This is a genomic window from Sphingosinicella sp. CPCC 101087, from assembly GCF_004151485.1.
In the GTDB taxonomy this organism is placed as follows: Bacteria; Pseudomonadota; Alphaproteobacteria; order Sphingomonadales; family Sphingomonadaceae; genus Allosphingosinicella.
Genome location: NZ_SBFF01000001.1, coordinates 112,849 through 169,101 on the forward strand (window position 1 = coordinate 112,849; position 56,253 = coordinate 169,101).

Genomic DNA, 56,253 nt, shown 5'->3' on the forward strand with positions numbered 1-56,253 from the left:
GATCAGGGTCTTGCGGGCGGTGAGGCCGAGCCGGGTCTCACGGGCGGTAACCACCGCGACGAAGCGGCCGACGAAGGTCGTGAGTCGGCCCTGATCCCTTACCGAGAGCAAGGCGACGTCAGCGATTGCGGCCGCGTCGGGCACCGCCGCCGTCATAGGCACCTCGGCCGGAGGCTCTTCGCGCGGACGCAGAGCGAAGCCGATGAGGGCGCCGAGCAGCAAGGCAAGGAGCGGCGGAACGAGGAGCAGCAACCTCAGCCGGCGAGCGCCCATTCCTCACCCTCCGAGCGCACCAGGCCGCGCCGCTCCAGGTCGATGAGATGGGCGAGCACCGATCGCGCCGCTGCCGGATGCAGTCGCGGGTCGACCTCGCGATACATCGCCTCGACCATTGCGGAGATCCGGCCCTCCCCCGCCTCCAGCCGGGCGATGATCTGCTTCTCGCGCATCCGGCGATGGCCCACCAGCGCGCGGACATGGGCCTGCGGATTGTCGACGGCGGGTCCGTGGGCGGGAAGATAGAGCCGGTCGTCGCGGACGCGCAGCCGATCGAGGCTCTCCATATACAGGGTCATGTCTCCATCGGGCGGCGATACGACCGTCGTCGACCAGCCCATCACATGATCGCCGGTGAAGAGGATTCCCGTTCCGGCAAGTGCGAAGCAGAGATGGTTGGAAGTATGGCCCGGCGTCGCCACGGCATCGAGCGCCCATCCCTCCCCTTCCAGCCTTTCGCCCTCGCCGAGGACTCGATCGGGCCGATAATCGAAGTCGAAGGCCGCATCGGCGCGCGGCCCTTCATCGTCGATCGCCAGCGGCGCGCAACCGACGATCGGCGCGCCGGTCGCGGCGGCGAGCGGCCGGCTGGCCGGACTATGGTCGCGATGGGTGTGGGTGCACAGTATCGCCGCGATCCGTCGCCCGCGTGTGGCGGCTAGAATTGCCTCGACATGCGCCTCGAGATCCGGTCCCGGATCGATCACTGCTACCTCGCGGGTGCCGATCAGATAGGTCTGGGTACCGGTGAAGGTGAAAGGCGACGGATTGTCGGCGAGCAGCCGGGCTACGCCCGGCGCGACCTCTTCGGCGCGATCATGAGGGGCAGCGTCCATCGCGCGAGCGATGCGCCGCCGTCGCCGCCCCGGTCAAGGGCAGCGATCCGCCCGCCCCGATTCGGCGCCGCGCCTGAACGCGCGCCGGGTGTCGGCATCTCTTACACCACCGGCAAAGGTAAATTCACGTTCACCTTGAAAAGCAGCGGTTTTCTGCGACTTGCATTGACTGGCACGGAGCGTGTAAGATTGTCCGCGTCCACAGTTCCACTCATTGGGCGGGCTAGCGCACTTTCCGGTCGCGCGGCCCGCCCTTAATTTTTTCAGCTGAGATGCCCTTCCAGATAAAGCGTGGGCGCCGAAGCTCCGCCGCGGCCGGCCTTGGTCGGGAGGACGAACGGCGCAGGCTGCCGTGACACAGGCGGCCGGGCGGTCAGGCCTTGGCGATCTGCTTCTCGTCGATGAGCTGCTGCAGTTCGCCTGCCTCGAACATCTCCATCATGATGTCCGAACCGCCGACGAACTCGCCCTTCACGTAGAGCTGGGGAATGGTCGGCCAGTCCGAATAGGCCTTGATGCCTTGTCGGATCTCCGGATCCTGGAGCACGTCCACCGTTTCGAACGGCACGCCGAGATGGTCCAGGATCGCGATGGCGCGGCTCGAAAAGCCGCATTGCGGAAACAAGGCCGTTCCCTTCATGAACAGAACGACGTCGTTATTCTTTACAATCTCGTCAATGCGCTGGCTTGCGTCGGTCATTTCCGAATACTCCTTCATTCCGGCACGGCGGTGGTGAGCTTCAGCGCATGAAGCTCGGTGCCCATCCGGCCGCCCAGCGCCTCGTAGACACGCTGGTGCTGCCTGACGCGCGGCAGCCCCCTGAAGCTTTCGGCGACCACGCGCGCTTCATAATGGTCGCCGTCGCCGGCCAGGTCGACGATCTCGACCCTCGCATCGGGAATGCCCTGGCGGATCAGGGTCTCTATCTCGTCGGCCGGCATCGGCATGTTCGTCTCAGCTCTGCACTTCGATGAAGTGGCGCCGCGCCTCCACCGTCTTATGCTCGAGCGCCTGGCGGATCGCCGCTTCATCGACCTCCACTCCGGCCGAAGTCAGGTCGCCGAGCAGCTTGCGGATCACGTCCTCGTCGCCGGCCTCCTCAAAATCCGCGCGGATGACGTCGCGGGCATAAGCGTCGGCTTCCGCCTCGGTCAGCCCCATCTTCTTCGCGGCCCACTGGCCAAGCAGCCGGTTACGGCGCGCAATAACCTTGAACTGCATTTCCTGATCGCGGGCATATTTGCTCTCGAATGCCCTCTCGCGGTCGTCGAACGTGGTCATGGCGGTCCTTTGCTGATGTGTTGCTGAGATAGGCGGAGGGACCCGCGCGTGCAACGGGCCTCTGTCGCCTCCGAAGCGTTGGGAGCCGAGGGTCACACGGTGACGACGAGCTTTCCTACCGCCTTGCGGGAAGCCATGTGGGCGATCGCCTCGGCACCGCGCTCCAGCGGCCAGGTGCGACTGACACGGGGCGCGATCCGCCCTTCCGCCCAGAGCCGGAACAAAGTCCTGACATGTTCGGCATTCGCCTGCGGATCACGGGCAGCGAAAGCGCCCCAGAAGACGCCGCGCAGGTCGCAGCTCTTCAGCAGCACGAGATTGAGCGGCAACCTAGGAATTCCGGCGGGGAAGCCGATCACGAGCAGGCGCCCCTCCCAACCGAGCGCTCGAACCGCCGCCTCGCTATAGTCGCCGCCGACCGGATCGTAGACGAGGTCGGCGCCGTTCGGCCCGACCGCTTCCTTGAAGGCAGCAGCCAAGGCCTTGGCGCCTTCCTTGTCGAAGGGCCCGCGCGGATAGACGAGGGTTTGGTCCGCACCGGCTTCGCGCGCCGCCTGCGCCTTCTCCTCGGACGAGACGGCGGCGATCACCCGTGCGCCGAAAGCCTTGCCAAGCTCGACCGCAGCGAGCCCGACCCCGCCCGCAGCGCCGAGCACGAGCAGGGTCTCCCCTTCCTCGAGCCGCCCGCGGTCGAGCAAAGCGTGAATCGTCGTCGCGTAGGTCAGGATCAACGCGGATCCTTCCTCAAAGCCGCGGTCGGGCGGCAGCGCAAGGGCCGAGGCAGCGGGCACCAGCACCTTCTCGGCAAGCCCGCCATGGCCGATCATCGCGATCAGCCGGTCGCCCTCGGCCCAGCCCGTCACGCCTTCCCCGACCGTCTCGATCTCGCCGGCAACCTCCCCGCCCGGCGCGAACGGCCGCGGCGGCCTCGACTGATATTTGTCCTCGATGATCAGCACGTCGGGATAATTGATCGCGCAGGCGCGCGCCCGGACGAGGAGCTGCCCCGGACCGGGCACCGGATCCTCGACCTCGCTGAACTCGAGCGTGTCGGGACCGCCGGCACTGCGCGACAGCAGGGCTTTCATCGCGCCGCTTCCGGGAACGGCGGCAACTTGGCGACGTCTGCGGCTTCGTGCTGGATGATGACCCGCGCGCCGAGATTGCGAGCGATTCGATCGAACCGGTCCATGCTTGCGAGCGAATCCGCGCGATCGTGATTGAACGGCGGTACTCCGCGATTCTCGACCTGTTCGGTGAAATGATAGATGTCGCCGGTGAGCAGGACGGGTCCGGAGGCGAGCCGGACGAGAAGTGCATTGTGCCCGGGCGTGTGGCCCGGCGTCTTCAGCAACATGACGCGGCCATCCCCGAACACGTCGTGATCGGCGGTCAGCGCCTGGACCTTACCGTCGCCGGTCAGCCAATGGGCGAGCGCCTCCGCCGAATCCGCATCGGGCGGACTGGGCAGCCGTAGCAGCTCGAGATCGCCGGCCCCCATCAGCAACCGCGCCTGAGGGAAATGCCGCGCCTGGCCGGTATGGTCGAAGTGCCAGTGACTGATTCCTATAATCTCGATCTGCTCGGGCCGAACCCCGATCTCACGCAGCTGGTCCACGAGACTCCGGCGCAGGCTCAGTGTCTGTTGCGCGTTGCTGAACCCGCCGCCGATCAGCGCATCGGTGAGGCCGGTGTCCCACAGCATGTAACGATCGCCGTGGCGGATGAGATAGCAGCTGCCGACGACAGTCTTCGGGCCGGCCGGATATTGGTACGTATCGGAGAAGAAGGCGCCATATTGGTTGATGACGATCTCGCCGCAGTCGAGCCTCCACAGCGCAAGCTCAGGCGGCGTCGCCTGCTGCGCCGAAGCGGGTCCCGTGTTCGCCAGAGCCAGCAGCGCCAGCATCACCATCCTACCCAACAGGCGCATCTTCACCCCCTTTTGCTTCCGCGGAGCGGTTTGCCCGATCATGCCCTCTGCGCATCCTCGCATGCAAGGACTCGTTCCTTCGGCGAGACATAGCCGGGGTCGTGGACGAAAGGCAGATCGCGGCCGCCATCGAGCGCCTCCAGCACCGCAGCGAAATCGGTGCGGCAGCGGAAGCCGAGCTCCCTCTCCGCGCGTGCGGGGTCGTAGACCCGGTCGATATGGGCGGGCAGCGACCAGCCGGCGCGCGCATAGAGCTCCGCCGCCTGCGGGAAGTGACGGGCGATGACTGCGGGCGCGTCCTCGATCAGCGCCTCCACCTCGTCGGGCGAGAAGGGCGTCGGCGCGGAAACGACGAAGGTGCCGAACCCGATCCGCGGCGCCCCCGCAAGCGCCGCGAGATGCGCCTCGGCAGCATCCTCGACGGTGAGGCGGCGGTTCAGGAATTCGTTCGCCTTGATGTTGGAACCGTCAAGGTGACGATGGGTGTCGTCCTCCTCGGGGAAGAACCGAGCGGTGCGGAGCACGACCACGGCCAGTCCGTCCTGCCGGTGCGCGAGCCGGCACAGATGTTCAGCGGCCAGCTTGGTGATTCCATAGATGTTGCGCGGCTCGAGCGGACCGAAATTCTCGTCCATCCAGGCGGCGCGCCGGGCGCCGCCGCCCTTGCCGTCCCGCACCGCGCGCGAGACCATCAGGGACGTGGTCGACGTGAAGACGAACCGGTCATTGCCTGCGGCCGCGGCCGCCTCGAGCAGGTTGAGCGTGCCGGTGACGTTCACGTCGACGAAGGCGCGCGCCGGATAGCGGGCGATGTCCGGCTTGTGCAGCGCGCCGGCATGGATGACCGCATCGATGCCCCGCTCGGCGAAGATCCGGTCGATCAGCGGCCGGTCGGCGACCGACCCGAGGATATGGGTGTCAAGACCGGGAGCGACGTCGAGGCCGACCAGGTCATGCCCTTCCTCGCGCAGCCTCGGGGCCAGGAAACGGCCGAGCCAGCCGGACGAGCCGGTCAGGAGAATGCGCATCATCGCCTCCCGCGGAGGGCCGGGGAGAAGGCACCCCCGATCATCAGACCCGGACGGGGGTAGCCAGCCCTTCGTAGCGGGCTGTCGTCTTCGCCGCCACTTCCTCCTCGGTGACTTCGGGCGCCAGCTCCACGAGCCGGAACGGGCTGTCATGGTCGGGGCGCTGGAACACGCACAAATCGGTGACGATCATGTCGACCACGTTCTTGCCGGTGAGCGGCAGCGTGCATTGCGGGATGAACTTGGGATCGCCGTTCTTCGAGACATGCTCCATGACGACGATGATCTTCTTGACGCCGGCGACGAGATCCATCGCGCCGCCCATTCCCTTCACCATTTTTCCGGGAATCATCCAATTGGCGATATCGCCGCCTTCGGAAACCTCCATCGCGCCGAGCACGGTGAGGTCGATATGGCCGCCACGGATCATCGCGAAGCTGGCGGCGGAATCGAAATAGCTGGACGAGGGCAGCTCGCTGATCGTCTGCTTGCCGGCATTGATGAGGTCCGGATCGACCTCGTCGTCATAGGGGAAGGGCCCGATGCCGAGCATTCCGTTCTCCGACTGGAGCGTCACCTCCATGCCCGCCGGAATATTGTTGGCGACCAGCGTCGGAATGCCGATGCCGAGATTGACATAATAGCCGTCGCGAAGCTCCTTGGCCGCGCGGGCGGCCATCTGGTTGCGGTCCCAGGGCATGTTCAGTCTCCTTGTCTCCGGTTGAAGCGGTCGAACGCCCGCTTCGACGATTCGAAGGCTTCTGGCGACACGTCTTCCGAAATTGGCATGAGATCGCAGGCTGTCTCGATCGCCGAGCGGCGTTCGAGCTGCCAATCCGAAAAAGGTCCTGCTGCGAGATGCTGCGGGACGGTGGGCGCTGTCGCCAGACTGTTCGCTAGCGTGATGCGAGTTTCTCGGATGGAATCCTCGTAGACGGCCATCCCCGTTCTTTGGATTTCTCGGGTGATGCGAGTTCGATAGGGTCCGTCGAGGGTGATTGGAGTCGACCGCCCATGCAGGAGTTCCCTCGGCACGATGGCGCGCATCGCTGACACCAGATGCTGACGAAATGCCGGCCAATAGCGGTCAATGGCTCCTCGGCGGGCATCGCGGACCAGGAGACAGCCACGCTCCAGGCCGACTCGCATGAGCTCCTGACGCATGGCATCGTCACCGAAGATCGCGTCGGTGATCGCCCGCCTGAGGAGGAATTCGTCGCCACCCATTCTGGCGACCTCATCATCGGTGGGAGCTCGGATCTGCCACGCCATAGCGGCGAAAGGCGAGGTCAAGGTCAGTATGACTGCGGCAGCGACTATGATTCGCCGGAAGCGCATCTCACTCCCTCTCGCCAGGATCCGACCACCGCCGGTCCTGCGGGAAAATGTCGTCGAAGCCGCCACGCAGGCCGGGGCCGTAGACCGGATTGGACAGCATGAACCAGCCATTCCCCCACAGGCCGGCGAACGGCCCCTCGACGGCGGCGCGGCGCCGCTCGCCTACCGGCAGCGTGCGGGCGTTGAAGAGGTCGGAAAAATCGCCGAGTTGGTCGCCCGCCATGGCGATCACGCACCAGCGTCCCGCGACCGCAGCTCGGCGCGGGTCCTTGCCCGATCCCGGCGCGATGTCGCCCTGCAGGAACAAGGTCTCGCCGTGGCGGGCCGGGCCGAGGCCGGCGAAGTCAAGCGCCGCCTCGGTGTGCGCCGCGTTGGCGGCCTGGCGGTTGCTGTTGAAGATCACCTCGATACCGGCGGCGCGGATGGCCCGCAGCGCTTCGACCGCACCCGGCATCGGCGCGACCGACCGTTCGCCGGTCCGTTCCCACCGATTCCAGGCAGCGGAATCGAAGCTGCGGCCGCGCACCGCCTCGTCATATTCATAGCCCAGATTCTGGATCGCCGTCTCGTCGACGTCGAGCATCACAGCGAGCGGCTTTCGGGCGCACGGCACGAAGCGCGGGCTCGCCAAGGTCGAGCCCTCGGCAAGAACCACGCTGTCCGCCGGGCGCGCCCGGGCCGAACGGAGGACATGGTCGCGCAGGGCACGATAGGCCTGGAGGCTCGCCGTCCCGCCTTCGCCCGATCCAAAGAGCCACTGCATGGCCGGCGGAACCGTCGTCGCGGCGGCGGTGGCCGGCGCAGCGCGAGGCGTGGAAGCCGGAACCGTCGCGCAGCCGGAAAGCGTAAGCAGCGCCAATATTCCGGCGAAGGCGGGGGACCGGTTTCCGAGTCGCACTGGGCGCCGACTTTCGCCGGAGCACGGCTTGCCGTTCACGCCGCCTCCCGCTGCCGGGTCGTGCGGAACTCGATCTTCTTGTCGTAAGGCGCGCCGAGAATCAGCCTTTTCGCATAGATGCTCGGCAAATGGATGCAGTCCGGGTCGAGCGTTCCGACAGGGACGATCTCCTCGACCTCGGCGACGCACAGCTTGCCCGACGTCGCCATCGGCAGGTTGAAGTTGCGCGTCGTCTTGCGGAACTGGAGATTGCCGGCCTCGTCGGCACGCCAACCCTTCACGATGGACAGGTCGGCCCGGATTCCCCGCTCCAAAATGTAGGTCTCGCCGTCAAAATCCTTATGCTCCTTGCCTTCGGCCACGATCGTGCCGACTCCCGTCTTCGTGTAGAAGCCGGGAATGCCGGCCCCGCCGGCACGGCAGCGTTCTGCGAGCGTTCCCTGAGGGCAGAACTCGACCTCGAGCTCGCCGGCCAGATATTGCCGCTCGAACTCCTTATTCTCGCCGACGTAGGAGGAGATCATCTTGCGGATCTGGCGGGTCCGCAGCAGCTTTCCCAAGCCCTCATTGTCGATCCCCGCATTGTTGGAGACGACCGTCAGGTCCTTGACCCCGCTGTCACGAATCGCGTCGATCAGCCGTTCCGGGATCCCGCACAGGCCGAATCCACCCGCGCAGATGGTCATTCCGTCGAACAGGAGGCCGTCGAGCGCCGCTGCAGCGTCGGGATAGATCTTCTTCATGAACCGCTCCCTTGGATAGGGAGCCGATAGTCAAGCGAGGCGGGTGCGGTCAAGCGAACCTGAATCAAGTTTCAACTTCGCTCGACCGGCCCGGTCAGCCCTGCAGCTTCGCAAGCACGCCCTGCAGCTGCATCGCGTTCGACATGTCGCCTTCGACCTTGAGCTTGCCCTGCATGAAGGCGGTCATCGCATCCAGCTTGCCGTCCTTGATGTCCGACCAATCGGCCCATTCCACCTTGATGGCGGTGTCGGCCGGGCCGTCTTCCTCGGTGACCTGCTGGGCAGCGCCGTCGAGCATGATCACGCCCGCGCTGCCGAAGTCGAGCTTCACGCGCTTTCCGGGCACGAAGGCATTGGCCTCGTTGAGCTTGGCCGCCATCTCGCTCTTTTCCATTTTCATTCTCTCCCAACTGAGGTCCCCTCCCACTGGCCTCCCTCGCAGCTCCCGGTCAAGCGCGAACAGCGGAGCCTCGATCCCGCGGGATACGAACCCTATTGGATTCCCCGCGCGGAGGTGCTTAGGGCTTGCCATGGCGGACAAGCGAAGCGGCGGGCGGATCCTGGTCGACAACCTGGTCGCACAGGGGTGCGACCGCATCTTCACGGTGCCCGGCGAGAGCTTCCTTGCCGTCCTCGATGCCCTGCACGACACGCCGGCGATCGACCTCGTCGTGTGCCGGCAGGAAGGCGGCGTCGCCTATATGGCCGAGGCCGACGGCAAGCTGACGGGGCGGCCCGGAATCGCCTTCGTGACGCGCGGCCCCGGCGCGACCAACGCGGCGATCGGAGTCCATGTCGCCTTCCAGGATTCGACGCCGATGATCCTGTTCGTCGGCGACGTGGCCCGCGGCGACCGCGACCGGGAGGGATTCCAGGAGGTCGACTTCGCCGCCTTCTTCGCGCCTCTGGCCAAATGGGTCGGGCGGATCGACGATGCCCGGCGGATCCCCGAATTTGTCGCCAGGGCTTGGTCGACGGCGATGTCCGGCCGACCGGGGCCGGTCGTGCTGGCGCTTCCGGAAGACATGCTCAGGGACGAAGTGGAGACGGTCGACCGGCCCCGCGTGCCGCGCTTCTGCCAGGCCGCCGATCCGATGGCGGTCGGGGCGCTAATGGACCTGCTCAAGGATGCGGTGGCGCCGGTCGCGATCGTCGGGGGCGCCGGCTGGTGCGCCGGGGCATCCAACCACTTCCGGGAGTTCGCCGAACGGATCGGCATTCCGGTCGCCGTCGCCTTCCGGCGTCAGGATGCCATCGCGAACGACAGCCCGGTCTATGCGGGCAATCTCGGCTACGGGCCGAACCCGAAGCTGGTCGATCGGATCAAGGCGGCCGACCTCCTGCTCGTTGCCGGTCCGCGGCTCGGCGAGGCGACGACCGACGGCTACACATTGATCACGCCTGACCATCCCGACCAGCTGCTCGTCCACGTCCATCCCGATCCGGAAGAGCTGGGACGCGTCTACCGCACCGATCTGCCTATCTGCGCCGACATGTTCGAATTCTCCGAGCTTTGCAGCGACTGGGAAGAGGAAGTCATCGACTTTTCGAACGGGATCGAAGCGCATCGCGACTGGCTCGACTGGAGCACGCCCAAGCCGAGCGGGGCCCGGCTCGACCTCGCCTCGGCCGTCGCCGCGATGCGCGAACGGCTGCCCGCCGACACGATCATCTGCAACGGCGCCGGCAATTTTTCAGGCTGGTGGCATCGCTTCTGGCATTATGGCCCCTGCCCCAGCCAGCTGGCGCCGACCAACGGGTCGATGGGCTATGGGCCACCCGCGGCGGTGGCCGCGGCCCTCCGCTGCCCGCAGCGCCAGGTGGTGGCGGTGGCCGGAGACGGCGATTTCCTGATGAACGGGCAGGAGATGGCGACCGCCGTCCGATACGGCGCCAATCTGCTCATCCTGGTCATAGACAATGGCAGCTACGGAACGATCCGGATGCACCAGGAGCGCGAATATCCCGAGCGGGTGGTCGGAACCGACCTGGCCAACCCGGACTTCGCGGCCCTGGCTCGCGCCTATGGCGCGTGGGCCGAAACGGTCGAGCGGACCGAGGATTTCGCGCCCGCGCTCGACCGGGCCCTTCAGGAACAGGGAGTAAAGCTCCTCCACCTCAAGACGGAAGTCGAGCAGATCACCGCTGCCACGACGATCGCGAAGATCCGGGAGAAAGCGCGCCGCTGACCGAAGGAGAGATGATGTGGCAAGGACCGAGTTTCGATCCGTGGACGACTATCTCGCCGCCCAGCCGGAACAAGCGCAGTCGATTCTCCAGCAGGTGCGAGAGGTCATTCGCAAGGCGCTGCCCGAAGCGGAGGAGCGAATCGCCTATCAGATCCCGTCCTACCGCCAGCATGGCACCACATTGATCTTCTTCGCGGGCTGGAAGGCGCATTACTCGATCTATCCGGCCTCCAGCGGGCTGGTCGAAGCCTTCGCCGAGGCGCTTTCGCCTTATGTGATCAGCAAGGGGACGATCCGCTTTCCCTACGACGCACCGATTCCCGAGGATCTGATCGGACGCCTCGCCGCCTTCCGCGCCGAGGAGGTGGCCGCGGTCGCACAGGCGAAGCCGTCGGCGCGAAGCAGAGCGTAGCGAGCGCGGCGCTGTAACGCTCGACACAATTTTGCGGTCTGCGCGGCATCGTCCCGACACCTGGCACGACGAAGGAAGGCGCTCCGTGCGGCCCCGGCCGCTCACGCTTTTCAGGGAGAAGCTTTCGTGGACCAGGACCGTCTCGTCTGGCCGCGCAAGACGCGCGAACTGTTCAACCACCACATGGACTCGACGGCGTGGAACGATTTCCGCTTCCGCGACGACGACGTCATCGTTGCCACCTACGCCAAGTCGGGGACTACCTGGACCCAGCAGATCGTGAGCCAACTCATCTTTGCGGGCGCCGAGGGCGTTCCGGTTCACGAAATCTCACCCTGGCTCGACCTCAGGATCATGCCGCCCGACACCAAGGCGACGCTCGAGGCGCAGCAGCATCGGCGGGTCATCAAGACGCATCTGCCGCTCGATGCCCTCACCTTCTCGCCGCGCGCCAAATATCTCTACATCGCCCGGGACGGCCGCGACGTGGTGTGGAGTTTCTATAATCACCACAGCAACGCCAATCCGCTCTTCTACGAGCTGATCAACAACACGCCCGGCCGGGTCGGGCCGCCAATCGAGCGGCCGGACCCCGACATCAGGCGCTATTTCCGCACCTGGCTCGAGAGAGACGGTTACCCCTTCTGGTCCTATTGGGAGAATATCGCGACCTGGTGGGCGGCACGCGAGGTCCCGAACATCCTGCTGATCCACTTCAACGACCTCAAGACCGACCTGGAAGGCGAGATGCGGCGGATCGCGCGCTTCCTCGGCTGCGACATCGCCGAAGAGCGTTGGCCAACGATCCTCCACCATTGCTCCTTCGACTATATGAAGAGCCATGCCGCCAGCGTCGCTCCGCTCGGCGGCGCGATCTTCGAGGAGGGCGCCGGCACGTTCATCAACAAGGGCGTGAACGGCCGCTGGCGCGACGTGCTTTCGGCCGAGGAGATCGCTTCCTATGAGCGCATGGCGGTCCGCAAGCTCGGCCCCGAATGCGCCGAGTGGCTCGCCCGCGGCACCCGCGCCGCTCCGGATGCGCCGTCGCGGGATCTCGCCGCCTGAGTGGGGCCGGTCAGAGTCCGAACGGGTAGGTCTCGTCTTCGCCTGGGCGCTGCTCGACCGGCAGCGGCGTCACAGCCTCGGTCTCGTCGAACCAGACCCAGGCGTCGAATTGCATCGGCAGAATCGCCTCGGCATAATGGCTCCAGCGTTCCGTCTCCGGGCGGTAGATGACGCCGATGAAGCGCTCGAGTCGCGGCTCCATCAGCGCCTCGCGCAGCTCGCCTGGCCCGCGCAGGTCGAGCAGAAAGCGCGGAACGCCGCTGTCGTGGCTCAGCCGCTCATAGCTGCCCGGAAGCGCTGGCCGGACCGCCTTGATCTCCATCGGGCGGTCCCAATCGGTGGCGGCGGCAACGGTGCCGCTATGGGTGCCGAACCCGACCAGGCGGGCTTGCTCTCCGAAGCGCTCCTTCACCAGCTGCCCGATATTCAGTTCCTCGCGGACCTGACCCATTTCCGTATAGGCGGCGTTGCCGATATGGCTGTTGTGGGCCCACACCACGGCCTTCGCTCCCGGGCCCTTCGCCTCAAGCAGCTGGGAGAGGGTTTCGAACATGTGGGTATCGCGCAGGTTCCAGCTCTCCGCCGCGCCCCGGTACATGGCGCGGTAATAGCCCTCCGCATTCTTGACCAACCGCGCATTGGCGGCGGCGTCCAGCCATTCCTCGCCGTCGAGGGCGGCATATTCCAGGCGCTTGCGCTGGAGCTCGCGCAGCATCTCGACGACACCATCCTCGCAGCGGGCATAGCCCTCGCTGATCGCAAGCTGGCCATAGAGCGCCGGATTGCGGCTCCAGGGCTGAAGGCACCCGTAGCGCTCGCGCGCCAGCGCGGCCGCGTCGGGATCCACGTCGTCGAGATAGTCGATCACGGCGCGGATCGAGCCACCGAGATTGTAGAGGTCGAGCCCGTAGAAGCCGACCATCTCTTCCGCATAGCGCCCCTCATTGCAGGAACGCAGCCGGCGAATGAAGGCGTCCACGTCGGTGTTGCGCCACATCCACGTCGGGAAGCGCTGAAACGGCGCATCCTCAGCGGACGCGCCCTCCTCCTCCCTCGCTTCCCGATGGCGGATGTAGCGATCGACAAAGGCCGCGTCGGGCCAGTCGGCCTCGACCGCGACAATGTTGAAGCCATGGTGGCGCACCAGTCGCTCGGTCACGAGTGCCCGCGCGCGGTAAAATTCGGACGTACCGTGGCTGGCCTCGCCCAGCAGGACGACGCGCGCATCGCCGAATCGATCGAAGGCGGCGGCGAAATCCGGATCCTCGAAATCGGGCAGGATCTCGGCGGCCTGGTTGATCCGCTCCTCGATCGAGCGTGGCCGCGGCCGGCCGGATTCGCGGCTCGTGTCGCGCCAGCCATGCTCGCCGATCAGCGGCACGAAGCGCACCGGGCCGAGATCCTCCTGTTCGAAATCGTCTTCGGCCGTCCGGGTGACCTTGACCAGATTCTGGACCGCCGACGGCTCCCCGACCGGCATGACCAGCGTGCCGCCGATCGACAATTGACGAAGCAGCGCTTCGGGGACGTGGCTGCCGCTGGCGGCGGCGACGATCGCTTCATAGGGCGCCTCCGCAGACCAGCCCTTCGAACCGTCGCCCTGGACGATCTCGACATTGTCGTAGCCCAGGCGCCTCATCCGCGAAGCCGCGATTTCGGCCAACTCGCCATGCCGCTCGATCGCCACCACGCGATCGGCGATCCGCCCCATCACCGCGGCGGCGTAGCCGGAGCCGGCGCCGATTTCGAGCACCTTGTCTCCGGGGGCCACCTCCGCCGCGTCGATCATCAACGCGACGATATAAGGCTGGGAGATGGTCTGGCCGGCCTCTATCGGCAGCGGCGAATCCTCATAGGCCATGGCCGCCATGTCGGCGGGAACGAATTCATGCCGAGGCACTTCGCGCATCGCGGCGAGGAGATGCCGGTCGGCGATGCCGCGCGCGGCAATCTGCCGGACCACCATCTGCTCGCGGGCCTGGGTGAAGTCGGCCATGAAAAGCCTCCCTTCCCCAAGAACCTGCCGAGGCGAGAGACGTTCCGATCGTGCGACGGGCGCCGTCGCGCTCCGATCTGGCAGAGGCGGTCGCCCAGCTTCGCGGCGCGACGGGGCGCCTGCCGCGGCTGCGGCGACGGTATGCGGCTCACGCCTGAGCGGACCTGGTCGAAGGTGAAGCGGCGACGGGTTGGCGCGCTGACCTGGCCTGGGGCCGGACCTAGATCAGCCCGGCGAGCGGGCTCGACGGATCGGCGTAGCGGCGCTGGCCCATCCGGCCGGCGAGATAAGCGAGCCGGCCGCTTTCGACGGCGAGCTTCATCGCCCGGGCCATCCTCACGGGATCCTTGGCCTCGGCAATGGCCGTGTTCATCAGCACGCCGTCGCAGCCCAATTCCATCGCCACGCTGGCATCCGACGCGGTGCCGACGCCTGCGTCGACCAGCACCGGGACCGTCGCTCCTTCAACGATCAGCCGGATCGTGACCCTGTTCTGGATGCCGAGCCCCGATCCGATCGGCGCGCCCAGCGGCATGATCGCCACCGCGCCGGCCTCCTCGAGCTGCTTCGCGGCGATCGGATCGTCGACGCAATAGACCATGGGGAGGAAGCCCTCCTTCACCAGGATCTCGGTCGCCTTCAGGGTCTCGCGCATATCGGGATACAGCGTTCTTGCCTCGCCGAGCACCTCGAGTTTCACCAGATCCCATCCGCCCGCCTCCCGCGCAAGGCGAAGCGTGCGGATCGCCTCGTCGGCGGTGAAGCAACCGGCCGTGTTCGGCAGATAGGTATAGCGTTTGGGATCGATATGGTCGGTCAGCAGCGGCTGGCTCGGGTCCGAGATGTTCACTCGGCGCACCGCGACCGTCACGATCTCGGCGCCCGATGCCTCGACCGCCGCCGCATTCTGCTCGAAATCCCTATACTTGCCGGTGCCGACGATCAGCCGCGAGGTGAAGCGGCGGCCCGCAACTTCCCATCCGTCCGTCACGTTCAGCCTCCGCCCACGAACGTGACGATCTCAAACTCGTCGCCATCCTCGACCATGACGTGGCCCAGGGTCGACCTGGGAACGATTTCCAGGTTGCGCTCCACCGCCACCTTGGCCGGCTCAAGCCCGAGTTCGAGGGCCAGCTCGGCCACCGTCATTCCGGCGCGCACCCTGCGATGCTCCCCGTTCACTCGGATCGAGAGCGTGCCGTCCTGGATCATGCCTACCTGCCTTGCCTTTGCGCTTGCGGGACGGGCGTCATATAGGGACCTGAAATGGCGACGCCACCGCTCATCTACGTCCTCAACGGACCGAACCTCAACCTGCTCGGGCTGCGGGAGCCGGAAATCTACGGATCCGATACGCTCGACGACATCGCCGAGCGGCTCGAGGAACGTGCCGGAGCGCTCGGTGTCAGGCTCGAGATCCGCCAATCGAACCATGAAGGCCATCTCGTCGACTGGCTGCACGAGGCGCGCCTGCAGGGGGCGAAGGCGGTCATCATCAATGCCGCGGCATTCACCCATACCTCGGTCGCGCTGCACGATGCGGTGAAGGCCATCGGACTACCGGTGATCGAAGTGCATTTGTCCAATCCGCAGGCGCGCGAGCCGTTCCGGCACCACAGCTATATCGCGTCGGTAGCGCGCGGAACCATCGCCGGCCTGGGTGCGCTGGGCTACGAACTGGCTCTGGACGCGGCCGCTCGTCTCTGACAGTGAGCGCGCGGTTTGCCGACGGGCCCGATCGAGAGGCCGTCCGCTGCACCCGAGGGCACCGGCGACCAACAGGGGTAATGAGGATTCGATGAGCGAAGACAAGCGTTCCGACGACGCGATGCGGGTCGATACCGGGCTGATTCGCCAGCTCGCCGACTTGCTTGCGGAAAAGGATCTCAGCGAGATCGAAGTGGAGGATGGCGAGCGGCGTGTGGTGGTAAAGCGCAAGCTCACCGCCGCCGCCCCTGCCGTGGCTGCGGCTCCAGTCGCCGCGGCGGCGGCACCCGCGGTGGCGGCACCCGCTGCCGCTCCGGCCGACGCTGTCCAGGACGCCGCGAGCCATCCAGGCGCGGTCAAGGCGCCCATGGTCGGGACCGTCTATCTCTCCTCCGAGCCGGGCGGGCCCCCCTTCGTGTCCCCCGGGGCGACCGTCGCGGCCGGCGATACGCTGCTGATCGTGGAGGCGATGAAGGTCATGAACGCCATCCACGCGCCCAAGGCGGGAACGGTGAAGCAGGTCCTGGTGCAGGACGCGCAGCCGGTCGAGTTCGACCAGCCGCTGGTGATCATAGAGTGACGGCGGTGGCGGCCCACTGACATGGCCATCCAGAAGGTCCTGATCGCCAATCGCGGCGAAATCGCGCTTCGCATCCACCGCGCCTGTCACGAGATGGGCATCCGGACGGTCGCCGTCCATTCGACGGCGGACACCGACGCGATGCACGTCCGCCTCGCCGACGAGACGGTCTGCATCGGGCCGCCGCCGGCCGGCGAGTCCTATCTGAACATCCCCAACATCATCTCGGCCGCCGAAATCTCGCACGCCGACGCGATCCATCCCGGCTACGGCTTTCTCTCCGAAAATGCCCGCTTCGCCGAAATCGTCGAAAGCCACGGCATCATCTGGATCGGCCCGAAGCCCGAGCATATCCGCGTGATGGGCGACAAGGTCGAGGCCAAGCGGACCGCCGCCAAGCTGGGGCTGCCGCTCGTGCCGGGTTCCGACGGGCCGGTCGAAGGGCCGCAGGAAGCGCGGGCCGTAGCGGCGCAGACCGGCTATCCGCTCCTAGTCAAGGCCGCGTCAGGCGGCGGCGGACGCGGAATGAAGATCGTCCGGTCCGAGGCCGAGCTCGACAGCCAGATGGCGCAAGCCCGCCAGGAGGCGAAGGCCGCGTTCGGCGACGACACCGTCTATATCGAGAAATATCTCGGCAATCCGCGTCACATCGAGTTCCAGGTGTTCGGCGACGGCAACGGGAACGCCATCCATCTCGGCGAACGCGACTGCTCGCTGCAGCGCCGCCACCAGAAGGTGCTGGAGGAGGCGCCCTCCCCGGTCGTGACGCCCGAGCAGCGCGAGCATATGGGCGGGCTCGTCGCGAAGGCGATGGCGGACATGGGTTATCGCGGCGCCGGCACCATCGAGTTCCTCTACGAGAATGGCGAGTTCTTCTTCATCGAGATGAACACCCGCCTTCAGGTCGAGCATCCGGTTACCGAGGCAATCACCGGGCTCGACCTGGTGCGCGAGCAGATCCGGATCGCCGACGGCGAGCCGCTGACCTTGCGCCAGCAGGACGTCGAGTTTCGCGGCCACGCCATCGAATGCCGGATCAACGCCGAGGATCCTCAGACCTTCGCCCCCTCTCCAGGCCTGGTCAGGCAGTTCCACGCCCCGGGCGGCCTGCATGTACGGGTCGATAGCGGTCTCTACTCCGGCTATCGGGTACCGCCTTATTACGACAGCATGATCGCCAAGTTGATCGTGTGGGGCTTTACCCGCGACGGCGCGATGCGGCGGCTTCGCCGGGCGCTGGAGGAGTTCGTCGTCGACGGCGTCAAGACCACGATTCCGCTCCACCAGGCGCTGATCGAGGATCCCGAGTTCCAGCGCGGCGACTATACGATCAAGTGGCTGGAGGAGTGGCTCGCGCGCGAGGAATGAACCGTCTGTCAGGGATAGGCCCCGGCGATCGGGCAGCCATTCTGGAACGGAACCGCGACCAAGCGTTGGCCTCAATCTCCCAGCCGAAGAGCTTCCCGCAGCCTCGCGATGTGCCGGGGAAGCGGCGATCCGACGCGCCCCAGCTTCCAATAACCGGTGTGGGTGAAGAAGGGGCGTCGCTCGCCTTCGATCCGCTTTCCCGCCTCGTCCAGCGCGGGCAGGACAGCGATATCGCGTATGCCCTTCACGGTCCCACCGCTCGATTCGAGGCCGAAGATCGAACCCAGCGGACCGGAGATGATGTCGCCCCAGGCGACGAAGCGGCTCGGCGAGTAGATGTTCGACCAGCGCGTGTAAGCGAACAATGCGGCATGGTGCGGAACCCGCGGCGCTTCCGGATCATGGGAGTCCCCGATCCGGCGCAGCGAATCCGGCCGGTACGTGAAATGGTGGAGACGTGTCGAACGGTCATATTCGAGCGTTGGCGGACAGGAGGGAAGCTGGCGTTGCCTCTTCGCCTCGGCAAGGCGGGCGCGGTCGCGCGCCAACAGAAACTCGGCATGCGTGAGCGGCGATCCTAGAGTGACGAAATCGCTCACGATCCAGGGATTGCCGGTGCGATTGAGCTCACCCAACGCCTGCGCCTGCATTTCCTGAAATTCCTCGATCGACCAGGAGAGCGGCAGCCCCTCCGGCGGAACAGGCCGTGTTTCGACATCCGCCGAGCGCGAGCCTCCGTCCTCGCCCCTCGGCGGAGCCACGGTCGCCATTCCGGCCGCGCGCCGAATGGCATCCTCCAGGCGAAGGCGCGCCGGCTGCTCCTCTGGAACGGCGCCGGACTTGTCCGCGATATCGTGGATGCGCGCGAACGCGTGGGTCAGGATGTCATACGCCACGATGCTGCCGAGCGAGTGGCCGACGACGACGATGCGGTCATATTCCGACTTGCCTTTCCGGCTGTCCGACCGGACCCCCATCAGCGTTTCGAGCAGCTGAACGCCTTCCTCGCGGATTTCCTGGCGGCGGGCGACGTTGGCCGGCTTCGCTTTCACGTAGCGGGCCACGTCGCCGAAATAGCGGACCAGGAACCCGGTGAGCCAGCCGATCGCGGCGGTCACCGCAGCGACCAGCATCGCGCCGCGCCACGACGACTCGTTCCCGTCTCCGGCACCGAGCTGAAGGGTGGCGAGGGCCAGTGCGCCGGCCGCCACGGCCCAGAGCAGGATCCAGACGGACATCAGCCGTGGCGGCACCCGGGTGAAGGGATTTCGCAGCATGAGCTCGAGGAGCCAGCCCCGGACATGGGCCCAGGTCGTGTCGACCATGTGATGGGCCCAGTAGAATTCGTAAAAGTCGGTGCGCTTGCGATTCTTCCCGGTCTCGGTGGTGATCACCCGCAGCTCGAAGCTGCGGTTGCGCCGATCGGGCTTGCTCCAGGAGGCGTTGCGCCTTCGCCTGGCCCCGGTGTCCGGATCGGGCTTGCCCCGATCGACCAGGCTCTCGTCCGTCGTCCAGGTCGCGTCGACGAAGGAGACCAGGGTCTCCATCGGGATCTGCTCGCCCATGCCGTGGATGACGACGACAGCTTGCTTCATGGCCGGCCCCTCCGCCCGTAGCCCTACCATGCTTCGAGGATCGACGCAGGGCTCCGCTGCATGGTTACCGACCCTCCCTCGCCCGGCCAAAATCCGCTATGGACCGCGCGACAAGAATGGAAGGCGATATGAAGGCGACGATCTACCACAATCCGAAATGCGGAACTTCGCGCAAGACGCTGGATATTCTCAAGGAATCCGGAGCGGACGTGACCGTCGTGGAATATCTGAAGACGCCGCCCGACAAGGCCGAGCTGAAGCGCCTGTACGAGCGTGCCGGGATCAGGCCGCGCGAGGGATTGCGAGCGAAGGAGGCGCTGGCGGGCGACCTGGACCTTGTCGAGGGCCCGGTCAGCGACAATGCGATCCTCGACGCCATGGTCGAAAATCCGATCCTCATCGAGCGCCCGCTGGTCGAGACGGACAAAGGCGTGCGCCTGTGCCGACCTCAGGAAAAGGTGCGCGAAATCCTCTGAGGGCACTGGGAAGCCCGAGCGGCGCGGCGTAAGATGCGCCCGATGTCGGTCCTCGATCCCGACCTGCTTTTGCGCGCCTACGCGATCGGCGTGTTCCCAATGTCGGACAGCCGTGACGCCCGCGATGTCTACTGGGTCGAGCCGCGGCGGCGGGCCGTCATTCCGCTCGACCGATTCCATCTCTCAAGATCACTGCGCAAGACTTTGCGTTCGGGGCGTTTCGAGGTCACGCTCGATCGCGCCTTTCCGGAAGTGGTACGGCATTGCGCCGATCGCGAGGACACCTGGATCAACGAGCCGATCGAGCGCAGCTACAACCTGCTACACAGCTCCGGCCACGCCCATTCGATCGAGGTCTGGGAGACGGAGGCTGGGCGCGGACGGGATCTGGTCGGCGGCCTCTACGGGGTTCGACTCGGCGCAGCCTTCTTCGGCGAAAGCATGTTCTCGAAACGGACCGACGCGTCCAAGGTGGCGCTGGCCTGGCTGGTCGCCCGGCTGATCGTCGGCGGGTTCCAGCTGCTCGACTGTCAGTTCATGACCGAGCATCTTCGCCGGCTCGGCGCCGTCGAAATTCCCCAATCGGACTATCTGACGCTGTTGGCCTCGGCGCTCGGCGGCACTTCGGCCGGCGATTCCGCGGCCGCTTCGCCATTCGCCGAAGGTTCCGCCGGGGCCGGTTCGGCCACAGGCTCCGGCGCCGCCGAGTTCGGCGCGCTCGACCGGCTGCTCGCCGGGCGTTCGGCCGGCTCGGCGCCCGAGGGATGGGTCATCGCGCAGCTCTTGGGCCAAACGTCGTAGACCGGATGTTCGACCACGTTCAGCGACGGCGACTCGCGATACAACCAGCCCGAGAAGACGCGCTGGAACTGACCCTGGGGATTGCGAACGTCGACCTGGACGAACGCGCCGGTGAGCGACTGCACTTCCCACGGCGCGGTCGTCTCGCAGGCGCGCAGCCGCACGATGACGTCGCCGACCCGCACCGCCTGGCCGGGACGCAGCGTGAGATCGCGCGAGAGGCCGTTGCGCTTGTTGAGGAGCCCGAGCACGGCGACTCGCTGCGCCATGGGCGTCGTCCCCGGCTCGACATCGGTCACCGTCTGCGGGACGTCCACGGTCTCGATCATCTCGTTGTCGGCTTCGACATCGCGCTCCGGCGCACCGCCCGGGCCGCAGCCGCTTGCGACGAGCAAAGCCGCCACGACCCAAAATGACCGGCGCGCCGTCATGCGCTCAATCGGGCGTCCATGCCTGATAGTCGCCGCTAGCGGCCTGGCGCTGGCCACCCCGCTCGAGCGCGCCCGACGGGCGGTAAGCGAGCGGCGTGCCGGTGAGGTTCGGCACCGGCGGCTTCAGGAATTTCGGAGGCGGCGGCAATGACCGATCGGGCACGTCCTCGATCTGGCGGGTGAGCCAGGCATACCATTCGGGCGGGACACGGCTGACGTCGTTCGAGCCATTGTACATCACCCAGCGCCGGTCGCCCGCCTTCGCCTGCATATAGACGTTGCCGAGCGAATCCTCGCCGACCTTGCGGCCGTGACGCCAGCTGAACAGCGCGGTACCGAGGGTCGCGCCTTCCCACCAGGTGAAGAGATTCTTGAAGAAGCCCATGGCGGGAGCGCCTAGCGCCTTCCATCGGGCGCGCGCAAGTTTCCTGTCTTCGCTTCCGCGTCCGGCGGCCCATCCTTTCGCGGCAGGGCGAGATAGATGCTGTCGCAATATTCGTTGCCGATCAGCCAGGTCCGCTCCGCTCGACCGGTCTCGACGAAGCCGAGCCGGCGAAGCAGGGCGAGAGACGGCAGGTTGCGCGGGTCGACGTCGGCCGTAATCGCAGGGATCGCAAAGCGCGCGAAGAGACGGGGAATGACGGCGGCGAGCGCCTCCCGCGCCAAGCCGCGGCCCCAATATCCGGGATGAAGGATGTAGCCGATCTCGGGAAGGCGCCAGCAGCCGGCCTTGCCGATTACCTGCCCCTCATGCTCGATCACGAAATCTTCGCTTTCCCCGGGAGGCGCGGCGATCATGCTCTCCAGCCACTCACGCGTCTCGCCTAGGCTCCGGTGCGGCGGCGTCGACCAATAACGCATTGCGCGGGGATGCCCGAGGATCGCATGAATGGCGGCCAGGTCGCCCGGTCGCGCGCGCCGGAGCAGCAGGCGTTCGGTGCGGATCTCGTCGGCTGGCTTGCCCATGAAGCCCCTCAGCCGGGCCAACTTACCCGGTCGCCTTCCCTTATGCCCAACTCGCCCGCGCGGCCTCCCCGAAGCTCGAGCACCGCGGCGACGGGCTCGCCGCCGGAGGTGATCGAATCCTCCGACATCGGCGCCGCATTGGCAGCAATGCGGGCGATTGTCCCGTCCTGGCGGACGAACAGTATATCGAGAGGGATCAGGGTGTTGCGCATCCAGAAACTCGCCGGGCGTGGCGGCTGGAACGGGAAGATCATGCCTTCATCCGGCCCGAGCGCCTCCCGGAACATCAGACCACGCGCCTGCTCGTCCGAGGTGCGCGCGACCTCCACCGTGAAGGGATGGACCCGGCCGCCGCTGCGAATTTCCAGCGCAACGAGATCCAGACCGGAAGGCGCCGTTCGCGCCGGCGCCGGCGCCGGCGCGGAAACACTGGCGATGGGCTCGGCGCGGCAGGCCATGAGCGCGAGCGCGACCATGGCCGCGGCCGCGAGCTTCACGGTCACCGCGACTCGACCTCCACGGCAAGCGGCCCCTTGCGCCCGACGGCGACACGCGCCCGCAGAGGCTGATCCGGCAGCAGGTCGGCGAGGCCGCCGCGGCGCACCGTCTCCATGTGCACGAAAATGTCGACGGATTCGTCTTCGTCGCGCACCAGGAAGCCATAGCCGCGCAAGCGGTTGAACCATTTCACCCGAACCGGCTCGAACGGTCCCGCCTCGTCGAGCAAGGCCGATGGATCGATCCGGTCGGCATTGCCGCCCTGCCCGCGCGCCAGCTCGGGACCGATCGCCTTGCTGAGGTCGATGCTTAGGACCTTGCGGGCCTGCAGGCCGCGTTCCTGCTCGGCCACGAGGCATTCCACCACCGCCCCTTCGGGAAGGCTGCGGCGGTCATGCTCCTTGAGCACGCTGAAATGGACCAGGATGTCCCCCTTCGCGGCGTCGCTGACGACGAAGCCGAAGCCGCGGGTCGCATCGAACCATTTGACCACGCCGGTGAGCTTGAGCAGCCCCTCCTCGTCGCGCGACGAAGCGCCGCCTTCCGGCGGAGCGGCACTTTGCCCGACTGCCATCTCCTGACGCGACATAATCAACGGCCGATCAACCATGGTTTACCGTAGAAGTAACATGGTTTCGCCTTTTGTGAACCATTGCCGTTCAGCCATCGTCCGCTTCCGGGACTGCGCCCGGACTGGCCTGTGCCAGGCGACGCGCCACATCCGGCGAATGACCGGCGCGCAGCAGGGCGCCGAAAGCCTTCTCGCGCTCCTCCCGGCTCGGCTCGGCTCGCGCGAAAGGACCGATCCGGCGCCGCTCGGCGAAGCGGAGCGCCGCCGCCCAGGCGCCCCTTCGCGCCGCTTCGCGCGCCTCCGCGCCATCCTCCTCGTCGATTCCGGCCGCACGCAGTGCGTCGGCGACGCGGCGCACGCCGTAGCCGCGCCGGGCAAGCGAGGCGGCACGGGCGGCGGCGAAGGCGCGATCGTCGACATAGCCGAGGGCGGCCATCCGCTCGACCAGCTCCTCCAATGGCGGGGCGGCCTCGCCGGCCCAGCCGCGATCGCGCAGCTTGCGTTCCAGATAGGCTGTGAGACGGGCTCGGCTCGTGGCATAGCGCCCGACATAGCCCAGGGCCGCTTGTTCCAGGCCGGCCTGGTCGAGCGGCGGGCGATCCTTTCTACGTTGGGGCTGATTCACCGCCATGTTTGTGCCACAGTCGAGCCGGATTATGAACGCGCCTTGGCGAGTAGGGAGCGAACCGGTAGCGGACGCGATCTATGAGGGCATGGATAGAACAGGTCGCCGTGTCCCGCAGACACGGCTTTACGGTGCAGGGCACTGCGGGCCTGGTCATGTCGTCCGACAAGGAACGAGGAGACGTGTCGCGGGCGGACGAGATCCGCAGCGATGCCGATGAATGAGGATTCACCCAGACGTGCTTGAGCATGAAGGCCGGGGAAAGCCGGACGAAGGTGCGGCCGGCCCAGAACCGCAACCGACGCCGACCGACGACGCGCTGCCGCGCCGCTATTCCGACTTCGACACGATGCCGGAGGCGCTGGATTATGCGGCACAGGGCGTGCGCGGCCTGAATTTCCACGACGCGCGCGGGCGCCTGGTCCGCGCCTACCCCTTTTCCGAAGTGCGCGAAGACGCGCTCGCCGCGGCCGCCCGGCTGATCGCCCGAGGCGTCGAGCCGGCCGACCGGGTCGCCCTGCTCGCCGAGACCGCACCCGAATTCGTCGCCCTCTTCTTCGGCGCGCTCTACGCGGGCGCCTGGCCGGTGCCGCTGCCGCTGCCGACCTCGTTCGGCGGCCGCGACGCCTATATAGACCAGCTCGCGACCCAGCTTCGCAGCGCCGATCCGCGGATGCTTCTCTACCCCTCTGAGCTGGACGGCCTCGCCTCCGCGGCGGCCGAGCGAATCGGCATCGAAAGCAGCGACTGGACCCTTTTCAGCGCGGTCGATGCGGCATCCTGTCCGCTCCCGCAGGCCAAGCCCGACGACATCGCCTATCTTCAATATTCGAGCGGATCGACGCGCTTCCCGCATGGCGTCGCGGTCACCCATCGCGCCTTGCTCAGCAACCTGGCGGCGCACGCCCACAGCATGAAGATCGGCCCCGGCGACCGCGGCGTCTCGTGGCTCCCCTTCTACCATGACATGGGGCTGGTCGGCTGCCTGCTGTCGATCGTGGGCAATCAGATGTCGGCCGACTATCTCAAGACCGAGGATTTCGCGCGCCGGCCGCTCGCCTGGCTCGACCTCGTCAGCCGCAACCAGGGCACGACGATGAGCTATTCGCCGACGTTCGGCTACGACATTTGCGCGCGCCGCGTGTCGAGCCAAACCAACGTCGCCGAGCGCTTCGATCTCTCGCGCTGGCGGGTGGCGGGCAATGGCGCGGACATGATCCGGCCGGACGTCATGCAGACCTTCGTCGACACCTTCGCGCCCGCCGGCTTCAAGGCGTCGAGCTTCCTGCCGAGTTACGGCCTCGCCGAAGCCACGCTGGCCGTATCGGTCATGCCTCCCGGCGAAGGCATCGTCGTGGAGATGGTCGAGGAGACCCTGCTCGCCGGCGGCGGCCCGGGCGAACGCGACCGGCCGCAGCGCTACCGGGCGGTCGTCAACTGCGGCAAGCCGGTGCGCGACATGGAGATTGAGATACGCGGCGACGACGGCAGCCGATTGGCCGAGCGCGAGATCGGCAAGGTCCATTGCCGCGGACCATCGGTCATGGCCGGCTATTTCCGCGACGAAGCGGCGACGGCGGCCTGCCTCGACGCCGACGGCTGGCTGGACACGGGCGACATGGGCTACATGTCGGACGGCTATCTCTACATCGTCGGCCGCGCCAAGGACATGATCATCATCAACGGCAAGAATCACTGGCCCCAGGACATCGAATGGGCGGTGGAGCAGCTGCCGGGATTCAAGGCCGGCGACATCGCCGCTTTTTCGATCACCACTCCGGGCGGCGAGGAAACTCCCGCGGTGCTGGTCCAGTGCCGCACGTCCGATCTTGCGGAGCGCGGACGGCTTCGGTCGATCATCCGCGAACGGGTCCGCGCAATCACCGGCATCAATTGCGTGGTCGAGCTCGTGCCGCCTCGCTCGCTCCCGCGGACCAGTTCGGGCAAGCTCTCGCGCGCCAAGGCGCGCAACCTCTACCTCTCCGGCGAGATCCAGACCTATGACATCGCCGCCTGAGCTCGCGAGCTAGCGCCCGCGGCCCGCTCTTTTCCGGACGGTTGGGATAACCCTTCCCTAACGCTTTGACGGCTAGGATTCCCGAAGGGGAGCAAGATCGGCTCTCCGAGAGGGCCATGACCGAGAAAAGCCTTCCCAAGCTCGACTGGAAGGTCGTCTTCAACCGCGCCGCCCCTCCCGGCAGCCGGGGATGGGGACGGGTGCGCGCCGCTCAGCTCATCGAAATGGGGCGGGCGATGGAGATCGCTGCCTGGGGGCAGACGTTCAATGCGCTCCTGATCGCCTATATGATGCTGGGCCGCGCGACGTCGGTCCACATCGCCTTGTGGCTGTTCAGCCTGTTCCTGCTCATGCACGCCATCTCGCGGACCCGAGCCAGGCTGCGCCGTCGGGCGATCCATTCCATCCCGCGCCAGACGCTGAACCGCGCGGCCTATCACAGCGTGATGTTCGGCTTCGTGTGGGCGTTCCCCGCGCGCTATTTCTTCGAGTTCGCCTCGCACTCGCAGCAGCTCGGAATCTGCGTCATCACCGCAACGATGATGGCCGGCGCCGCCTTCATCTTCGCACCGGTCGCCGCCGCCGCCGCGCCCTACGTGCTGATCATGGGGATCGCGGTGACCCGCATGCTGATGACGACGGACTCGCTGCTCATTGCCGCGATCGGCCCGATCTACACGGCAGCGATGCTGGCGATGGTGGTGATCAACGGCCGCGCCTTCATGCAGCGCAAGTGCCTCGACCTGATGCTCGAGGAGCGGCAGGAGACGGTGAGGCTACTCTTGCGCGAGTTCGAGAGCAGCGACGCCGACTGGCTTTGGCAGACCAACGCCAAGCTGAACCTGCAGAACGTGTCGGCGCGCTTCGCCCGCGCGATCGGCCGAAGCCCCGAAGAACTGGAAGGCACCGCCTTTCTCGACCTTCTGAAACCAGTGCCGCGCCACGACCAGTCGCTCCGGCGCGCGCTCGCCACCGCAGAGTCGGCAATCGCGCGGCGGGAGCCGATCACCGAGCTGGTCATTCCGGTGCAGGCCGGAGACGCGGTCAGGAACATCGAAGTTTCGGCGCGGCCGACCTTCAACAAGAGCGGGCGCTTCATCGGATATCGCGGTGTCGGCTCCGACGTCACGCAGGCGCGTCTTGCGGCCGACCGCATCGCCCACATGGCTCGGCACGACGCCCTCACAGGTCTCCCCAACCGGCTGCAGCTGCTCGAGAATCTCAGCGACGCGCTGGAGACCAGCAAGGCGCGCGGCGAGGAATGCGCGGTGCTGCTGATCGACCTCGACCGGTTCAAGGCGATCAACGATTCGCTCGGCCACATTGCCGGCGACCACCTCCTGCAGCAGGTTTCGCGCTGCCTGGAGGCGGTCGTTTCGGACGAGATGACCGCCGGGCGGCTGGGTGGCGACGAATTCGCGATCGTCGTGCCCGAGATCGAGAGCCGCGCGGAGCTGGAGCAATTATGCCTGGCCCTGGTCGGCGCGCTCCAGGGGCCATTCCTCTACCGCGAGCAGCGCCTCTTCATCGGCGCCAGCATCGGCGTGGCGATCGGTCCGCGCGACGGGGAGACTGTCGAGGACCTGATCCGCAGCGCAGACCTGGCGCTGTATCGGGCCAAGGACGGCCCCGGCAACGACATCAGCTTCTTCGAGCCGAGCCTCCATGCTCGCGCAGAGGAAAGGCGCAGGATCGAGCTGGCACTGCACGGCGCCCTCGACGCCGGCGAGTTCACGCTCAACTACCAGCCGATGGTCGAGGCGACAAGCGGCCGCATCGTGAGCTTCGAGGCGCTTCTGCGCTGGAACAATCCCGAGCTCGGGCAGATCTCGCCGGGCAAGTTCATCCCGATCGCCGAAGAGACCGGAATGCTCGGGCGGATCGGCGAATGGGTCCTACGCGCCGCCTGTCGCGAAGCGGCGTCCTGGCCAAGCGAGGTGGCGATTGCGGTCAACGTGTCGCCGCGACAGCTGCGCGATCCGGGCTTCATCGTCACCCTGGTGTCGGCCCTGACCCAGGCCAATCTCGAGCCGCACCGGCTCGAGCTGGAGGTCACCGAGACGATCTTCCTCGAGCTCAGCGGGGCGACGCAAAGAGCGCTGCAGCAGCTTCAGAGCCTTGGCGTCCGCCTCGCCATGGACGATTTCGGGACCGGCTATTCCTCGCTCGGCTATCTGCGCAAGGCCGATTTCGACACATTGAAAGTCGACCGCAGCTTCGTCCACGCAATGTCGACGAGCGACCCTGAAAGCACCGCCATCATCCGCGCCGTCGTGGCCCTCGCCGGCAGCCTTGGCATGAAGACGGTCGCGGAAGGCGTCGCGACCGAGGAACAGCTCGAGCTGGTGCGGACCCTTGGATGCGACCTCGTCCAGGGCTATATCATTTCCAGGCCCGTTTCGGCGTCGGCTGCGAAGTCGATGCTGGACGAGAACCGGAACCGGGCCGCGGCCTGATGGCGGCGGAATCCGGCCTTGCGCTGCTACAGGCGCACGGCTAAGGACCGCCCACTCTGGCTCAGGGCCATCGTCGCCGCATCGTGATTGCCGAAAAACGGCAGCCACGTTTCGGCACGTTGCTTAGGAGTGTAGCTCAGCTGGTAGAGCATCGGTCTCCAAAACCGAGGGCCGGGGGTTCGAGTCCCTCCACTCCTGCCACCTTCGCCTGAGCGGCGGGGTCCGGATTCGGAGGGATGTCGAAACAGTGATGGGCACTGTTTCGAGGCCTCGGCGGCTCCGGAAACGGCGGCCGCCTGTGGCCTTATTCGCGTTGATTTCATGAGGTTTTGAGCGTGGCGAGAGTCAGTCCCGGCGAATTCCTGCGGCAGGTCCGCGCGGAGACGGCCAAGATCGTCTGGCCGGGCCGCCGCGAGACGATGATGACCGGCTTGATGGTCGTGATCATGACGTCGCTGCTCGCCTTGTTCTTTTTCGGGGTCGACACGGCGTTCAGTTCGATCGTCCAGGCCCTGCTCGGCCTGCTGAGCTAGAGGTGCAGAAGATTTAGCATGTCACGCTGGTACATCATCCACGCCTATTCGGGCTTCGAGAACAAGGTTCGCGACGCGATCATGGCCGAGGCCACCCGGCTCGGGCTCGACCGGCTGGTCGAGGCCGTGGAGGTCCCGACCGAGAAGGTCACCGAGGTCCGCCGCGGCAAGAAGGTGACGTCGGACCGCAAGTTCTTCCCGGGCTACGTCCTGGCGAAGCTGCAGATGAGCGACGACGTCTATCACCTCGTGAAGAACACGCCGAAGGTGACGGGCTTCCTCGGCTCCAGCGGCAAGCCGCAGCCCATCTCCGACGCCGAGGCGGCGCGGATCCTCAACACCAAGGACGAGGCGGCCGCAGCGGCGCCGAAGGCCAAGGTCAGCGTCGATTATGAGATCGGCGACAATGTGAAGGTGCTGGACGGGCCGTTCGCCAGCTTCAACGGCATCGTCGAGGAGCTCGATTTCGACCGCGGGCGGGTGAAGGTCTCGGTCTCGATCTTCGGTCGGGCCACGCCGGTCGAGCTCGAGTTCGAGCAAGTGGAACGCGTGAAATAGAAGACTGTCCCGGCACGGGCCGGGACCAAGGTTCAGGACTTCGGCGTCAGCCGGATTCCGCAACGAGGCAAGGCTGCCCCCCGCCCTTGCCGGGAAACGCGGGGGGCAATGTGCGGGAGGGCGCCTCAGGTACCCGCTTGGACCGCTAAACTTGAACCGGGCATCCGTTTCGGCGGAGCCCAGCAACAGAGTGAGAAAAATGGCGAAGAAAGTAACGGGCTATATCAAGCTCCAGGTGCCAGCAGGCGCCGCCAATCCGTCGCCGCCGATCGGCCCGGCCCTGGGCCAGCGCGGCGTCAACATCATGGAATTCTGCAAGGCGTTCAATGCGGCGACTGGCGAGCTCGAAAAGGGCATGCCGATACCTACGGTCATCACCGTCTATGCGGATCGCAGCTTCTCGTTCGAGACGAAGACGCCGCCCGCGACCTTCCTCCTGAAGAAGGCGGCCAAGATCCAGTCCGGTGCCAAGGAGCCCGGCAAGCAGACCGCCGGCCGCGTCACGCGGGCCCAGCTGCGGGAGATCGCCGAGGTCAAGATGAAGGACCTCAACGCGAACGACATCGACGCCGCGGCGAAGATCATCGAAGGCTCCGCCCGTGCGATGGGCCTCGAAGTGACGGGGAGCTGATCATGGCCAAGCTGACCAAGAAGCAGAAGAAGCTCGCCGAGAGCCTCGACACGATGAAGCTCTACGCCGTCGACGAGGCGATCGAGACGGTGAAGGCGAATGCCACTGCCAAGTTCGACGAGACGATCGAGGTGGCGCTCAACCTGGGCGTCGATCCGCGCCATGCCGACCAGATGGTCCGTGGCGTCGTCACCCTGCCCGCCGGCACCGGCAAAACCGTCCGCGTGGCCGTGTTCGCGCGCGGGGACAAGGCCGAGGAAGCGACCAAGGCGGGTGCCGATATCGTCGGTGCCGAGGACCTGATGGAAACCATTCAGGGCGGCCAGATCGACTTCGACCGTGTCATCGCGACGCCGGACATGATGGGCATCGTCGGACGGCTCGGCAAGGTGCTCGGTCCCAAGGGCCTGATGCCGAACCCGAAGCTGGGCACGGTCACCCCGAACGTCGCCGAGGCGGTCAAGGCCGCAAAGGGCGGCCAGGTCGAGTTCCGGGTCGAAAAGGCCGGGATCATCCACAGCGGGATCGGCAAGGCCAGCTTCTCGAACGAGGATCTGAAGCGGAACTTCGACGCCTTCGTTGACGCCATCGTCAAGGCGAAGCCGTCGGGCGCGAAGGGCAAATACGTCCAGAAGGTCGCGCTGAGCTCGACTATGGGCCCCGGCCTCAAGGTCGACATTTCCGAAGTCGCCTCGGTCTAGTCCTGGCGCGAACGGATTCCGGCATCCTGGCCGGACCGGCCAGAGCGCCACGGGGTGACGCAATGCGGTAGAAGGAAGGGCCGCCGGCATCCGCCGGCGGCCCTTTCGACGTCCGCCGCAAATGCGAGCCCGACCGCGAGCTGGCGGCGGCACGGCCAGCATGCGCCTCGTGACCAGCGGATGTGGACGGAACGACCGGGGCCGCTGCGCCCCGATTGAACGCCTTGGCAGGGCGAATCAGGCGCACCCAGGTTCCGCAACGGCACGCGATTGACTTTCCGCCGGAAAGCTCTAGATGCGCGCCTTCGCCTGTGGGCATCGCCCCAGGCTCCGTCCGAGACAGCTGGCGCCCGTAAGGGCTTAATCTCCAGCCTAGACGGGGAAAAGACTTCCGGCGCCACAGCATGGCGCTTCCGGATGCCTGCCATGAGTCCTCCGGGCTCGGGCTGCTTTCTCCCCTTCGGACCCGTGGCGCGTGGGCTTTCCACGTGTCGTTTCGCGTCCGGCGGATGGTCCGTCGGACGGAGTTGGAGAGAAGCATGGATCGAGCTCAAAAAAGAGAGCTGGTCGCCGAGCTGAAGCAGACGTTCAACGAGACCCAGGTGGTCGTGATCACCCGGAATCTCGGCATGACGGTGGCGCAGTCCACCGCATTGCGGAACCGCATGCGCGAGGCCGGCGCCCGGTACAAGGTAGCGAAGAACCGGCTCGCTCTCATCGCGCTCGAGGGAACGCGCTACGCACCGATCAGCGACATGCTGAGCGGTCCGACCGCGCTCGCGACGTCGTCCGATCCCGTCGCGGCCGCCAAGGCCGCGGTGGACTTCGCCAAGACCAACGATCGTCTCGAGATCGTCGGTGGGGCGATGGGCGATACCCTCCTCGACGCGAATGGAGTGAAGGCGCTCGCCGAGCTTCCGTCGCTCGACGAACTGCGTGCAAGAATCGTGGGCCTCATCCAGGCGCCCGCGACCAAGGTGGCGCAGGTCGTCCAGGCGCCGGCCGCCCAGCTGGCCCGCGTCCTTCAGGCTTATGCCGACAAGGAAGCCGCATAACCGACGCTTACGTCATCCGGCAAACGCCGGGCCCAGACGGAAAATCCGGCAATCGCCGGGGTTCAACAGACATCGAATTGGAGACAGAAAATGGCAGACATCAACGCGCTGGTTGACCAGCTTTCCGAACTGACGGTCCTCGAGGCCGCCGATCTCGCCAAGGCGCTCGAAGAGAAATGGGGCGTCTCGGCCGCCGCGGCCGTGGCCGCTGCTCCGGCCGCCTCCGGCCCGGCCGCTCCGGCCGCCGAGGAAAAGACCGAGTTCGACGTCATCCTCACCGGCGACGGCGGCAAGAAGATCAACGTGATCAAGGAAGTGCGCGCGATCACCCAGCTCGGCCTCGGCGAGGCCAAGGCGCTGGTCGAAGGCGCGCCCAAGCCGATCAAGGAAGGCATCCCCAAGGCCGAGGCCGAGGAGATCAAGAAGAAGATCGAGGAAGCCGGCGGCACCGTCGAGCTTCGCTAAGCTTCTTCGCGAGCTTTCGAGCAGAGAGGGGCGGCTCCGATAGGGGCCGCCCCTTTCTTTGCCTTCGGCCGGCGCGCCGGAAAGTGGCCGCGGCCCAAAGGGATTGATGAGGAGGTTTGGCGGGTGCCGAGCCGCCGGCGGCCTACGCACCCTGCCCTTCGTCACGCCGCGTGAACCCGTGCCTTCCGATCAGGCCCGTTCGAGCTCCCCGCGGAGCCTGGCCTCGACGCTCTCCAGCAGGCCGGAAGCGCGGTCGGTCGGGAACGGCTCGAGCGCCTCGCCGGCGGGCAGGCCGACCTCGAACGAGGCCGAGGTGCGGCCTTCGCTGCCGTCGGGCAGCGTATAGCGGGCGTCGGCCACCACGACCGGCAGGACCGGCTCGTCGACACCTGCCTTCGGAAGGGACAGCGCCGCCTCGACTCGAGCGCCGTCCCCAGCCGGGATGGACACCGCCTGATGCTGCGCGTCGGCCGGGGGCTCGATCAGCATCCGCTCCATCTCGGTCCCGGCGGCCGATCCGGCCGCGAACATCCAGGTCGAGATCCGAACGTCGCTGGCCGGAACCGATCCGGTATTTCCGACCGTCAACTCGAACTCCACGACCGTGTCGTCGCTGGTCGTGCCCGCCCGCACCGGGCGAAGCAGGAATTCCAGCCATGGGCGATCTGCCGGCGCCTCCGAGCCGGCAGCGAGCGCCGCCACATCGTCTGCGTCCGGCTCGCCGAGGGAAATCCTTTCCACCGGTCCCGCAGCCGAGTCGGGGGCCTGTTCGACGGGCCTTGCTTCGAAGGGCGCCGCGGCGGCCAGCGGCGCGGGAGCGGCAATCGGCACCGCGCCCGCGAAGGTGGCGGATCCGGAGACGTCGGGTGCGGGCGCCGGCGCGGGATCGTAGGCGGGCTCTTCTCCGTAGGAATCCGCATAGACCAGGTCGTCCGTGCGGCGACGCCGCCGAAGCAGCATGAAGGCTGCGAAGGCGATGACCGCAAGAAGCCCGCCGATCAGCCAGGGCAGGATGGCGCCGAAGCCCGCCTCGCTTTCAGCCGGCGGGACAGGCAGCTCCCGCAATATCGTCGCTGCCGCCGGCGGGGGCTCGGCCGGCGTGACGCCAGATTCGGCTGGCGAGGCGGCGGTCGTCACTTCGGCCGCGGGCGCGGGCTCGGGCTCGGCGGCGGCCGCAACGGATCGCGGCGCCGGCCGTGAAGCCCTGCGGACAGCCGCGGGTGCGGGTTCTTCGCGTGCCTCGGCTGCTGGTGCCGGCTCGGCCGCGCGAGAAACCGGCGGTGGCGGTGGCGGTGGCGGTGGCGGCGCCGGTCTGGACTCGCCCGGCGGCGGGCCGACCACTGGCGGCGGGGCTAGTGCGGCCGGCGGTGCCGGTGGGGGCGCCGTGACCGGTGGCGGTGCGTTCACTACCGGCGGCCGGGCGGTCGCCGCGGTCTGCGCAACGGCAGGGTTGAGAGGCAGCGCAATACCCGCAAGCAGCAGGGCGATCGCGGCGCGTGGGGTGCGTGCGGAGTGTTTCATAACAGGGGAAGAATGATTCCGGCGGCACCTCGGGCTCGGCCCGCCGCAAAATGCACGTCGAACGGAGACCATCTGGAGCCAGGACGAGGACCAGGCCCCACCACCGACTCAACAGCAAGAATCGATGGGGGAATTGCGAGCGACTTGCGACAATGGCGGCGACAGGCTCGTCGGCCTCTTTACATCACCGTTCCCTGACCTTATATCGCGCTCCTCACCACAGCCCTTCGGAACAGGATGCGTCGTCGCGCCGCGCATTCAACGCATTGATCGGCTGAGGTTTCACAGGACGCTGAAGCTGCGGTTTCTTCAAGGAAGAGACCCGCGGCTTTTTGCGTTTGAGCGCCCCATTTCGACCGCTGCCGGCCCGCCGGAAGCGGTCCGGCAGCATAAAGCCGCGTCCCGGCCCTCGGGAACGGCAGGAACAGAGGCACCAGATCCCCATGGCGACAAAGTCAGCCCAGCCCACCGAGACCCGGCCGAGCGTGTCCAAGCGCATCCGCAAGATCTTCGGAAACATCCACGAAGTTTCCGAGATGCCGAACCTCATCGAGGTTCAGCGTGAGAGCTACGAGCAGTTCCTCCGCTCGCGCCCGCAGGACGGCTACGTCTCCGGGCTGGAGAAGACCCTTCGCTCGGTCTTCCCGATCCGCGACTTCGCCGGGACGGCCGAGCTGGACTTCGTCCATTACGAGCTCGAGGATCCGAAGTACGATACGGACGAGTGCCGGCAGCGGGGCATGACCTATGCCGCGCCGATGCGCGTTACGCTGCGCCTCATCGTGTTCGAGGTCGATCCCGACACGGAGACCCGCTCCGTCCTCGATATCAAGGAGCAGGACGTCTACATGGGCGACATGCCGCTGATGACGAAGAACGGCACGTTCATCGTCAACGGCACCGAGCGCGTCATCGTCAGCCAGATGCACCGCTCGCCGGGCGTCCTGTTCGACCATGACCGCGGCAAGACCCATGCCTCGGGCAAATATCTCTTCGCCGCCCGGGTCATCCCCTATCGCGGCTCCTGGCTCGATTTCGAGTTCGACGCCAAGGACATCGTCAACGTCCGCATCGACCGCAAGCGCAAGCTGCCCGTCACGGCCCTGCTTCACGCGCTCGACATGTCGAGCGAAGAGATCCTCAACACCTTCTACGAACGCGTTGTCTACGTGCGCGGCGCAAACGGATGGCAGGTGCCCTTCGTCGCCGAGCAATGGCGCGGCCAGAAGCCGAGCTTCGACATCGTGAACGGGGACAATGGCGAGGTCGTGTTCCCCGCCGGCCAGAAGATCAGCCCCCGCGCCGCCAACAAGGCGGCCAAGGACGGGCTCGCCAGCCTGCTCATCCCGACCGAGGAGATTTTCGGCCGCTTCTCCGCCTTCGACCTCGTGAACGAGTCGACAGGCGAGATCTATATCGAGGCGGGCGACGAGGTCTCCCCCGAGAATCTCGAGAAGCTGGACAAGGCCGGAATCGATCGGATCGAGCTGCTCGACATCGACCATGTCAACACCGGTGCCTGGATCCGCAACACGCTCAAGGCCGACAAGGCCGAGGATCGCGATCAGGCCCTGGCCGACATCTATCGCGTCATGCGCCCGGGCGAGCCGCCGACCCGCGAGACGGCCGAGGCATTGTTCGCCGGGCTGTTCTTCGATCCCGAGCGCTACGACCTTTCCGCGGTCGGCCGCGTCAAGCTCAACATGCGTCTCGACCTCGATGTCGAGGACACCGTCACCACGCTGCGCAAGGAAGACATCATCGCGGTGGTGAAGACCCTCGTCGGCCTGAAGGACGGCAAGGGCGAGATCGACGACATCGACAATCTCGGCAACCGCCGCGTTCGCTCTGTCGGCGAGCTGCTCGAGAACCAGTATCGCGTCGGGCTGCTTCGCATGGAGCGGGCGGTCAAGGAGCGGATGAGCTCGGTCGACGTGTCGACGGTGATGCCGAACGACCTCATCAACGCCAAGCCGGCCGTGGCCGCGGTGCGCGAGTTCTTCGGTTCGTCCCAGCTCTCGCAGTTCATGGACCAGACCAACCCGCTGTCGGAGGTCACCCACAAGCGCCGCGTCTCGGCGCTCGGGCCGGGCGGCCTCACCCGTGAACGTGCGGGCTTCGAGGTCCGTGACGTCCATCCGACCCATTATGGCCGGATCTGCCCGATCGAGACTCCGGAAGGGCCGAATATCGGCCTGATCAACAGCCTCGCCAGCTTCAGCCGGGTGAACAAGTACGGGTTCATCGAGACTCCCTACCGCAAGGTGATCGACGGCAAGGTCACGTCCGAGGTCATCTATCTCTCGGCCATGGAAGAAGCGAAGCATACGATCGCCCAGGCGAATGCCGAGCTGAACGAAGACGGCAGCTTCGGCGAGGAGATCGTCTCGTCGCGGCGGGCCGGCGACTTCCTGATGGCGCCGCGTGATCAGATCACCCTGATGGACGTGTCGCCCAAGCAGCTCGTTTCGGTGGCCGCCTCGCTCATTCCGTTCCTGGAGAATGACGACGCCAACCGCGCGCTGATGGGATCGAACATGCAGCGCCAGGCGGTGCCGCTGGTCCGCGCCGAAGCGCCGCTCGTCGGCACCGGCATGGAAGAGACGGTGGCGCGCGACTCCGGCGCGGCGATCGCCGCCCGGCGCTCGGGCTATGTCGACCAGGTCGACGCCGCCCGCATCGTCATCCGCGCGACCGAGGACGTCGAAGCCGGCAAGGCCGGAGTCGACATCTACACGCTGATGAAGTTCCAGCGCTCGAACCAGAACACCTGCATCAACCAGCGCCCGCTGGTGAAGAAGGGCGACTTCGTCCGCAAGGGCGACGTCATCGCCGACGGTCCGTCGACCGACCTCGGCGAGCTTGCGCTGGGCCGCAACGTGCTGGTCGCGTTCATGCCCTGGAACGGCTACAACTTCGAGGATTCGATCCTGATCTCCGAGCGGATCGTGAAGGACGACGTCTTCACCTCGATCCACATCGAAGAGTTCGAGGTGATGGCCCGCGACACCAAGTTGGGGCCGGAGGACATCACCCGCGACATCCCGAACGTCGGCGAGGAGGCGCTCAGGAATCTCGACGAGGCGGGCATCGTCTATATCGGCGCCGAGGTCGAGCCGGGCGACATCCTGGTCGGCAAGATCACGCCGAAGGGCGAGAGCCCGATGACTCCGGAGGAGAAGCTGCTTCGCGCCATCTTCGGCGAGAAGGCCTCCGACGTGCGCGACACGTCGCTGCGCTTGCCGCCGGGCGTCTCCGGCACCGTCGTCGAGGTGCGCGTGTTCAACCGGCACGGCATCGACATCGACGACCGCACCCGGGCGATCCAGTCCGAGGAGAAGGACCGGCTTCGCAAGGACGCCGAGGACGAGCGGGCCATCCTGAAGCGCTCGACCTATGCCCGACTGCGCGAGATGCTGCTCGGCCAGACGGCCACGGCAGCGCCGAAGGGCGTGAAGAAGGGCGCCGTCATCGACGCCGAGGCGATGGACTCGGTCGAGCCGCACGAATGGTGGAAGTTCGCGGTCAAGGACGACAAGCGTCAGGCCGATCTCGAGGCGGTTCGCGCCCAGTATGACGAAGCCGAAGCGGCGATCCGCCGGCGCCTGGAAGACCGGATCGAGAAGCTCGAGCGGGGCGACGAGCTGCCGCCGGGCGTGCTCAAGATGGTCAAGGTCTTCGTCGCGGTGAAACGCAAGCTGCAGCCGGGCGACAAGATGGCCGGACGGCACGGCAACAAGGGCGTGATCAGCCGCATCCTTCCTGAAGAGGACATGCCCTTCCTGGAGGACGGCACGCCGGCCGACATCGTGCTCAACCCGCTCGGCGTGCCGAGCCGGATGAACGTCGGCCAGATCTTCGAGACCCATCTGGGCTGGGCCGCGCGCGGCCTCGGCAACCAGATCAAGGTGATGCTGGAGGACATGCGGCATCGGGCCGAGGGGATAGACACCTCCGACGTGGCGAAGGTCCGCGCACGCCTGAAGGAGGTCTACGGCAAGTCCTATCATGCCGAGCTCGACTCCCGCGACGACGAGCAGGTGATGGAGCTCGCTTCCCACCTCATCATGGGCGTGCCCATGGGCACTCCGGTGTTCGACGGTGCGCGCGAGGCGGACGTCTCCGAGATGCTCCGCCTGGCGGGCTTCGACGAGAGCGGCCAGGTGACCCTGTTCGACGGACGCACCGGGGATGCGTTCGACCGGAAGGTGACGGTGGGCTACATCTACATGCTGAAGCTGCACCATCTGGTGGACGACAAGATCCACGCCCGCTCGATCGGCCCCTACAGCCTGGTCACCCAGCAGCCGCTGGGCGGCAAGGCGCAGTTCGGCGGTCAGCGCTTCGGCGAGATGGAGGTGTGGGCGCTCCAGGCCTATGGCGCCGCCTACACGCTCCAGGAGATGCTGACGGTCAAGTCGGACGACGTGATCGGCCGGACCAAGGTCTACGAGGCGATCGTCAAGGGCGACGACACGTTCGAGGCCGGCATTCCGGAGAGCTTCAACGTGCTCGTCAAGGAGATGCGCTCGCTCGGCCTGAACGTCGAGCTGGACAGCATCGCCGACGGTGAAGAGGACGACTTCGCTCAGGCCGCGGAATGAAATCCCTCCCTCTCCCCCTCGGGGGAGAGGGCCGGGGAGAGGGACAGTGCCGCCACACCCCCTCTCCCTTCGCCGCTGATGCGGCACTTCCCTTCCCCTGACGGGGGAGGGTGACAGAGGAAGAGACAGATGAACGAACTGACCAACTTCGCCAACCCGGTCGCCAAGCCGGAGACATTCGACCAGATCAAGATCGGTATCGCCTCGCCCGAGCGCATCCGCTCCTGGTCGTTCGGCGAGATCAAGAAGCCCGAGACGATCAACTACCGCACGTTCAAGCCCGAACGCGACGGCCTGTTCTGCGCGCGCATCTTCGGTCCGATCAAGGACTATGAGTGCCTGTGCGGCAAGTATAAGCGCATGAAGTACAAGGGCATCGTCTGCGAGAAGTGCGGCGTCGAGGTGACCGTCTCCAAGGTTCGCCGCGAGCGCATGGGCCATATCGAACTGGCCGCGCCGGTTGCCCATATCTGGTTCCTGAAGTCGCTTCCGAGCCGGATCGGCCTGTTGCTCGACATGCAGCTCAAGCAGCTCGAGCGGGTGCTCTATTTCGAGAGCTACATCGTCACCGAGCCCGGCCTCACGCCGCTTGAAAAGTATCAGCTCCTCACCGAGGACGAGCTGCTCGACGCGCAGGACGAATATGGCGAGGACGCCTTCACCGCCGGGATCGGCGCGGAGGCCGTCAAGCAGATGCTCATCGACCTCGACCTCGAGGGCGAGCGCGAGCAGCTGCTCCAGGAGCTGGCCGAGACCAAGTCCGAGCTGAAGCCCAAGAAGATCATCAAGCGGCTCAAGGTCGTCGAGAGCTTCCTGGAATCCGGCAATCGGCCGGAATGGATGATCCTCGACGTCGTTCCGGTCATTCCGCCCGAGCTTCGGCCGCTGGTGCCGCTCGACGGCGGTCGCTTCGCCACTTCGGACCTCAACGACCTTTATCGCCGCGTCATCAACCGCAACAACCGCCTGAAGCGGCTGATGGAGCTTCGCGCGCCGGACATCATCGTCCGCAACGAGAAGCGCATGCTTCAGGAGGCGGTCGACGCCCTGTTCGACAATGGTCGCCGCGGGCGGACGATCACGGGTGCCAACAAGCGCCCGCTCAAGTCGCTGTCCGACATGCTGAAAGGCAAGCAGGGCCGGTTCCGTCAGAACCTGCTCGGAAAGCGCGTCGACTATTCGGGCCGTTCGGTCATCGTGACCGGCCCGGAGCTGAAGCTGCACCAGTGCGGCCTGCCCAAGAAGATGGCGCTCGAGCTGTTCAAGCCGTTCATCTACTCGCGCCTCGACGCCAAGGGTCTCTCCATGACCCTGAAGCAGGCGAAGAAGTGGGTCGAGAAGGAGCGGAAGGAAGTCTGGGACATCCTCGATGAGGTGATCCGCGAGCATCCGGTTCTGCTGAATCGCGCTCCGACGCTCCACCGTCTCGGCATCCAGGCCTTCGAGCCGGTGCTGATCGAGGGCAAGGCGATCCAGCTTCATCCGCTGGTCTGCGCCGCGTTCAACGCCGACTTCGACGGCGACCAGATGGCCGTGCACGTACCGCTGAGCCTCGAGGCCCAGCTCGAAGCGCGCGTCCTGATGATGTCGACCAACAACATCCTGTCGCCCGCCAACGGCAAGCCGATCATCGTTCCTTCGCAGGACATGGTGCTCGGACTCTATTATCTGTCGATGGAGCGCGAGGGCGAGCCGGGCGAAGGATCGCTGCTGGCCGACATGGCGGAGGTGCACCAGGCCCTGTTCAACGGCACGGTGACCCTGCACACGAAGATCATCAGCCGCGTCCCGCAGACCGACGAGGACGGGAACGTCCACATGCGGCGCTTCGAGACGACTCCGGGCCGCATGCTGCTCGGCGAGACGCTTCCGAAGAGCCACAAGGTGCCGTTCGAGACCGTCAACCGGCTCCTCACCAAGAAGGAGATCGCGGACGTCATCGACATCGTCTACCGCCACACCGGGCAGAAGGAGACGGTGCTGTTCGCGGACGCGATCATGGCGCTGGGCTTCCGTCACGCCTTCCAGGCCGGCATCAGCTTCGGCAAGGACGACATGATGATCCCGCCCGAGAAGGAGCAGATGGTCGAGGAGACCCGCACCCTCGTGAAGGATTTCGAGCAGCAGTATCAGGACGGGCTCATCACCCAGCAGGAGAAGTATAACAAGGTGATCGACGCCTGGAGCCGTTGCGGCGACCAGGTGGCGAATGCCATGATGGAGAAGATCAAGGCCCAGCCCAAGGACGAGAACGGCCGGATGGCGCCGATCAACTCCATCTACATGATGGCCCATTCGGGCGCCCGCGGCTCGCAGGCGCAGATGAAACAGCTCGCCGGCATGCGTGGCCTGATGGCCAAGCCGTCGGGCGAGATCATCGAGACCCCGATCATCTCGAACTTCAAGGAAGGCCTCACCGTCCTTGAATATTTCAACTCCACCCACGGCGCCCGCAAGGGTCTGGCCGACACGGCATTGAAGACGGCGAACTCGGGTTACCTGACTCGCCGCCTGGTCGACGTCAGCCAGGATTGCGTGATCGTCGAGGAGGATTGCGGCACCGAGAACAGCCTCGACATGCGTGCGATCGTCCAGGGTGGAGCGGTCATCGCTTCGCTGGGCGAGCGCATCCTTGGCCGCACCCCGGCCGAGGACGTGGTCGATGCCAAGTCGGGCGAGACGATCGTGGCCGAAGGGGAGCTCATCGACGAGGCTGCTGCGCTCAAGATCGACGAGCTGGCCATCCAGTCGGTGAACATCCGCTCGCCTTTGGTGTGCGAGAGCGAGATGGGCGTCTGCGGCAAGTGCTATGGGCGCGATCTCGCCCGCGGCACTCCGGTCAATATCGGCGAGGCGGTCGGCGTCATCGCCGCCCAGTCGATCGGCGAGCCGGGCACCCAGCTGACGATGCGGACGTTCCACATCGGCGGCGCCGCCCAGCTCAACGAGACGTCGAGCCTGGAAGCCGCCGTCGACGGGACGATCGAGCTCAGGGACCTGCCGACGATCGTCGACCCGCGCGGTCGGCGCATCGCCATGGCCCGCAACGGCGAACTCGCGATCGTCGACATGGACGGGCGCGAGCGGGCGTCGCACCGCATTCCTTACGGTGCGCACATGATGGTCGACCATGGCCATATCGTCAGCAAGGGCGACCGTATCGCCGAATGGGACCCGTTCATGATGCCGGTGATCACCGAAAAGGGCGGCATCGTGAAGTTCCAGGACCTGATCGAGAACAAGACCCTGACCGAGCAGACCGACGAAGCGACGGGCATTGCCCAGCGCGTCGTCACCGACTTCCGCGGCTCGGCTCGTTCGAAGGAGGATCTGCGTCCGCGCATCACCCTGCTCGACGAGCAGAGCGGCGAGGCGGCCCGCTACATGCTGTCGCCGGGCGCGATGCTTTCGGTGGAGGATGGCCAGCGGATCGAAGCGGGCGAGGTTCTCGCCCGCGTCAGCCGCGAAGCCGCCAAGACCCGCGACATCACCGGCGGTCTGCCGCGCGTCGCGGAGCTGTTCGAGGCGCGCAAGCCGAAGGAGAATGCGATCATCGCCAAGGTTTCCGGTCGGATCGCCTTCGGCAAGGACTACAAGGCCAAGCGCAAGATCGCGATCATCCCCGAGGAGGGCGGCGATCCGGTCGAGTATCTGGTGCCCAAGTCCAAAGTAATCGACGTGCAGGAGGGCGATTTCGTCAAGCGCGGCGACAATCTGATCGGCGGCTCGCCCGATCCGCACGACATCCTCGAAGTGCTCGGCGTCAAGGCGCTGGCGGAGTATCTCGTGTCGGAGATCCAGGAGGTCTATCGTCTCCAGGGCGTGAAGATCAACGACAAGCATATCGAGGTGATCGTCCGCCAGATGCTCCAGAAGGTCGAGATCACCGAGAGCGGCGACTCCACCTTCCTGGTCGGCGAGCAGGTCGACCGGCAGGAGATGAACGAGGTCAATGCCAGGTTGAAGGCTCAGAAGAAGAAGCTGGCCGAAGGCAAGCCGGTGCTGCTCGGCATCACCAAGGCGAGCCTGCAAACCCGTAGCTTCATCTCCGCCGCCTCCTTCCAGGAGACGACCCGCGTCCTCACCGAAGCCTCGGTACAGGGCAAGGTCGACAGCCTCGAAGGCCTCAAGGAGAACGTCATCGTCGGCCGCCTCATCCCGGCTGGCACCGGCGCGGGCATGAAGCGGATGCGGGTCGCGGCTTCGTCGCGCGACGCGGCGCTTCGCGCGCAGCACCGGGCGATCCAGGAGGCGCTTTATGCTCCGAACAGCGCCGCGGAGGAGCATGAGGCCGAGCTTGCCCAGGGTCTCGAGGCGGCGATCAACGCCGATCCGCTGGCCGAAGTGACGGCGAGTGGCCACGGCACCGACGCCGATGCCGGCGACTATCTGAAGGCGGAGGCCGAAGGGGAGTAATCCCCCTCGCCTCGCCCGATGTGACGAAGCGCCCCGCCGAGCGATCGGCGGGGCGTTTTCGTGAAGGAGGCTCGATGAAGGAAGCGCTCACGATCGTCATGCTGGTCCTGCTGATCGGGCCGCTGCTCGTCGGCGTGCGGCGCATCAGGCGGCTGCCCCGGACGCGCGACGTCGAGGAGAGGCGCGGCCCGACCTCCTCCTCGGACGAGAAGGGCGGAGACCCTCGAGAGGTCTGACGGAGTCGACGCTAAATGAGTTAGGGCAATCGCGCCTTACATGTGGTAAGCATTCGGAACCACTGAGGCGTATCTTCGGCCACTCAGTGCCTGTGAGACGACTTGCGCTCCCGCCACGCCGCCTAGGAGCGATTTCATGAACCACCTGTCGGGACATCCCAGCCTCACGCCGATGCTTCGGAAGCTGATGAAATGGTCAGCTCTCGACGAGGAGGACCAGCAGGCCATTCTCGACCTGCCGCACGAGATCCGCCGGGTCGATCGGGGCGACTATATCGTGCGGGAACAGGATAAGCCGTCCCACGCCGCCCTTCTCCTTTCCGGCTTCGCCTACCGGCACAAGTTCGTCGGGAGCGGAGGCAGGCAAATCCTGTCGGTCCATATGAGCGGCGACATGGTCGACCTCCAGAACACGCTGCTCCGGACGGCGGATCACAATGTCCAGGCGCTCAGCCGGGCCGTCGTGGCCTTCATACCCTGCCGTGCGATCAAGGAACTGGCCTTCGGCCGGCCAAGGGTGGGGATGGCGATGTGGTACGACACGCTGGTCGACGGATCGATCCATCGCGAATGGACGGCCAATGTCGGCAGGCGGGACGCGCGGGCCCGGGTGGCCCATGTCCTTTGCGAGTTCGGCGTCAGGCTTAATGATGGAGACCTGGGATCGCCATGCACCTACGAGTTCCCGATGACCCAGGAAGAGTTCGCCGACGCCGTGGGTCTGACGCCCGTCCATGTGAACCGGACGCTGAAGGCGCTGGATCGCGATGGGCTGACCGATCGTGCCCATCGATCGGTCTCCATCAAGCAGTGGGACCGGCTTGCCGAAATCGGCGACTTCAGCACAAATTATCTGCATATACAGGATGAGCAGGGCCGGGCGGGTGCGGACCTTCCGGCGTGGAGGATGAGACCGTGAAGCTCGACGGAAGCTTGTCGCAGAATCTAAAAGCGGCGATCAGGAGTGCGGATAATCTTCGAGCTTCGTCGGTGCATGAGGATACGCTGCAATTCTGGCGCGACCTGATCGGCCATGCGCGCGCCGAATGCGGAAATGTCGGACCGGAAGCGCGAAATGAGGTCGAACAGCTGATCGATCAGCTTCAGAACCGGCTGAGCCTGCGCGAGCAGCATTGAGGCTCTTCATGCGCGCGGCTCGACGCGGGGCGCCGCAGACCTTCGGCGTCCATTCATCGCGACCCTTTCCTGCCGGCCGGCGGCGTTCGGCGGCAGCCGTCGAGGTGAAAGCCGGCGCCTCCGCTGGAGGACGCCGGCTTTCCCCGATTACTGAGCGACCGTAGCGATGTTGCCGCTGCCGGACTGACTGACGAACGACTGGTTGTCACTGCTCGCCTGAAGCACGGTGGCGAGGTTGCCCGTCCCGGCCTGCTCGACCAGCGCCAGATTGCCGCTCGTCCCCGCTTCCTGCGTGATCGAGGCCTCGTGGCTCGCCCCCGTCTGCAAGATCGCGGCATCGCCGCCGGTACCGTGCTGGGAGATCGTTGCCGTGCTGTTGCCAGCATAAGCGAGGCCGATGCTGCCGAGGTCACCCTCCAGCGCCTCGGCGAGCTCGGCCGAGACACCCTGACCGATGCCTGCGCGATTGCCCGATCCGGTCTGATCCACGCTGGCGCTGTTGCCGACGCCGACCTGCCCGACAGCCGCAAGGCTCGCGGCAGACTGGGTCACCTCGGCCGAGTTGGTGTCGCCGATCTGCGCCACGTAAGCGCTCGCCCCGTTTCCGTCCTGATCGACGATCGCGGTGTTGAAGCCGCCCTGCTGGTACAGGCGTGCGTCGGTGTCATCGCCGTCCTGCGTGACGTTCGCGTCGTTACCCTCGCCACGCTGGTCGATCGAGGCCGCCGCGCCCGCTCCGCTCTGAAGGACGAGCGAATATTGCTCCGCGCCGTCCCCGAACTGAGCGACCCGCGCGGAAGAATCCTCGCCGCGCTGGCTGACGATCGCGCGATGGCCCTCATTGCCCTCGCCGGACTGGAACACGGACGCATCGCTACCCGTCGCCGAGGACCATTGGGTTACGCTCGTCGAATGGGTGATAGGCGGGATGTAGCTGTCGCGGCCGGACCCGATCCCGGTCTGGACGACCGACACGCTTGCGTCCGCGGCCGCCTGGCTGATGGTCGAGCTGTGCGAGAAGCCGGACTGATCGACGGTGGCCGAGGCGCCGTTCGCCGTCGCTTGCTGGGTGATGGTCGACCCGACCCGCGGCCCGTTCTGGCTCACGTCGGCGGACTGATTTTCGCCATATTGGAAGACGTTCGACCGGTTGGTATCTTCGGCTTCCTGATTGACCTGGCTGACCGTGACCGTCGAGCCATCGCCGGTTTGCGAGATCAGGCTCTGATTGTTGACATATCCGCCCTGGCCGGCGGTCTGGAATATTTCGGCCGACGAATTGCCGTTCTGGACGATGTTGGACTCGTTGCCGTCTCCGGTCTGGGCGACGAGCGCCGAGCCACCTGCCGTCTGCCCGATGATCGACACGTTGTCGGCGCCGTCGCTCTGGGTGGACGTTGCGGAAGCGCCGGTCCCGGTTTGATGAATGCGAATCTCTGAATCGACGGCGCCCTCATTCTGCTCGGCGACGGCGGCATTCCCGGATCCCTTTTCCTGTTCGATCAGCACGAGCCCGTTTTCACCGCCCTGATCCACTTCGGCGCTGTTGTCCTGTGCCGGTGCGGTCGCCGCCGCGAGGAGCGCGAGAGTAGATACCGTTGCGTAGATGATGCGCTTCATTTCCAACCCCTTGATGTGTGGCGTCATTGCCAGGGCGAGCGCCGGCCGCAGCCACTCGTCGAGCGACCAGGTGTCGGGCGGCTCTCGCTAACCCTTCGTTAACCATCAGCTGCGACGATTCGGCGCCCGCGAGTTGTCGTCTCGATGACGGTTATGTGGCGCGCCGATGATGCCTCCGCGCCGCACCCCCCGCAGAGGGAGATCGCTCGGAGTCCGCTAATCTTGGTTCGTACCACCGTCCCATTCCGGTGCGACCGGATCCCTAACGAAGCCGGCCTCTGGCGGCGGACCCGTTCCCGCCTCTATCCCGCTCCAATCGAGTCCTTCAGTGGAGCCGCGCGTGACCAAGGCTGTCGGTTATCGGCCGGACGTGGACGGTCTGCGGGCGGTTGCGATCCTTCCCGTGCTGCTGTTCCACGCGGGTCTGGATTCCTTCTCCGGCGGCTATGTCGGCGTCGACATCTTCTTCGTCATTTCCGGCTTCCTCATCACCTCCATCATCGTGCGCGAGATGGACGAAGGCCACTTCTCGCTCCTGGGGTTCTACGAGCGCCGGGCGCGGCGAATCCTGCCGGCCCTGATCTTCGTCGTCGTAGCGGTGCTTGCGGCGGCGACCTTGCTCTATCTTCCGGAGGACCTCGACTCCGTCTCCCGCTCGGCCTTGGCGGCGATCCTGTTCCTGTCCAACGTCGGCTTCTTCCTCGATACCGGCTATTTCCAGGGCGGCGCGGAGACCAAGCCGCTGCTCCACACCTGGTCCCTGGCGGTGGAGGAGCAATTCTATATCGGGCTGCCGATCCTGCTTCTGCTGATCGCGCGCTGGCTGCCGGCCCGCCGCATCGCCGTGGTGACCGCCGCCGCCATCCTGTCTTTCGCCATGGCGGTCCTGACCCAGGACGACGGATCCGGATTCGCCTTCTATCTGTCACCGCCGCGCGCCTGGGAGCTGCTCCTGGGCGTGCTGCTGGCGCTCGGTGCCGTCCCGCCGGTCAGATCCCGTCCCGTACGCGAGGCGGCTGCTGCAGCGGGCCTCGCGGCCATCGGCTACGCCGTCGCGACGTTCGACCGCCATACCACCTTTCCGGGCGTGAACGCCTTGTTCCCGGTGCTCGGAGCCGCCGCCCTGATCCATTGCGCGCCCGGGACGCTGGCCGGCCGCCTGCTTGCCTGGCGGCCGATGGTCGGAATCGGGCTCATCTCCTATTCGCTCTATCTGTGGCATTGGCCCCTGATCGTCTTTACCGAATATGCGACCGGGACGCCGCTCGCCGGCTGGACTAGGGCTTTCGTGCTGGCGGGATCGGTCGGCATCGCCGTCCTGTCCTGGCGCTATGTCGAGGCACCGTTCAGGCAACGGACGCGGATGGGCCGCCGCGCGGTATTCGCAGCGTCGGGTAGCGCGATGGCGGCGACCTGCGCCGCGGCCGCCGCCCTCGTATCGACGGGAGGTTGGCCGGCACGCTTTCCGGCGGAGGTGGTGCGCCTTGCCGCCGCCACGGCCGATGTCAGCCCGTATCGCGACCGCTGCCACGACAGCGATACGAAGGGAGGGCGGCCTCCCTGCATCCTCGGCGCGCCCGCCGCCCCGCCCTCGGCCATGCTTTGGGGTGACAGCCACGGTGTCGAACTCGCTTATGCCCTGTCGGACGTGGAGGCCTCCGGCGGGCGTGCGTTGGTCCAGCGCACCCATTCGAGCTGCCCGCCGGTCCTGGATTTCGACCCGTCGTGGAACCCCCGCTGCGCGCGGCTGAACCAAGACGTGATGGCAAGCATCGAGGCCAATCCCGACCTGCGGACAATCTATCTTGCCGCCTTCTGGGCGAGCGACGCCTACGCCTCGCCGGAATTCGGGCGCGCGCTGGAACATACCCTCGATCGGTTGCTGGCGAAGGGTAGAACCGTCGTGCTGATCGGGCCGGTCCCCCCGCACGATTTCCACGTCCCGCGCCGACTTGCCCGGCTCGCCCGTTTCCGCCGAATCGACGAGGCAGGCGTCGCCGAGCGTCGGCAGATGAAGGCAGCGGATCGGATCGGCGCGATGGCAGAGCGCCGACGCGGCGCGGCGCTGATCTATGTCGATCCGTCCGATATATTGTGCGATGCGCGAAGCTGCGAAATCATCCGCAATGGGGCGCCGCTCTATTTCGACTCCCACCATCTCAGCGTCGCCGGCGCCACCCTGGTCGTCGCGGCCGTACGGGCGCGGCAGGCGGGCGCGCTGGCGGCGCGGGAGTAAGGGGACTCGCGTACAGGGCCGCAGAAGGCGGGTCGCGTGGGATTGCTCGTCCAGCCTTGCTTGCCGCGGCAATTCCCCTATCGCCGCGTCCATGGACGTGACCGACCTTCGCGTCGCCATCTTCAGCGGCAACTACAATTACGTCCGCGACGGGGCGAACCAGGCGCTGAACCGCCTTGCCGACTATCTGCTGCGCAAGGGCGCCGCGGTGCGCGTCTATTCGCCGACGGTGAAGGAGCCCGCGTTCGAGGCCAAAGGCGATCTCGTCCACATTCCGTCCGTCCCGATCCCGGGGCGCTCCGAGTATAAGTTCGGCTTCGCCATCCCGCCCCGCGTGCGCCGGGACATCGCGGCCTATCGCCCCAACATCTTCCACGTCGCCAGTCCCGAAATACTCGGCCATCGCGCCGTATCGCTGGCGCGAAAATGGGACCTGCCGGTCGTCGCGTCGGTGCATACCCGATTCGAGACCTATCCGCGCTACTACGGCATGGCATTCCTGGAGCCGGTGGTGCTCGCGATCCTTCGGCGATTCTACCGCCGCTGCGACGCCATCTTCGCGCCATCGGATTCCATGGCGCAGCTGCTGCGCGACCAGAGGATGAACTACGACGTCGGGATCTGGACGCGCGGAATCGATCGCGAGATCTTCCATCCTGATCGTCGTAACATGGCCTGGCGTCGGGACCTCGGCATCGCCGACGACGTGCCCGTGATCGGCTTCGTCGGGCGGCTGGTCATGGAGAAGGGGCTGGACGTGTTTTCGGACACGATCGACCGGCTGGCGCGACGGCAGGTGCCGCACAAGGTTCTGGTGGTCGGCGAGGGGCCGGCGCGGGACTGGTTCGAGAAGAGACTGCCGAACGCCGTTTTCGCCGGCTTCCAGGAGGGTGCCGATCTCGGACGGGCGATCGCCTCGATGGACATGCTGTTCAATCCGTCCGTCACCGAGACGTTCGGCAACGTGACGCTCGAGGCCATGGCTGCGAGCCTGCCGGTGGTGGCGGCAAGCGCGACCGGGAGCCAGAGCCTGGTCGAGGACGGAGTCACCGGTCGCCTGATCCGCCCCGGCGCCTGCGACCGGTTCTGCGACGCCCTGGCTTTCTACTGCCGCGACAGGGCCGCGCGCGAAGCGGCCGGTTCGGCTGGATGCGAAGCGGCCCAGCGTTTCGGGTGGGACGAGGTCAACCAGGAGCTGGTCGATTCTTACCTGCGCATCGTCCGCCAGCATGGCGAAGGCGGCCGGCAGCCCCGCGCGAGCCCCGTCCCCTGAAGGAGAGAGACGACGTCATGGACCCGCAGCAGACCATCTTTCTCGGACGTGGCGCCGACGGCGCGGTCGCGCTCCGGCTCGACCGATCGAACCGGCACGGCCTGATCGCCGGCGCGACGGGAACGGGCAAAACGGTGACCCTGCAGGGCCTGGCCGAGGGTTTCTCGCGCGCCGGCGTCCCGGTGTTCGTAGCGGACGTGAAGGGAGATCTTGCCGGAATGGCCATGCCCGGCGCGCCGACGCAAAAGGCGCACGAGGCCTTCGTAGGCCGCGCCTCCGAAATCGGCCTCGACGATTTTGCCTATGCCGATAATCCCGTGATCTTCTGGGATCTTTATGGCGAGCAGGGTCATCCCGTGCGGACCACGATCTCGGAGATGGGACCGCTGCTCCTGGCCCGTCTGCTCGGCCTCAACGAGACCCAGGAGGGCGTGCTCAACATCGCCTTCCGGCTCGCCGACGACGAAGGCCTGCTGCTGCTCAACCTCGACGATTTGCAATCGATGCTCGCCGCCTGTGCCGAGCGTGCCAGCGAATTGTCCGGCCGCTATGGCAACATCTCCAAGGCCAGCGTCGGCGCCATCCAGCGGCAGCTCCTCGCCTTCGGCGCGCAAGGCGCGGATCGCTTCTTCGGCGAACCGGCTCTCGCCATCACCGATTTCATCCAGGCCGACGAGAATGGTCGCGGCCAAGTGAACATCCTTGCTGCCGAAAAGCTGATGGCTCAGCCCAAGCTCTATGCGACCTTCCTGCTCTGGCTGCTTTCGGAGCTTTTCGAGGAGCTCCCCGAGGTCGGCGATCAATCCAAGCCGAAACTCGTCTTCTTCTTCGATGAGGCACACCTGCTGTTCGACGACGTTCCGGATGCGCTGCGGGATAAAGTCGAGCAGGTGGTCCGGCTGATCCGTTCCAAGGGCGTCGGAATCTTCTTCGTCACACAGAATCCGATCGACGTTCCGGACGAAGTCGCCGGGCAGCTCGGAAACCGCGTGCAGCATGCGCTGCGGGCCTTCACGCCGCGTGACCAAAGAGCCGTGAAGGCGGCGGCCGAAACGTTCCGCATCAATCCGAAACTCGACGTCGCGGCGGCGATCACGGAGCTGAAAACGGGGGAAGCGCTGATCTCGGTGCTGGACGAAAGCGGCGCACCCACCCCCGTCGACCGCGTGCTGGTCCGCCCTCCCTGCTCCCGGGCGGGACCGCTCAGTCCGAAGGAGCGCGCGATCATCCAGTCCCTGTCGCCGATCGGCGATCGCTACGAAGCCAGCCTCGATCGCGAGAGCGCCCACGAGATCCTGCGCGGACGCGCCGAGCAGGCGGCCGCGGCGGCCCAGGCCGCGCAAGCCGAACGCGACGCCGAGCGGGCTCGCAAGGACGCCGAGAAGGCCCAGCGCGAAGCCGCCCGGGCCGAGCGTGAACGGCAGCGCAACGCGCCGCTCCACGAACAGGTGGTGCGACAGCTCGGCCGATCGGTCCAGCGCCAGTTCACCAACCGGATCGCCGGCCAGATCGTTCGGGGCCTTCTCGGCGGACTGTTCCGCGGGCGGTAAAGCTCAGCCCGACTCGCCCTCCCCGCCACTCACGTGAAGCGCCGAAGCCAGCATGGCGGGACAGGAATCCGGCTTGCTCAGGCTTCCTGCCACTCGAAGCGGAGCGGCGCCTCCCGAAAGGCGAAGCGGTCGAGGTGGCGCGCGAGGGCCCCCTTGAGCGCCTCGAGCTGGCCCGGAGCGGAGGCATCGATCCGGCAGTCGAGCGTCTCCGCCCGCGCCGTCATCGTGATCACCCCCTCACCGGGCCAGTCCGCACCCCGCGCATCGCGGGGGAAGACAATCCTGCCCTGGTTTGCATCGAAAGTGACCTCGAGATTGTGCTGCCAGTGCTTGCACAATTGCTGGAGGTAGCGACTCGCATTCTTAGTCGGCACCTCGGCGGTGCTCGCAACGGCTCCACTCATTTCAGCCGCTCGATCCTCTGTGCCGCCTCGTCGAGGATCGCCGCAATCTCGTGCAACGTCTGCTCGTCGACATCGTCGCGGGTGACCCGGTGCCACAGCGACGAAAGCAGATTGCCGACCGCGCGCCGGATCGGCGGCCCACCTGCCTTGCGCCGGTCGCCGCCTATGTCTTCCAGGCGCGCGATCAACGCCTCGACCTCGTCCGCTTTCTCGTCGAGATGCACCCGCCCTTCGGCCGACACGGCAAAGGCCTTGCGCGGCGCCTCGGCGCCTTCCAGCGCTTCCTCGATCAGGCCCATGTCCTGGAGCATGGTCAGCGTCGGGTAAACGACGCCCGGGCTCGGCGCATAAGCGCCATGGGTCATTTCCTCGATCGCGCGGATGAGGTCATAGCCATGCCGCGGCTGGTCGGCGATCAGCTTCAAAAGGACGAGCCTGAGCTCGCCCGGCTCAAATAGCCGCCGGCGACCCCGGCGGCCGCGGCCACCACCTCCCCAATCGGCATCCCAGTCCCAGCCGCGGCCGTGACCCCAGCCGCCGCCGGGGCCGAAACCCATCGCGATCAGACCTTCCGGAAAAGCGAAACCCCGCGGCCCGCAGCCGCCCATTCTGAAACGCATGCCCATGGCATCCTCCTTCAAGACTAGCTGCGATATATCTTCGGCCAATCGAGACTGCAAGATATATCTTCGAAATAGTTCGCGTGTTCCACCACTGCACCGCGGGACCTCATGCCCCAGCCCCGGCGTTCGGAATATCCGATTGGCCGGAACGGCGGCACGATGCGAGGATCGGTCCATGGAGCAGCCACGACGACAGCAGGGTGGACCAGTGATCGCCGCCTGGCTCATCCACGCCTTTTCGGCGAGCGGCGCCATATTGGCCTTGCTCGCGCTCGAGGCGATCGGTCGTGGCGAGCTCCGGCTGGCGTTACTGTGGCTCGGGATCGCGCTGGCCGTCGATGGAGTCGACGGAACGCTGGCGAGACGGTTCCGGGTGAAGGAACGGGCTGCGCGCATCGACGGCGCGGTCCTGGACCTCGTCATCGACTATCTCAACTATGTCTTCGTTCCCACCATCTTCATCTGGCAGGCCGGCCTGGTGCCGGCAGCACTCGCCGTACCCCTGGGCGCGCTCATCCAGCTTTCCTCACTCTACGTCTTCGCGCGCAGCGACATGAAGACCGAGGACAATTATTTCCGCGGCTTTCCGGCCCTCTGGAACGTCGTCGCACTCTATCTCTACGTTGCGGCGCCGGGGGCGACGGCCGGTGCGATCATCGTCTTCGCCCTGGCTCTGTCGAGCTTCGCGCCGATCCATTTCGTCCACCCCTTCCGGGTGCGCGACTATGGCCCCTGGCTTCCTCTTCTGACCCTGACATGGGCGGGCGCGACCGCCGCGCTGCTCTGGCCGGGATGGAGCGACGGTGCAGCCGCAGCCTGGTTCTGGTCGTCAACCGCCAGTGCCGCGATGCTGCTGATATTGGGGCTGGTCCGCACCGCGCGCGGCAGCGGGAGGCGCGAAAGAGAAAGGCGGCCGCCAAAGCGACCGCCTTCCCGTTGATCGATATGCCGCGAGGGCTCAGCCCTCGGCGTTCTCGGTCTGCGGGGTCGCCGTCTCGGCGACCGCCGCCTGAGTGGTGCGGGTATCGCGCCGCTCGGCGATGCGGGCCGCCTTGCCGGTACGACCGCGCAGATAATAAAGCTTCGCCCGGCGAACGGCGCCGCGGCGGACGACCTCGATCGATTCCACGTTGGGTGAATAAAGGGGGAAGACGCGCTCGACGCCCTCGCCGAAGCTGATCTTGCGAACGGTGAAGGAGCTGCCCAGGCCCCGGTTGGCGCGGGCGATGCAGACGCCCTCGAAATTCTGGATGCGGGTCCGGTCGCCCTCGACCACCTTCACGCCGACGCGAAGGGTGTCGCCCGGCCGGAATTCGGGAATGGCCTTGGTCGACTTGAACTGCTCGATCGCCTCGGCCTCGAGCTGCTGGATGATGTTCATGACTTGTCGCTCTCTTCTTTGCGCCGCGCGCCAGAGGGCGGTGGCCTTCGCGCGTCCCCGTGACGCTCGATCAGGTCCGGCCGCCTTAGCCGTGTCTCCTCGACCGCCTTCGCTCTTCGCCAGGCGGCGATCTTCGCATGATCCCCCGATCGCAGCACTTCGGGGATCGTGCGCCCTTCCCACTCATAAGGTCGGGTATAATGCGGATATTCGAGAAGGCCGCCCTCAAAGCTCTCCTCCTCGCCGCTGGTCGGCGCGCCCATTACCCCGGGGAGCAGCCGAACGCAAGCATCGAGCAGGACGAAAGCCGCCGTCTCGCCACCGGAAAGCACATAGTCGCCGATCGATAGCGGGACAATGGGCCGAGCCTCGAAAAGGCGCTCGTCAATGCCTTCGAAACGGCCGCACAGGATGGACGCGCCCGGGCCGGCCGCGAGCGTGCGCACATAAGCCTGGGTGAGCGGCCGCCCCCGCGGCGTCATCGCGATCAGCGGCACCTCCGGCCGGCGCGCCAATAGGTCGTCCACCGCCCGCGCCAGCACGTCGGCGCGCATGACCATGCCCGCCCCGCCCCCGGCCGGCGTGTCGTCGACCGACCTATGCCTGTCCGTGGCGAAGTCGCGGATCTGACCCGTCTCGAGCGACCAGATCCCCTCCCCCAGCGCGCGCCCGGCCAGGCTGTGGCCGAGCGGCCCGGGAAACATCTCGGGGTAAAGGGTCAGGACGGTCGCGGCCCAGGTCACCGGTCGGACGCGACGCTCAGCCGCAACGCCTGGATTCCGGCCGGCTCGGTCGGGGCAAGCAGCAGCTGTCCTTCGAGGCGCCCGCGATCGCAAGTCCACAGGAACCGCCCGGAGAGAGCTCCGGTAGCGGTGATCGGCCCATCGGTGCGGCACGCGCCCGCTTCCGTCTTGAGGCGCGCGAACTCCCGCGCCCAGTTGTCGGCCGAGCGATCCATCAGAAAGTTCATCGCGAGAAGGTCCCGGCCGGGTTCGAGGCTACCCGCACGATACATCTCCCCGGCGGCGCGATACGCGCCGGCAAGCGCCTCGCTCACCGGGACGGAGCGCGGCTCCAGCAGCCCGGCCCGCTCGAGCTCGAGCGCGGCCTCGAACACCGGTGCGGACGGCGCTGCATAGGTCCGGTTGGCAAAAGCGAAGATGCCGACGCCATGGTCCGGCATCAGCACCACATAGGAGCCGTAGCCGGGAAAGCCCCCGCCATGCGCCAGGGTCGTTCCCAGGTCGCAGTCGCGCGCGACGATGAGGCCCATCGCGTAAGCGATGGCCGTGCGGCATGGCTCGGCGCCGTCGAGCCCCGGCCGCGGGCGGAAGGCCAGGAAGTTCAGTCCCTGGGCCAGTTCGCGCACCGTCGATCGGCGAACGGGGCCCTGCTCCGGCCCGTCGCGCGCGGGCCAGGCCGACAGCAGGAAGGCGACCCAGCGCGCATAATCGGAAAGGCTGGTCTGGACGCCGCCCATCGCGCCGAACGCGCCGTGCGCCATGCCCGGCTCGCGCGCAAAGGCCTCGTTCTCCCAGCGATAGCCGAGCGCCCGCCGCTCCTGCGGCGCCGCGAATATGTCATAGCCCGTCGATTCCATGCCGAGCGGTCGCATGATCTCCTGCTCGATATAGTCCTTGAACGGGCGGCCGGAGACGTTGGTGACGATGCGGCCCAGCACGGCATAGCCGAAGTTGGAATATTCATACTGGGTCTGCGGCACGCGGGAGAAGGGAGCGCCCCGGCTCAGCATCAGTGTGAAGTCCTCTTCCGACATGGGCGTCTGGCGATCGCCCCAAGGATCATCGGTGACGAGCCCGCCGACGTGACTGAGAAGATCGCGGACGCGAATTCGAGGCGAATCGGTGGTCGGATATCGCCAACCGCGCATCTCGGGGACATAGGTCTCGGCGAGCGCGTCGAGCGACAGGCGGCCCTCGTCGCGTAGCTTGAGGATGGCAAGCGCGGTGAAGGCCTTGCTCATCGAGGCGATTCGGAAGAGCGTATCAGCCGTGGGCCTCCGCTGCGTTTCCAGATCCTGGACGCCAGAGAAGCCGGAATGCACGAGCCGGCCGTCCTTGACGATCCCCCAGACGAGCCCCGGCACGTGGGCCTCCTCCTGAAAACGGCGGAACCGCGAATCGATCGAGGGTGACACCTGCTCCACAGCCGCCGGCAGCGCCGACGGTGAGCGCTCCTGCGCCACGGCCGTGGCGGAAGCGCCGAACATCAAGGTCGCCAGCAACAGTCTCGAAATCGACATGGAACCACCTCCGCACCCTTGCATAGCGGGCATGGCGCGCGACGCGAACAGGGAACCATGGCCGCGCCGCCGCGCTGAAGCGCGATGAAGGAAGACAAGCTCGACTGCCTGATCGTCGGCGCGGGGCCCGCCGGGCTGACCGCGGCCATCTACCTGGCCCGCTTCCACCTCAAGATAGGCATCGTCGACGCCGGCCGAAGCCGTGCGAGCTGGATTCCCTGCACCCGCAACGTTCCGGGCTTTCCCGAAGGCATATCGGGGGACGACTTGCTGCGGCGGATGCGGGAGCAAGCGGAGAAATATGGCGCCTCCTTCTCCCATGGCCGTGTGACCCGGCTCGACAGCGTCGACGGCGGTTTCAGCGCCGAATGGGGCGAAGGCTCGGCCACGGCAAGGTCGGTGCTGCTCGCGACCGGCGTGCGCAATCGGCGGCCCGACATGGACGAGGAGCTGCACCAGGAGGCCCTTGCCCGCGGCCTGATCCGCTACTGCCCGATCTGCGATGCCTATGAAGTCACCGACCGGAAAGTCGGCGTGATCGGAAGCGGATCGCACGGCGTCGCCGAGGCTCTGTTCCTCCGCGGCTATACCGCCGACGTCACGCTGGTTGCGCCCGACGAGACGCACCGCCTCGAGCCGGAGGACCAGGAGCGGCTCCGGGAGAGCGGCATCCACACCCTCGACGGCCCATCACGCGGCGTCGCCATTCAGGAGGACTGCATCGTCGTCGAGACGGCGGAGGGTCACCACACGTTCGACACCGTCTACCCGGCGCTCGGCTCCGACACACATGTCGAACTGGCCGAGCAGATCGGGGTCGGGCTGGCCAGCGAAACGGGATGCATCACCGTCGATTCCCACCAGCGCACCAACGTTCCCGGGGTCTATGCCGCCGGTGACGTCGTCCTTGGTCTCGACCAGATCAGCCACGCGCTGGGCGAAGGCGGCGTCGCGGCGAC

General features: G+C 66.5%; 54 protein-coding genes, 1 tRNA gene and 2 pseudogenes (2 of these 57 cut by a window edge). 28 read left to right on the forward strand and 29 right to left on the reverse strand.

What is annotated here, in order from left to right; translation table 11 throughout:
• From EKM57_RS00525 to EKM57_RS00585, 13 genes are all read right to left on the reverse strand, one after another.
• Positions 1 to 273 carry the 5' end (the start) of a DUF4230 domain-containing protein gene (locus EKM57_RS00525; protein WP_129790517.1) on the reverse strand. Its footprint begins 474 nt before the window's first position, so 273 of the gene's 747 nt are visible here — the first part of the coding sequence; the start codon lies at positions 271 to 273; the stop codon falls past the left edge of the window.
• On the reverse strand, positions 255 to 1,112 hold the full coding sequence (locus EKM57_RS00530; protein WP_129790518.1) for an MBL fold metallo-hydrolase: 858 nt from the start codon (positions 1,110 to 1,112) through the stop codon (positions 255 to 257). The genes EKM57_RS00525 and EKM57_RS00530 overlap by 19 nt, the downstream gene beginning before the upstream one ends.
• Positions 1,113 to 1,485: 373 nt before the next feature.
• Entirely contained in the window at positions 1,486 to 1,812 is a 327-nt protein-coding gene (gene grxD / locus EKM57_RS00535) for a Grx4 family monothiol glutaredoxin (protein ID WP_129790519.1), read from the reverse strand.
• A gap of 14 nt (positions 1,813 to 1,826) precedes the next feature.
• The gene (locus tag EKM57_RS00540; protein ID WP_129790520.1) at positions 1,827 to 2,060 is read right to left on the reverse strand and encodes a BolA family protein; all 234 of its coding nucleotides are present in this window, start codon (positions 2,058 to 2,060) and stop codon (positions 1,827 to 1,829) included.
• A gap of 7 nt (positions 2,061 to 2,067) precedes the next feature.
• Positions 2,068 to 2,394, reverse strand: a complete 327-nt coding sequence (locus EKM57_RS00545) for a DUF1476 domain-containing protein (protein ID WP_129790521.1) — start codon at positions 2,392 to 2,394, stop codon at positions 2,068 to 2,070.
• A 92-nt stretch (positions 2,395 to 2,486) separates the two neighbouring features.
• The gene (locus EKM57_RS00550) at positions 2,487 to 3,482 is read right to left on the reverse strand and encodes an NADPH:quinone oxidoreductase family protein (protein WP_206185239.1); all 996 of its coding nucleotides are present in this window, start codon (positions 3,480 to 3,482) and stop codon (positions 2,487 to 2,489) included.
• Positions 3,479 to 4,327, reverse strand: a complete 849-nt coding sequence (locus tag EKM57_RS00555; RefSeq protein ID WP_129790522.1) for an N-acyl homoserine lactonase family protein — start codon at positions 4,325 to 4,327, stop codon at positions 3,479 to 3,481. Before EKM57_RS00555 ends, EKM57_RS00550 begins: the two co-directional genes overlap by 4 nt.
• 38 nt (positions 4,328 to 4,365) lie before the next feature.
• The gene (locus tag EKM57_RS00560) at positions 4,366 to 5,355 is read right to left on the reverse strand and encodes an NAD(P)-dependent oxidoreductase (RefSeq protein ID WP_129791011.1); all 990 of its coding nucleotides are present in this window, start codon (positions 5,353 to 5,355) and stop codon (positions 4,366 to 4,368) included.
• A gap of 43 nt (positions 5,356 to 5,398) precedes the next feature.
• Complete coding sequence (locus EKM57_RS00565) at positions 5,399 to 6,055, reverse strand: CoA transferase subunit B (protein WP_129790523.1); 657 nt, start codon at positions 6,053 to 6,055, stop codon at positions 5,399 to 5,401.
• 2 nt (positions 6,056 to 6,057) lie between these two features.
• Complete coding sequence (locus EKM57_RS00570) at positions 6,058 to 6,627, reverse strand: hypothetical protein (RefSeq protein ID WP_129790524.1); 570 nt, start codon at positions 6,625 to 6,627, stop codon at positions 6,058 to 6,060.
• A gap of 67 nt (positions 6,628 to 6,694) precedes the next feature.
• Positions 6,695 to 7,591 (reverse strand): 5'-nucleotidase, lipoprotein e(P4) family, encoded by an 897-nt coding sequence (locus tag EKM57_RS00575; RefSeq protein WP_129790525.1) that lies wholly within the window; start codon positions 7,589 to 7,591, stop codon positions 6,695 to 6,697.
• Between the two features lie 35 nt (positions 7,592 to 7,626).
• Positions 7,627 to 8,334: a CoA transferase subunit A gene (locus tag EKM57_RS00580; protein ID WP_129790526.1), complete on the reverse strand. Its 708-nt coding sequence runs from the start codon at positions 8,332 to 8,334 to the stop codon at positions 7,627 to 7,629.
• A gap of 94 nt (positions 8,335 to 8,428) precedes the next feature.
• Positions 8,429 to 8,734 carry an SCP2 sterol-binding domain-containing protein gene (locus EKM57_RS00585; RefSeq protein ID WP_165357128.1) on the reverse strand — a complete coding sequence of 102 codons (306 nt, stop codon included), beginning with the start codon at positions 8,732 to 8,734 and terminating at the stop codon, positions 8,429 to 8,431.
• A 130-nt stretch (positions 8,735 to 8,864) separates the two neighbouring features.
• Here EKM57_RS00585 and EKM57_RS00590 point away from each other — a divergent pair, with 130 nt between their 5' ends.
• The 3 genes from EKM57_RS00590 to EKM57_RS00600 all read left to right on the forward strand — a co-directional run bounded on the left by EKM57_RS00590 (position 8,865) and on the right by EKM57_RS00600 (position 12,000).
• Complete coding sequence (locus EKM57_RS00590) at positions 8,865 to 10,523, forward strand: thiamine pyrophosphate-binding protein (protein ID WP_129790528.1); 1,659 nt, start codon at positions 8,865 to 8,867, stop codon at positions 10,521 to 10,523.
• 16 nt (positions 10,524 to 10,539) lie between these two features.
• Complete coding sequence (locus EKM57_RS00595) at positions 10,540 to 10,935, forward strand: iron chaperone (RefSeq protein WP_129790529.1); 396 nt, start codon at positions 10,540 to 10,542, stop codon at positions 10,933 to 10,935.
• 126 nt (positions 10,936 to 11,061) lie between these two features.
• Positions 11,062 to 12,000: a sulfotransferase domain-containing protein gene (locus EKM57_RS00600; protein ID WP_206185240.1), complete on the forward strand. Its 939-nt coding sequence runs from the start codon at positions 11,062 to 11,064 to the stop codon at positions 11,998 to 12,000.
• 10 nt (positions 12,001 to 12,010) lie between these two features.
• Here EKM57_RS00600 and EKM57_RS00605 read toward each other — a convergent pair whose 3' ends face one another.
• Together EKM57_RS00605 and thiS are read right to left on the reverse strand one after the other, a co-directional pair.
• Positions 12,011 to 13,996 carry a protein-L-isoaspartate(D-aspartate) O-methyltransferase gene (locus EKM57_RS00605; protein ID WP_129790530.1) on the reverse strand — a complete coding sequence of 662 codons (1,986 nt, stop codon included), beginning with the start codon at positions 13,994 to 13,996 and terminating at the stop codon, positions 12,011 to 12,013.
• Between the two features lie 220 nt (positions 13,997 to 14,216).
• Positions 14,217 to 15,208: pseudogene (thiS, locus tag EKM57_RS00610) on the reverse strand (sulfur carrier protein ThiS).
• 54 nt (positions 15,209 to 15,262) lie between these two features.
• On the opposite strand from thiS, the gene aroQ reads away from it, so the two are divergent.
• The 3 genes from aroQ (at position 15,263) to accC (ending at position 17,651) form a co-directional block, all read left to right on the forward strand.
• Positions 15,263 to 15,703, forward strand: a complete 441-nt coding sequence (gene aroQ, locus EKM57_RS00620) for a type II 3-dehydroquinate dehydratase (RefSeq protein ID WP_129790533.1) — start codon at positions 15,263 to 15,265, stop codon at positions 15,701 to 15,703.
• Between the two features lie 91 nt (positions 15,704 to 15,794).
• On the forward strand, positions 15,795 to 16,283 hold the full coding sequence (gene accB, locus EKM57_RS00625) for an acetyl-CoA carboxylase biotin carboxyl carrier protein (RefSeq protein WP_243450833.1): 489 nt from the start codon (positions 15,795 to 15,797) through the stop codon (positions 16,281 to 16,283).
• A gap of 21 nt (positions 16,284 to 16,304) precedes the next feature.
• A complete protein-coding gene (gene accC / locus EKM57_RS00630; RefSeq protein WP_129790534.1) occupies positions 16,305 to 17,651 on the forward strand; it encodes an acetyl-CoA carboxylase biotin carboxylase subunit in 1,347 nt (448 codons plus the stop codon).
• 71 nt (positions 17,652 to 17,722) lie between these two features.
• Here accC and EKM57_RS00635 read toward each other — a convergent pair whose 3' ends face one another.
• The gene (locus EKM57_RS00635) at positions 17,723 to 19,246 is read right to left on the reverse strand and encodes a hypothetical protein (RefSeq protein WP_129790535.1); all 1,524 of its coding nucleotides are present in this window, start codon (positions 19,244 to 19,246) and stop codon (positions 17,723 to 17,725) included.
• A 128-nt stretch (positions 19,247 to 19,374) separates the two neighbouring features.
• Between EKM57_RS00635 and arsC the strand changes: the two genes are divergently transcribed.
• The gene (arsC, locus tag EKM57_RS00640; RefSeq protein WP_129790536.1) at positions 19,375 to 19,722 is read left to right on the forward strand and encodes an arsenate reductase (glutaredoxin); all 348 of its coding nucleotides are present in this window, start codon (positions 19,375 to 19,377) and stop codon (positions 19,720 to 19,722) included.
• Positions 19,723 to 19,764: 42 nt separating this feature from the next.
• On the forward strand, positions 19,765 to 20,523 hold the full coding sequence (aat, locus tag EKM57_RS00645; protein ID WP_129790537.1) for a leucyl/phenylalanyl-tRNA--protein transferase: 759 nt from the start codon (positions 19,765 to 19,767) through the stop codon (positions 20,521 to 20,523).
• Between the two features lie 35 nt (positions 20,524 to 20,558).
• Here aat and EKM57_RS00650 read toward each other — a convergent pair.
• The 6 genes and pseudogenes from EKM57_RS00650 to EKM57_RS00675 form a co-directional block, all read right to left on the reverse strand.
• A pseudogene (locus EKM57_RS00650) lies at positions 20,559 to 20,954 on the reverse strand (DUF2155 domain-containing protein); the annotation flags it as partial.
• A 4-nt stretch (positions 20,955 to 20,958) separates the two neighbouring features.
• A complete protein-coding gene (locus tag EKM57_RS00655; protein WP_129790538.1) occupies positions 20,959 to 21,339 on the reverse strand; it encodes an NADH:ubiquinone oxidoreductase subunit NDUFA12 in 381 nt (126 codons plus the stop codon).
• A gap of 11 nt (positions 21,340 to 21,350) precedes the next feature.
• Positions 21,351 to 21,920, reverse strand: coding sequence for a GNAT family N-acetyltransferase (locus EKM57_RS00660; RefSeq protein WP_129790539.1), 570 nt, complete (start codon positions 21,918 to 21,920; stop codon positions 21,351 to 21,353).
• A gap of 8 nt (positions 21,921 to 21,928) precedes the next feature.
• Positions 21,929 to 22,423, reverse strand: a complete 495-nt coding sequence (locus EKM57_RS00665; RefSeq protein WP_243450834.1) for a DUF192 domain-containing protein — start codon at positions 22,421 to 22,423, stop codon at positions 21,929 to 21,931.
• Positions 22,420 to 23,007 (reverse strand): cold-shock protein, encoded by a 588-nt coding sequence (locus EKM57_RS00670; RefSeq protein ID WP_129790540.1) that lies wholly within the window; start codon positions 23,005 to 23,007, stop codon positions 22,420 to 22,422. The genes EKM57_RS00665 and EKM57_RS00670 overlap by 4 nt, the downstream gene beginning before the upstream one ends.
• Positions 23,008 to 23,077: 70 nt before the next feature.
• A complete protein-coding gene (locus EKM57_RS00675) occupies positions 23,078 to 23,620 on the reverse strand; it encodes a regulatory protein RecX (RefSeq protein ID WP_129790541.1) in 543 nt (180 codons plus the stop codon).
• A gap of 343 nt (positions 23,621 to 23,963) precedes the next feature.
• Between EKM57_RS00675 and EKM57_RS00680 the strand changes: the two genes are divergently transcribed.
• The 9 genes from EKM57_RS00680 (at position 23,964) to rplL (ending at position 32,030) form a co-directional block, all read left to right on the forward strand.
• A complete protein-coding gene (locus EKM57_RS00680; RefSeq protein ID WP_243450859.1) occupies positions 23,964 to 25,631 on the forward strand; it encodes a fatty acyl-AMP ligase in 1,668 nt (555 codons plus the stop codon).
• Between the two features lie 116 nt (positions 25,632 to 25,747).
• Positions 25,748 to 28,087, forward strand: coding sequence for a bifunctional diguanylate cyclase/phosphodiesterase (locus tag EKM57_RS00685; protein ID WP_129790543.1), 2,340 nt, complete (start codon positions 25,748 to 25,750; stop codon positions 28,085 to 28,087).
• 125 nt (positions 28,088 to 28,212) lie between these two features.
• Positions 28,213 to 28,288 (forward strand) — tRNA-Trp (locus EKM57_RS00690).
• A 134-nt stretch (positions 28,289 to 28,422) separates the two neighbouring features.
• The gene (secE, locus tag EKM57_RS00695; RefSeq protein WP_129790544.1) at positions 28,423 to 28,620 is read left to right on the forward strand and encodes a preprotein translocase subunit SecE; all 198 of its coding nucleotides are present in this window, start codon (positions 28,423 to 28,425) and stop codon (positions 28,618 to 28,620) included.
• Between the two features lie 18 nt (positions 28,621 to 28,638).
• A complete protein-coding gene (gene nusG, locus EKM57_RS00700) occupies positions 28,639 to 29,178 on the forward strand; it encodes a transcription termination/antitermination protein NusG (RefSeq protein ID WP_129790545.1) in 540 nt (179 codons plus the stop codon).
• A gap of 199 nt (positions 29,179 to 29,377) precedes the next feature.
• A complete protein-coding gene (gene rplK, locus EKM57_RS00705; RefSeq protein ID WP_129790546.1) occupies positions 29,378 to 29,809 on the forward strand; it encodes a 50S ribosomal protein L11 in 432 nt (143 codons plus the stop codon).
• A gap of 2 nt (positions 29,810 to 29,811) precedes the next feature.
• A complete protein-coding gene (gene rplA / locus EKM57_RS00710; protein WP_129790547.1) occupies positions 29,812 to 30,510 on the forward strand; it encodes a 50S ribosomal protein L1 in 699 nt (232 codons plus the stop codon).
• 539 nt (positions 30,511 to 31,049) lie between these two features.
• Complete coding sequence (rplJ, locus tag EKM57_RS00715; RefSeq protein WP_129790548.1) at positions 31,050 to 31,565, forward strand: 50S ribosomal protein L10; 516 nt, start codon at positions 31,050 to 31,052, stop codon at positions 31,563 to 31,565.
• 90 nt (positions 31,566 to 31,655) lie between these two features.
• Positions 31,656 to 32,030: a 50S ribosomal protein L7/L12 gene (gene rplL, locus EKM57_RS00720; RefSeq protein WP_129790549.1), complete on the forward strand. Its 375-nt coding sequence runs from the start codon at positions 31,656 to 31,658 to the stop codon at positions 32,028 to 32,030.
• 189 nt (positions 32,031 to 32,219) lie between these two features.
• Here rplL and EKM57_RS21700 read toward each other — a convergent pair whose 3' ends face one another.
• A complete protein-coding gene (locus EKM57_RS21700) occupies positions 32,220 to 33,167 on the reverse strand; it encodes a hypothetical protein (protein ID WP_206185241.1) in 948 nt (315 codons plus the stop codon).
• Positions 33,168 to 33,265: 98 nt separating this feature from the next.
• Here EKM57_RS21700 and EKM57_RS22095 point away from each other — a divergent pair, with 98 nt between their 5' ends.
• The 6 genes from EKM57_RS22095 (at position 33,266) to EKM57_RS22100 (ending at position 43,944) form a co-directional block, all read left to right on the forward strand.
• The gene (locus EKM57_RS22095; protein WP_206185242.1) at positions 33,266 to 33,418 is read left to right on the forward strand and encodes a hypothetical protein; all 153 of its coding nucleotides are present in this window, start codon (positions 33,266 to 33,268) and stop codon (positions 33,416 to 33,418) included.
• Between the two features lie 576 nt (positions 33,419 to 33,994).
• Entirely contained in the window at positions 33,995 to 38,155 is a 4,161-nt protein-coding gene (rpoB, locus tag EKM57_RS00730) for a DNA-directed RNA polymerase subunit beta (protein WP_129790550.1), read from the forward strand.
• 129 nt (positions 38,156 to 38,284) lie between these two features.
• Positions 38,285 to 42,571 (forward strand): DNA-directed RNA polymerase subunit beta', encoded by a 4,287-nt coding sequence (rpoC, locus tag EKM57_RS00735; protein ID WP_129790551.1) that lies wholly within the window; start codon positions 38,285 to 38,287, stop codon positions 42,569 to 42,571.
• Between the two features lie 74 nt (positions 42,572 to 42,645).
• The gene (locus EKM57_RS21705) at positions 42,646 to 42,807 is read left to right on the forward strand and encodes a hypothetical protein (protein ID WP_165357129.1); all 162 of its coding nucleotides are present in this window, start codon (positions 42,646 to 42,648) and stop codon (positions 42,805 to 42,807) included.
• 136 nt (positions 42,808 to 42,943) lie between these two features.
• Positions 42,944 to 43,726, forward strand: a complete 783-nt coding sequence (locus EKM57_RS00740; protein WP_129790552.1) for a Crp/Fnr family transcriptional regulator — start codon at positions 42,944 to 42,946, stop codon at positions 43,724 to 43,726.
• Positions 43,723 to 43,944 (forward strand): hypothetical protein, encoded by a 222-nt coding sequence (locus EKM57_RS22100; RefSeq protein ID WP_129790553.1) that lies wholly within the window; start codon positions 43,723 to 43,725, stop codon positions 43,942 to 43,944. Before EKM57_RS00740 ends, EKM57_RS22100 begins: the two co-directional genes overlap by 4 nt.
• 147 nt (positions 43,945 to 44,091) lie before the next feature.
• Here EKM57_RS22100 and EKM57_RS00750 read toward each other — a convergent pair whose 3' ends face one another.
• Positions 44,092 to 45,564: a hypothetical protein gene (locus EKM57_RS00750; RefSeq protein ID WP_165357131.1), complete on the reverse strand. Its 1,473-nt coding sequence runs from the start codon at positions 45,562 to 45,564 to the stop codon at positions 44,092 to 44,094.
• A gap of 340 nt (positions 45,565 to 45,904) precedes the next feature.
• On the opposite strand from EKM57_RS00750, the gene EKM57_RS00755 reads away from it, so the two are divergent.
• The 3 genes from EKM57_RS00755 (at position 45,905) to EKM57_RS00765 (ending at position 50,623) form a co-directional block, all read left to right on the forward strand.
• Entirely contained in the window at positions 45,905 to 47,800 is a 1,896-nt protein-coding gene (locus EKM57_RS00755) for an acyltransferase family protein (RefSeq protein ID WP_129790555.1), read from the forward strand.
• A gap of 91 nt (positions 47,801 to 47,891) precedes the next feature.
• Positions 47,892 to 49,073, forward strand: a complete 1,182-nt coding sequence (locus EKM57_RS00760) for a glycosyltransferase family 1 protein (protein WP_129790556.1) — start codon at positions 47,892 to 47,894, stop codon at positions 49,071 to 49,073.
• 17 nt (positions 49,074 to 49,090) lie between these two features.
• Positions 49,091 to 50,623: a helicase HerA-like domain-containing protein gene (locus tag EKM57_RS00765; RefSeq protein ID WP_129790557.1), complete on the forward strand. Its 1,533-nt coding sequence runs from the start codon at positions 49,091 to 49,093 to the stop codon at positions 50,621 to 50,623.
• A 77-nt stretch (positions 50,624 to 50,700) separates the two neighbouring features.
• Here the strand turns inward: EKM57_RS00765 and EKM57_RS00770 are convergent, their stop codons facing one another.
• Positions 50,701 to 51,027, reverse strand: coding sequence for a DUF2218 domain-containing protein (locus EKM57_RS00770; protein WP_129790558.1), 327 nt, complete (start codon positions 51,025 to 51,027; stop codon positions 50,701 to 50,703).
• Entirely contained in the window at positions 51,024 to 51,653 is a 630-nt protein-coding gene (locus tag EKM57_RS00775; RefSeq protein WP_371414107.1) for a PadR family transcriptional regulator, read from the reverse strand. The genes EKM57_RS00770 and EKM57_RS00775 overlap by 4 nt, the downstream gene beginning before the upstream one ends.
• A 172-nt stretch (positions 51,654 to 51,825) precedes the next feature.
• Here EKM57_RS00775 and EKM57_RS00780 point away from each other — a divergent pair, with 172 nt between their 5' ends.
• Positions 51,826 to 52,590, forward strand: a complete 765-nt coding sequence (locus EKM57_RS00780) for a phosphatidylcholine/phosphatidylserine synthase (RefSeq protein WP_129790559.1) — start codon at positions 51,826 to 51,828, stop codon at positions 52,588 to 52,590.
• Positions 52,591 to 52,608: 18 nt separating this feature from the next.
• Here the strand turns inward: EKM57_RS00780 and rplS are convergent, their stop codons facing one another.
• Genes rplS through EKM57_RS00795 form a run of 3 tightly spaced genes read right to left on the reverse strand, consistent with a single transcriptional unit; the run spans position 52,609 to position 55,294 of the window.
• Positions 52,609 to 53,031, reverse strand: coding sequence for a 50S ribosomal protein L19 (gene rplS / locus EKM57_RS00785; protein ID WP_129790560.1), 423 nt, complete (start codon positions 53,029 to 53,031; stop codon positions 52,609 to 52,611).
• On the reverse strand, positions 53,028 to 53,774 hold the full coding sequence (trmD, locus tag EKM57_RS00790) for a tRNA (guanosine(37)-N1)-methyltransferase TrmD (RefSeq protein WP_129790561.1): 747 nt from the start codon (positions 53,772 to 53,774) through the stop codon (positions 53,028 to 53,030). The genes rplS and trmD overlap by 4 nt, the downstream gene beginning before the upstream one ends.
• Entirely contained in the window at positions 53,771 to 55,294 is a 1,524-nt protein-coding gene (locus EKM57_RS00795; protein ID WP_243450835.1) for a serine hydrolase, read from the reverse strand. Before EKM57_RS00795 ends, trmD begins: the two co-directional genes overlap by 4 nt.
• 84 nt (positions 55,295 to 55,378) lie before the next feature.
• Between EKM57_RS00795 and EKM57_RS00800 the strand changes: the two genes are divergently transcribed.
• A protein-coding gene (locus tag EKM57_RS00800) for an NAD(P)/FAD-dependent oxidoreductase (RefSeq protein WP_129790562.1) crosses the window boundary here: on the forward strand, positions 55,379 to 56,253 show its 5' portion. 46 nt of this gene lie beyond the right edge of the window; 875 of the gene's 921 nt are visible here — the first part of the coding sequence; its start codon is at positions 55,379 to 55,381; the stop codon falls past the right edge of the window.

Coding starts and splice junctions, on each gene's coding strand:
- EKM57_RS00765 (WP_129790557.1), top strand. CDS start 49,091: ATGGACCCGCAGCAGACCATCTTTCTCGGACGTGGCGCCGACGGCGCG.
- rpoB (WP_129790550.1), top strand. CDS start 33,995: ATGGCGACAAAGTCAGCCCAGCCCACCGAGACCCGGCCGAGCGTGTCC.
- EKM57_RS00750 (WP_165357131.1), bottom strand. CDS start 45,564: ATGAAGCGCATCATCTACGCAACGGTATCTACTCTCGCGCTCCTCGCG.
- EKM57_RS00780 (WP_129790559.1), top strand. CDS start 51,826: ATGGAGCAGCCACGACGACAGCAGGGTGGACCAGTGATCGCCGCCTGG.
- accC (WP_129790534.1), top strand. CDS start 16,305: ATGGCCATCCAGAAGGTCCTGATCGCCAATCGCGGCGAAATCGCGCTT.
- EKM57_RS00670 (WP_129790540.1), bottom strand. CDS start 23,007: ATGTCGCGTCAGGAGATGGCAGTCGGGCAAAGTGCCGCTCCGCCGGAA.
- grxD (WP_129790519.1), bottom strand. CDS start 1,812: ATGACCGACGCAAGCCAGCGCATTGACGAGATTGTAAAGAATAACGAC.
- EKM57_RS00585 (WP_165357128.1), bottom strand. CDS start 8,734: ATGAAAATGGAAAAGAGCGAGATGGCGGCCAAGCTCAACGAGGCCAAT.
- rplK (WP_129790546.1), top strand. CDS start 29,378: ATGGCGAAGAAAGTAACGGGCTATATCAAGCTCCAGGTGCCAGCAGGC.
- aat (WP_129790537.1), top strand. CDS start 19,765: ATGTCGGTCCTCGATCCCGACCTGCTTTTGCGCGCCTACGCGATCGGC.
- arsC (WP_129790536.1), top strand. CDS start 19,375: ATGAAGGCGACGATCTACCACAATCCGAAATGCGGAACTTCGCGCAAG.
- EKM57_RS00550 (WP_206185239.1), bottom strand. CDS start 3,482: ATGAAAGCCCTGCTGTCGCGCAGTGCCGGCGGTCCCGACACGCTCGAG.
- EKM57_RS00660 (WP_129790539.1), bottom strand. CDS start 21,920: ATGGGCAAGCCAGCCGACGAGATCCGCACCGAACGCCTGCTGCTCCGG.
- EKM57_RS00545 (WP_129790521.1), bottom strand. CDS start 2,394: ATGACCACGTTCGACGACCGCGAGAGGGCATTCGAGAGCAAATATGCC.
- EKM57_RS00775 (WP_371414107.1), bottom strand. CDS start 51,653: ATGGGCATGCGTTTCAGAATGGGCGGCTGCGGGCCGCGGGGTTTCGCT.
- rplL (WP_129790549.1), top strand. CDS start 31,656: ATGGCAGACATCAACGCGCTGGTTGACCAGCTTTCCGAACTGACGGTC.
- accB (WP_243450833.1), top strand. CDS start 15,795: ATGAGCGAAGACAAGCGTTCCGACGACGCGATGCGGGTCGATACCGGG.
- EKM57_RS00605 (WP_129790530.1), bottom strand. CDS start 13,996: ATGGCCGACTTCACCCAGGCCCGCGAGCAGATGGTGGTCCGGCAGATT.
- EKM57_RS00530 (WP_129790518.1), bottom strand. CDS start 1,112: ATGGACGCTGCCCCTCATGATCGCGCCGAAGAGGTCGCGCCGGGCGTA.
- EKM57_RS00590 (WP_129790528.1), top strand. CDS start 8,865: ATGGCGGACAAGCGAAGCGGCGGGCGGATCCTGGTCGACAACCTGGTC.
- EKM57_RS00560 (WP_129791011.1), bottom strand. CDS start 5,355: ATGCGCATTCTCCTGACCGGCTCGTCCGGCTGGCTCGGCCGTTTCCTG.
- rplA (WP_129790547.1), top strand. CDS start 29,812: ATGGCCAAGCTGACCAAGAAGCAGAAGAAGCTCGCCGAGAGCCTCGAC.
- EKM57_RS00770 (WP_129790558.1), bottom strand. CDS start 51,027: ATGAGTGGAGCCGTTGCGAGCACCGCCGAGGTGCCGACTAAGAATGCG.
- EKM57_RS00795 (WP_243450835.1), bottom strand. CDS start 55,294: ATGTCGATTTCGAGACTGTTGCTGGCGACCTTGATGTTCGGCGCTTCC.
- nusG (WP_129790545.1), top strand. CDS start 28,639: ATGTCACGCTGGTACATCATCCACGCCTATTCGGGCTTCGAGAACAAG.
- EKM57_RS00580 (WP_129790526.1), bottom strand. CDS start 8,334: ATGAAGAAGATCTATCCCGACGCTGCAGCGGCGCTCGACGGCCTCCTG.
- EKM57_RS00570 (WP_129790524.1), bottom strand. CDS start 6,627: ATGGCGTGGCAGATCCGAGCTCCCACCGATGATGAGGTCGCCAGAATG.
- EKM57_RS00565 (WP_129790523.1), bottom strand. CDS start 6,055: ATGCCCTGGGACCGCAACCAGATGGCCGCCCGCGCGGCCAAGGAGCTT.
- EKM57_RS00555 (WP_129790522.1), bottom strand. CDS start 4,327: ATGCGCCTGTTGGGTAGGATGGTGATGCTGGCGCTGCTGGCTCTGGCG.
- rpoC (WP_129790551.1), top strand. CDS start 38,285: ATGAACGAACTGACCAACTTCGCCAACCCGGTCGCCAAGCCGGAGACA.
- EKM57_RS00680 (WP_243450859.1), top strand. CDS start 23,964: ATGCCGGAGGCGCTGGATTATGCGGCACAGGGCGTGCGCGGCCTGAAT.
- EKM57_RS00740 (WP_129790552.1), top strand. CDS start 42,944: ATGAACCACCTGTCGGGACATCCCAGCCTCACGCCGATGCTTCGGAAG.
- EKM57_RS00685 (WP_129790543.1), top strand. CDS start 25,748: ATGACCGAGAAAAGCCTTCCCAAGCTCGACTGGAAGGTCGTCTTCAAC.
- EKM57_RS21705 (WP_165357129.1), top strand. CDS start 42,646: ATGAAGGAAGCGCTCACGATCGTCATGCTGGTCCTGCTGATCGGGCCG.
- rplJ (WP_129790548.1), top strand. CDS start 31,050: ATGGATCGAGCTCAAAAAAGAGAGCTGGTCGCCGAGCTGAAGCAGACG.
- EKM57_RS00655 (WP_129790538.1), bottom strand. CDS start 21,339: ATGGGCTTCTTCAAGAATCTCTTCACCTGGTGGGAAGGCGCGACCCTC.
- aroQ (WP_129790533.1), top strand. CDS start 15,263: ATGGCGACGCCACCGCTCATCTACGTCCTCAACGGACCGAACCTCAAC.
- EKM57_RS00540 (WP_129790520.1), bottom strand. CDS start 2,060: ATGCCGATGCCGGCCGACGAGATAGAGACCCTGATCCGCCAGGGCATT.
- EKM57_RS00635 (WP_129790535.1), bottom strand. CDS start 19,246: ATGAAGCAAGCTGTCGTCGTCATCCACGGCATGGGCGAGCAGATCCCG.
- EKM57_RS00760 (WP_129790556.1), top strand. CDS start 47,892: ATGGACGTGACCGACCTTCGCGTCGCCATCTTCAGCGGCAACTACAAT.
- EKM57_RS00675 (WP_129790541.1), bottom strand. CDS start 23,620: ATGGCGGTGAATCAGCCCCAACGTAGAAAGGATCGCCCGCCGCTCGAC.
- rplS (WP_129790560.1), bottom strand. CDS start 53,031: ATGAACATCATCCAGCAGCTCGAGGCCGAGGCGATCGAGCAGTTCAAG.